Source organism: Bacillus cereus group sp. BfR-BA-01360 (genome assembly GCF_022663595.1).
Lineage (GTDB): Bacteria > Bacillota > Bacilli > Bacillales > Bacillaceae_G > Bacillus_A > Bacillus_A cytotoxicus.
The window spans coordinates 1-54415 of the sequence record NZ_JAKUFV010000026.1; the positions used below are offsets into that span (position 1 = coordinate 1).

A 54415-nucleotide genomic window follows, 5' to 3' on the forward strand; every position below is an offset into this window, starting at 1 on the left:
TTCAACATATTGAATCAACAAAATTTTTACGATAATGAGTGGATCTACAGAAGGACGCCCCACAGGAGATTGATAAAAAGGTTTTACTAATTTATAAACAATATTCCAATTCATTTCTTTTTCAATACGAACCAAATGATGATTTTGATCATACATAGCTTCATAAAATTTACGGTTTTGTGTAATCTCAAGATTTTTTTGATTATAAAACATGAAAAACGCCTTCTTTCTTTTTATTCTTCTAGAAAAGGAGACATTTTTAAAGTTTTTTTAAAAAATCGTATTGACAGAGTTGTTTTTCAACACTCTGAAAACGCAGTGTTTTTTGTAAACACTGCGTTTTTTTATGATTCTTTTTTCGTTGTCATAATGCTGCCAAGTATGTAAGCTATTAGCGCAAAACAAATTGGAAATACTACCGTATGAATTTGAAATGGATTGGGGAACCAAAGGTGAATGATGATATAAGATCCTACCCCAACAATTATAGATGTAAAAGCACCAATCGCATTTCCTTTTCTCCAATATAATCCTAAAACAATCGGCCAAATAAACGCTGCTTCTAAACCACCAAAAGAAAATAAATTTAACCAAATTAAGAAGTCTGGTGGCTTAATCGCTGCTGCATAAACAAGTAAGCCAATGATCCCTGTAATCCATAAACTTCCTGTTTTAATTGCTTGATCTGTAGCTTTTTCACTTATGTAATTTACGTATATATCTTTCATGATAGACGAACTCACAAGCAATAAGAGCGAATTCACTGTAGACATAATCGCCGCCATCGGTGCTGCTAAAAAAATTCCTGCAAGCCAAGGTGGCAATACTTCCATTGCTAAAAGAGGCATCACCTTATCAGGCACATCTATGCCTGGAAGTACAACACGAGCAAATACACCTGTTAAATGCATGCCAATCATAATCGTTCCTACGACAACAGTACCAATGATTAATGCTTGATGCATCGCTTTTGAATTTTTATAAGACATGGCACGCACGCTAATTTGCGGTAATCCAACTACTCCAATCCCTATTAAAATCCAAAATGATGTCACATATGTTTTCGTTAAACTGCCGTCTGCTCCAAATGGTGTAATTAGCTTCGGATTGATTTGCACAAGGTCATGCATAATATTTTCAATTCCGCCCCCAGCGATTACTGTTGCAATTAAAATAATTGTTGTGCCCACTAACATAATGATTCCTAGTAATGTATCAGATAATGCAACTGCTCGAAATCCACCGATTAAAACATACACAAGAACAGAAAATGTAAACAAAAATAAAGATGTTGTATAGGAAAGCCCCGTTAACGATTCTATTAACCGTCCGCCACCAACCCACTGGGCTACAGTTGCAGAAAATAAAAAGATAATAATGCATAATGCCGATAAAATGACAACACCTTTATGATTATAGCGCCCTTTTAAATAATCGATAAGTGTAATGGCTTCCATTTTGCGTGCAATAATGGCAAATTTTTTACCAAGAACCGTTAATACAATATAGCCGGTGACGATTTGAATAGCAGATAGTAGTACCCATCCAAGTCCCATATTGTAAGCAAGACCTGGCCCTCCAATAAAACTGCTTGCACTACCATATGTCGCAATCATTGTCATTGCTAATAATAATCCACCAAGTTCACGTCCACCAAGAAAGTATTCTTGCAAAAATTTATGATGCGCTGTCGCTTGTACGCGCCGTGATGCATATACACCAATTAAAAATACAATGATAAAAGAAATTATCATTGGAATTATTACATACCAATTCATCTATCATTCCTCACTTTTTTCTTCCTCATCGAGTGGAATATCTTGAAATACAAAGCGTACAACTAAACTTAGCAAGACAACCATGATAAGAAATCCAACGATACAGCTATAAAAAAACCAAGCTGGAAAACCGAATATATATGTGTATTCACTCGGATCTTTACTACCTAGTCCATAAGCAAACCCATACCATATAACAAAATTTATACAAGCAAGACCTAGTCCGATTAACGCTTCCTTATGAGCAAACCGAAAACGCGAATCTTCATGATCATATTTCATTGTCTCCCTCCTCTCACAAAGTATAATTGTACCATTCTTTTTCCCATTTTTCCTACTAGAAAGTAAAAACAAACAAGAATTTGTATCATGATGTAGAAATCATGCATCATTACGTATTTTTTACAATTGTAACATAAATGAAATTTGAATTTTCAGTTTTTATTATTTATGATTAAAATTAGAGGTCTTTCAACTTGTTCTTTACAACCTTGTTACAGGGATAAACGCTGTCTCTTACTGCGTTTACAATATATTTTCAAGGGGGTTATGCAATGAGTCAATTAGCTGTAAATCTTCATGAAAAGGTTGAACAGTTTCTTCAGGGAACAAAAAAGTTATACGTGAACGGAACGTTTGTTGAAAGTGTATCCGGAAAAACATTTAAAACACCGAACCCAGCAACTGGTGAGACACTTGCAATCGTATCAGAAGCTGGTCGTGAAGATATTCATAAAGCTGTAATGGCCGCAAGACAAGCTTTTGATGAAGGACCTTGGTCATGTATGAGCGGTGCAGAGCGCAGTCGCTTGATGTACAAACTGGCAGACTTAATGGAAGAACATAAAAATGAATTAGCTCAGCTTGAAACATTAGATAACGGTAAGCCCATTCGTGAAACATTAGCGGCAGATATTCCGCTTGCTATTGAGCATATGCGTTATTATGCCGGTTGGGCTACAAAAATTGTCGGACAAACCATCCCAGTATCCGGCGAATACTTTAACTATACACGCCATGAAGCAGTGGGTGTTGTTGGGCAAATTATCCCATGGAATTTCCCTCTCCTTATGGCCATGTGGAAAATGGGAGCTGCTTTGGCAACAGGCTGTACAATTGTACTGAAACCCGCTGAACAGACTCCGCTATCCGCTCTATATTTAGCCGAATTATTTGAAGAAGCTGGATTTCCAAAAGGTGTAGTCAATATTGTTCCAGGATTTGGGGAAATTGCTGGACAAGCTCTTGTAAATCACCCTTTCGTTGATAAGATTGCATTTACAGGGTCAACCCCTGTTGGTAAACAAATTATGAGACAAGCCTCTGAAACATTAAAGCGTGTAACATTAGAACTTGGTGGAAAATCACCAAACATCATTTTGCCAGATGCTGATTTATCTCGTGCAATTCCTGCCGCACTGTCGGGTGTTATGTTTAACCAAGGACAAGTATGCTGCGCTGGATCGCGCTTATTTATCCCGAAAAAAATGTACGATAATGTTATGGCTGACCTTGTCCTTTATTCAAAAAATTTAACACAAGGTGCAGGATTAGATCCGAAAACAACAATCGGCCCTCTCGTTTCTGAAGAACAGCAGCAACGCGTTATGGGCTACATTGAAAAAGGGATCGAAGAAGGTGCTGAGGTACTTTGCGGAGGAAATAAACCATTCGATAAAGGCTATTTCGTGGCCCCAACTGTGTTTGCCGACGTAAATGATGAAATGACCATTGCAAAAGAGGAGATTTTTGGTCCTGTTATTTCAGCATTACCGTTTAACGATATCGATGAAGTAATTGAACGTGCAAATAAATCATCCTTTGGTTTAGCTGCTGGCGTTTGGACAGAAAACATTAAAAATGCACACTATATCGCAAGTAAAGTTCGTGCAGGAACCGTTTGGGTAAACTGTTATAATGTCTTTGATGCAGCATCTCCATTCGGTGGATATAAACAATCTGGCTTAGGCCGCGAAATGGGATCATATGCACTAGATAACTATACAGAAGTAAAAAGCGTTTGGGTGAACTTAAACTAATGAAAGAGCCTAGCCAAATACGGCTAGGCTCTTTCATGTTATGGAAACATAAAAGTTACTTCACACATACAAGCTACCGATGACATGTAAAATTCCCCATTTAATATAGAGAACCTAATTTGACGCTAAATATGCAGCTGTATTTATAATATCTTGAAAGGTTCCAATCCGACCAACTGAAATTCCGTGCATCACTTTATCTAGTATAGTTTTCGTTATATCCGTATCTACAAATCCTGGGAAAATAACATTACAAATAACCCCAAATTATATTTGTATAAAAAAGTCTGTTTGTGTCAAACTAAACTCGAAACATAGCATAATGCACAAGGAGATTGTGTCAAATGAACAAACAAAACGAAAATAAAAAACCAGTTTCTGATGGTATTGATGTTGAGTTCTCTCGTGAACTAGCTGACCATGATGACCTAGAAGCAAACGCGCGTGCAGCAGCCGCCGATGCACGCCAAAAACGCCAATCGAAAAAAAAATAAATCCTATCTTTCACTCTTTTCAATTGGGACCTACTACCCACGAAAAATAAACCGAGAAATGCTCTCGGTTTATTTTCGGTATTTGTTTATATAATGTGCAAATGTAAGTAATGGATACATATAAGAATAACTATGATAACGAATATAAAATCCATTTGGTAATCCTGTTCCTGTAGGATATTCTTGATGACTCGCAGCGTGCTCTAATAAATAAGAAATTCCTTTTCGAATGACTGGTGTTTCTTCATCATAATAAGAAATAAGAGCATCAATCGCCCATGCAGTTTGGGAAGGAGTACTAAAGGATAGCGGAACAAATCTTTTTTCTATACTACTTCGGCAAGATTCTCCCCAGCCTCCATCGCGATGTTGTATACGTTCTAACCACATAACTGCCTTTTTTAAAGCTGGATGTGTATTCGCAACTCCAACAGCTCGCAATCCTGTAAGAGCAGCCCACGTACCATATATATAACTGACCCCCCATTTTCCGTACCATGATCCATTGTTCTCTTGAACATCCATTAGCCATGTAATCGCGCGATTCTTTTGATGATCTTGTAATTCATTAGGAGCATACGTCCCAAAAAACTCCAAAACCCGTCCTGTAATATCTGCAGTAGAAGGATCCGTCATCATATCACCAGAATTTTCTAATGGTAAATGTGTCAGAAACCGATTTGTTACCCCCTTTTCAAAAGCAGCCCATCCTCCGTCTTTATTTTGTAATCCTTTCACCCAGTTCACCCCTTTTTTCCAAGCCTCCTCTATTCTTCTATTCCTTTTTCTGCTTCGTGCTAACGCTCTTAAAGCAGCAGTTGTATCATCAACGTCTGGAATTGTTGTATTCACATCTGAGAACCCCCATCCTCCAGGAGAAAGTGTAGGTGCATGCAAGCTCCAGTCTTTCTTTTCATGATGTTGTCTTTGCCATATATATTCTGTTGCTGTTTGAATCATAGGTGTGCTCTCATTTACATTCGCTTCTTGTAATGCATAGCTGAGTAAAGCCGTATCCCATACGGTAGATGGAGAGTTTTGTAAATGAATGCCCGCTTCCATATGCCATTTGTATGTTCGGAGCCCTGCGACTGCTTGTTGAATAAGAGGTGATTGAATATGATGCCCTAGCGCCAGAAGTGCATAAATCATATAAAATGTAGCGCTCGCATAGCTATATAATGTACCATTTCTGTCAATCCTCTCTATCATAAAGCGCTCTGCTTCTTTGTCCCCTTTATGATGAAGAGATAAAGGATACGTTACAAACTTTTTCACTTCTCCAAGAATCGTTTCAAATAATGAGGAGCGGTCCTCACGAAACCATTCGGACTTACTGCTTCCTGAAATATGATCTAAATTCGGAAGTATAGTTTTTGATACAGTAAATCTTTTGTTCATACAAATCATCATTGGAATAAGATGAATACGCGCAGAACTACTAAGTTCAAATATGCTAAGTGGAGAATCTTCAGGCAAGAATAAAATAGGAGTTGGAAAATAAAACATTCTAGGATATTCATATCCTCCATGCAGTGCTAATAAAAACTTCGTCATAAAATGAGAACGTGCAATTCCTCCTCTTTCTTGAATAAAAGCTTCCGCACGCTTCATATTGACATCCTCTTTCGTATACATGCCAGATGCAAGTAACGCCGCATATGCTTGAATCGTAGTAGATACGTTGCCAGCACGTTCATCTTCGTATAGCTTCCAAGTTCCTTCATTTGTTTGTATGGACGTTAACCTTGCTACAAACGGCTCTATTTCTTCTTCCTTTTCTAATAATCGAAGTAAAAAAATCATATGACAATCTGTTAATGGCGATCCTTCAAAACAAAAGCGCCATGCACCATCTTGCTGTTGCATTGTATGAAGTGCAGTGATTGTCCGCTCTATTTCTGCACACACTCTTCCGTATAATACCACCCTCTTCACCTACCTTTTCGAAATCCATACACGATATTCACAATTTATAACAATTATGTATAAAACAAAAAAGCAGAACATGTAACATACACATTCTGCTTACATACAGTACCAAATTCCGACAACAACTCCTAAAATAGCTCCGACAACAACTTGATAAGGAGTATGACCGACAAGTTCATTTAATTTTTTATAATTCGTTTGTCTCCCATGAAAAAAGTCATTTAAAATCTTCGCCTGTTTACTTACGGCAAGCCTGACTCCAGAAGCGTCATACATAACAATAATGGCGAAAATCACTGCCACAGCAAACACGGCACTCGATATCCCTTCCACAATTCCAACACCTGTTGCTAAGGCAGTAACTGTTGAAGAATGCGAACTCGGCATACCACCAGAAGCAAAGAATTGAGCAAAATCAAATTCTCTTGTCTTAGCGAGTTTAAAAATCACTTTCGTAAATTGTGCTAAAAACCACGATAATACTGCGGCCATAAACGGTTCATTATGTAGAATTGTTTCCACATTTCCATCTCCCCACTTATTGTAATGGAAACTCTATACTATAAGTATAAAGAAAAAATGCGCAGAAAATACTACGCATTATAATACTTTGCTGATTTATTTTTTAAAAACTTAGGCTGTTTTTTTAGTAAAAACTTTGTTTTTGCGATAGAAAATATAAACAATGCAATCCAAATAAATAAAAATGCCATACTATGAGCAGACGTAAAATGCTCATGGAAAATAAAAATACCTAAAATAAGATTGATTGTTGGTGCAATATATTGCAAAAATCCTATCATATATAGCGGAATCCTTTGTGCTCCCTTAGCAAAGTAAAAAAGTGGCAACGCTGTAACAGCTCCAGCTCCCATTAAAAGTAATGTTTCCGCTATAGAAATCGATCCAAACGAACCGAATCCATGCGCTCCAACCATAAATAAATAGATAGCAGCAACCGGTGTAACGATCATTGTTTCCAAGGTCAACCCATTCATTGCATCATAATTCAATAATTTTTTCGTTAAACCATATAAACCAAATGTACATGCAAGCGAAAGAGCAATCCATGGAATTTCGCCGTATCGAACCGTTAAAATCACTACCCCTACTCCAGCTAGCCCAACAGCAACGTATTGCCAAAAATTTAGCTTCTCTTTTAAAACAACCGTCCCAAGGACAATACTTACTAGTGGGTTAATATAATAACCAAGACTGGCTTCAATAATATGACCATGATTAACCGCCCATATGTACACAAACCAGTTTCCAGTAATTAAAATAGACGCAATTGTTAACGAGATGAACAATTTAGGTTGTGTAAAAAGTTTCATCAGTTCACTCATAAATTGACCAAATCGCTTTGATACACCAAGAACAATTAACATAAAAACAAAAGCCCAAACGATGCGATGTGCCAATATTTCCTCAGCAGGAACTTCTTCTACCCATTTCCAATAAACTGGTAGGATCCCCCACATCGTATAAGCACCAGCCGCATATATAATTCCTTTTCTTTGTAGTGCTTTTTGACTCTCCATCTTCCCTTTTCCCCTCTTCTCTTTTTCTCTCCATTATACGTTGCCTTACATGAATTTTTCCAATATTGAAACTGCATTTTTTTCGACACACTTTGTATTCTCATTTTTTATACAACAAAAAACAGGCCAATTGTAATGAAAACAAGCAGAGGAATCCCAAGTACAAATTGATTCTTATGTGTTTTATGATGAAAAACATACATACCAAACCATGCTCCAAGTGCCCCTCCAGCCGCTGCTACTAAAAATAATGTCCTTTCTGGCGTGCGCCATTTTTTCTTTCTGGCCTTTCGTTTATCCAATCCCATCATACTAAATGCAATCACATTAATAACGATAAAATAAATCCACTTCATTCCTTTTTCTCCTTCTCAAAATTCGCTTTATTGTATCATGAAAAAACCATGCAAGCGAGCCTGCATGGTCATTCATACGTCTGTTCTTGTTCTTCTTGTTCGCCATCTTTCTGTACTTCTTCTTTTATATCCGATGAAATCATCCCATAATAAATCTCTGGATATAACCCAAATATTTGATACACACTTCCTAAAAATGGCACCTAAACCCCTCTTTTCAAAATAATCTCGGCATGATTAAGGGTTCCCTATCTTCCTTCTACGCATTCGTTTTTGTTTCTTCTTCCTCATCTAACACACATAATATATGCTGCCATTTTTTATAAGGGGCACTATTGGGATCTACATACCCTTTCGCATATGAGCGATCCCATAACTGCTTCATAAATAATTCTGCTTCTTTTTTCGCAATAGTTTCTGCTCCTGCTCCATAATAATTCTCAAAATATAAAAGTACTTCATCTAGAAGTAAACGCAATAATTCATCTGATGTTTCTTCTAACGTTGGATCATATTTCGCCTCACGATCATACATTAAAATTACATCTAAAATATTATGCACATGCTCTTTACGAAGCCATCTAACATCTTGAGCACCTAATACAAATGTTTGCGTATACAAGTGCCCTCCTTGCACCATCGCTTTTTCTTGCTCTTCTTCAAAACGAGATAAAATATTTTCATAAATAAACGGATTATGAAGCAGAGCGCGATGCAATTTATAAATTTCACTTGGAATGTTTTTCCCCATAGACTGTATTAAAAAACTTCTCCCTACACCGTTATATTGATAAACAAATTGGCCGTCCACAGCAACTAAGCTAATCCACCGGTATATATACGCATACAGTAAAGCACGATTACATTTATCATAATCTAGCTTCGTTTGCGTCGCATTTAAGTCGGGCATAAAGGCTGGTAAGTGCCAATATTTATCTAAATGCGGTGTCAAATTCGATTTTTTACTATTCAACTTATTGACACGTCGGTAATACGATTGAAAGTAATCTCCTTTATCATATAGAAGACCGTTCGCGATATGACCGGACGATAACTTTGGAAAATCTTGCAATGACAACCCATAATGTGCTCTGTAACAGATTACTTCAAACGGAGAGAAAGCTTCGTTCACTGTATCTTTTTCTTGAAACAATTCTTGCAAAAGCTCCTCTTGTAATTCTTTCTTTAAGGAAGGATGAACACCCCAATATTGCAATTCTCGATGATGAGCTACCTTTGGAATAAACGGACTTGCTAAATGGAACAAATCTTCAATTTTCGCTCTTACATATTCATTCCGATCTCGTTTTTTAAAGTCAGCCTCTTTGCGAAGCGCTTCAATAATATTGAGTTCTAATTTGTCGCGATATCGTACTTGAAGTTCCTTATAACAATACGTTAATATATGCTCTCTATAAAAATCCTCGACCTTTTGCGATTGACTTTCCTCGGCTTGTATATCGCGACAATATTCCCCATATAAACTCATATATATTTCCGCGGATATATCTTTTGGTAATACGCCTAAATTTAAATGTTGCTGCATATCTTTCCATATTTTCTCTTGTAACTGTTCATCTGCTAATACATACACATTTGTCGGGTTTGTTTTTCCTTCAAATTCTTTACTCCGCTTTTGAATTTCAAATAATAAATTTTCACGCGTCTCTTGTAAGTTGTCAAAGAAGCGCTCCCAATGTTGAATCATCTTATAAATCGTTTGGTAGAGCGATTGATATACGAGTTCTAGCAACATTTCCTTGCGATATTCATTTAGTTTATGCACATATTGCGTTACGATATCTTCAAATTCTTTTCGAAACATACGCTGTTGATTGTAAAACATTTTTCCAAACCAATTTTGCTGCTGTGCAAGTTCAACGCGGCGCACCGCTGTAACTGTCCCATCAATATTGCTCACATTAAACTTCTTATCGTAATTTTGAATTAAATTTCGTTTTTGTTCATTATTCTCATGTAAGCGATTTATTTTTTCGATTAATTGTTTTCGAATTTCATATAACATAAAACGAGCAGCCACAGGATGAACTGCCTCTGTTTTCTTTAAAAACCATGTGTTTAATTGATACGACTGTCCTTCTGAGCCACTAGGTGCATAGCGATCTGATTCAACTATTTCATAAAGCAGGGTTGTTACATGTTCATGTACGCGGCTTGGTATTGCATATGCATACAATCGAACAGCATGATCTACCCTCGCTACTTCTCCTTTCATTTGCTCTGGAATTTTCAGCTTCGCTGCTGAAATTTTGCATTCATGTTGCAATCGATTGAGTTCTTCATCCTTTTGCACTGTACGCTGCACATAACTTTCCACCGCTTCTAAAAACAATTTCGACTTAGCAACACCAACTTTTCCACCTTCTGCTCCTTCACGCGTTTCATTATACATTTGTCTGTAGAAAATATGCGCTTGCTCAGGACGCGTTGCCAAATGCTCTAAATCCTCTAAATAACTCTTCCCGCGCTCAGGCTTTTCTCGCTGCATACCGCGGCGCACATCTTGTTCATAACGCTGCTTTTTCTCCTGAAACAATTGATCTAAATGAAGCCATGATTCATCTAAACCTTGCACAGCCCATTTTAAAGCACAATATTTCAATACGTGTTCATATGGATAAATTAACTTAGCCGTGCCTGCACCACAATAACGAGCTTTACCATTTGACTCGGCTAATTGCTGAATTTGATTGTCTTCTTGTGCAAAGTGACTAGTAGACATGGGACTAAATAGTTGTAAATAAATTGTATTTGTCATTTGCTCCATATAATCTGTTACATTGTGTAGATGATGCCCGTGCAAATTTTCATAATCATATAAGAAGCAATAATTATAAGGTAAATGATGTTGCTTAATTGTATGATTCGTTCTTCCATCCTCATCTACTTGATCAGGACGATATTCAAGTTCAATTGTTACACCACCACGCTTTGATATCTCGCCAGTTGAACCGAGTGTAATCGCATGAAGTTCTTTTAAAGAAGCATATCCATTTGCTTGCACCGTTTCATATTCTTTCGCACTGACCGTACGTGTTTTCACAAGCACATCTGGCATTAAAAAGGCACCTCGAATTAAAATGTTATGATGTTGCAATTTCTTCCGAAGCATTTCACGTAAGTATAATGCAATTTGTAAAAACATCCCTGATCCGGTTCCACCAGCAAGTGATGTGACAATAATAACGCGAACGCCATATTCTGTTTGATCGCTTGTCACAGGAAAAATCTTTTCGATTTCTTGCCAAAAGGCTGTTAATTTATCTTCTTTCATCGCAGCACGTAAAGCTAAACGTGAAATCACGCGCATTTGCCCCGCACCTTCTGTTAGCGGTTTATCTAAAATTGTCGGATCCATCGGAAACCATTCTGGAATCGTCGGATCTCCTGCAATATATTCTCTTGGTGTTTTACTGGAACTCGTTTGTGTCTTAAATTTTCGAATATGTTCAAACTTACTTAACGTATTCACATCCGTATCAAACACATGCATCGCGACTCTTTTCCGACGATTTTCTGGCAACTTTTCATATATTTGATGTGTAACAGCACTCCCAATTCCGCCTAAACCAATTAAAATCGTTGGAACTTGTAATGTCATGTAAACCACCTTCCTGTTTGTACATGCTCAAAAGATGAAAAGATACAATCAAATTACTACTAGAGCTAAAAAAGAAAAGTAAGAGCCTTAACAGAGCGTGACACGTCTGCCAGAAATATGCGAAGTATCGTTCACCGCACTTTTGTGAATCCCTCTATTCACACTCATATCGATAAATCTCCTTCCCATATCCTCTATCAATTACGACAATTTCATTTGGATATAACGTCTTATGTTCATATCCAATCTCTTCTTCCGTAATAAACATACCGTCAATAATCATGCCAATTACTTGTGATTCCTTCGCTACAAATATCGATTTCGATCCTTTTTTCGCAATCAATGTAATGGACTGAATGGTTTTTCTCTCTGCACGAAATGGAATGCCAAAATAATGTTTCCACCATTTATTTCTTAAAAGCTCTGGCTCAGATTGATAGAACCAATCTTTCGCCACCTCTTGATCCCATTCGTAATAGAGCATTGCTTTCCGATGAAATCTTGGCCGGACAACCCAGCCTAAAATAAGAATTCCGACAATGAAAAGGAATAAAGTAACTGGTATTACAAATTGAAAAATGACTGCGTACCGTTCCCAAAACGGTGCATTTTGAATATAAAAGGAAATGGTTTTCTCTACTTTTTGCAGCTTTGAATCGCGTATTGTGATAGTAGCCTTTACGTTACCTGTATCTGTAAAATTAAATGTATCGGAGTAATACGGACGAGGATATACATAGATTTGATTACGATGCTGTGTTAATTCATAGTGAATCGATTGATTAGATGTGATGTGAGTAGACGATAATACCCTTTTTACTTCTGCTTCCGTCATCGGTTTTCCATTTAACAGCGGCTGCATAACAAAAGGTTTGCTATTCGTTAAATTTGTTACCTTTTCTTGGTAGTCTTTTGTAAGAGTTTGTAATGACAACTTCGGTCTAGTTTCAGGCTGAATACGAAATTCTTTTGTTTGTCTATAAAATCCTTTTATATTCATATGAACTTTTCCACGAATAAATTGTTTTTCGACTTTTGTTTCATAATAAAATACATTTCTTTTCCCATCCCATTTCATCGGATACAACTTACCATCTATTTCTATTTCTGCTTGAAAATAAGAAGATTGAATAGGTAATTCTGTAGGCTTTGCTTCAATTATAGCGGTCGTTCCCTCATACATTGTTTCCGTATCTTTCTTTTCTTTATCTTCTTTCTCATAAATAGAAAGCTGATAATCGAGCGCTGGCTCTACAAGCACTTTTAGCTCTTCTTTTCCAATTTCTCTGTCCACCTCTATCCGATATGTTCCCGGTTTAATCACTGTTTGATTTTCCGCTTGAATATGTGCAATTTCACCATATAAACGAGATTCTCCCGGTGCATGAATAGAAAAAGAGTTTTGCAAGATTAATGGGTTTTCAAGCTTTTTCACTTGGTATTGTGAGGCAAGAGAAGATTGTTTTACCAAAGTCATTCGTTTCAATGGAAATGGTGTAGCAATCTCCACTGTATTCCCTTTTATTTTTGTTTTCACAATTGATTCGACCGAAGAAAATGGGTCCCGATTCGCAACTAAAGCCGCAGCTTGATTGACACTTTGAATCACCCCATCTTCACCACTTGATGGCATGATGATGCCGTTTATTTCTTTCTGCCATATTTCTTTAAATAGATTCATTTGTTGCTGTTCTTGCGGTCCTAAGTTTTCTTCCATCGTGATTAAAACCGGATGCAAAGATATTTTTTTCGTTTCCATTTCTTTTTTAAATTGCCTCAGTTGCTGCGTCACGTATTCTTTTCCACCATTCTTTTCTTTTTCTAATTCATTAAAAGCTCCATCCGTTAATACAATGAGCCAAAATTCACGTTTGTCATCTCTTTCGGCTTCTTTTTTTATAGATTGCATCGCGGTTTCTACAGCCCGAAACGGTGTATTCAAATAATGTTTCCAAGCTCCAATTTGATTTATTTCTGTTTGTCTCTTTTCATTTGTGAGCGCGAGTTGAAATGCTTCTTCTGGACGGCTCATAGGCACATATGAAAATGTATCTTTCTCATCTAATAATGCAACTAAACTTTGCAAAGCGTAATTGGCATACTTCCAGCGATCGTTATTTCTCATGCTGCCAGAATCATCATATACAAGTGAAACGACCCTTTCCTTTGCCCCCTCTCCTTTTGCACAAGTTGAAAAAGGAATGAAACATACTAGTAGAATACAAATAAATGTGGCACAGATTCGAATCTTCATATGGATGCTTCGCCACCTTTGTAGACAAATTCCTATGTTTAAATTTATGAAAAGAAACAAGATATATGACTTGTATTTTTAAGCTAGATATCACCATAACATCATTATGTAAACAATATTACCAAAATAAAAGATGACTTTTCCCTTTCATCCATGCGCAAAAAAGATATTTCCACATAATAAAGATCCTGCTTCAAGAAGCAGGATCTGACCACTTTTCCTATAAAAAACATCACAAACGTTTGATTACCTTTTAACGAAACGTGTGCATCATTTATAGCGTTTTTTATTTTTTCACATACACTTCTACAACGGGGTTCTCTTTATCGTCTGCATGTAAGCGAATATTTTCTTCACCTGTCTGATACATACTTGCCAACAGCAACACTGTTAACACATTTGGCGTTTTTGCATCACTACCAAATTTTCTTTCAAGCGCTTCTTTATATTCAAATTCTAAATCTCCTTGTATATAAGTATACACTTCAAATCCATCTTTCAAATTACAAACAACTTGATCGATAATATCCGCTCCCACCTGTTTCTTCATTTCTTCTCGGAGAGCAATAACCAAACGCTCCCAAGGTACCTCATATATTTGAAATTGATCTGTCGCTTTCATTTCATTCACTCCTTACCGATTGATCCTACATATATTCCCCATTTCCTTCACAATTATGAGATACAAGGCGTTCGTACAAACCACACTTGTCCTATTCACATATCGTATTACTGTAATACGGAAGGGGGAAAGAACATGCATAGACAAAAATGCTATAATATATGTCAACGTTACTTTGGAAAAGTTGTACGAATTGAAGATCGTGATGGCTACATTCATTTAGGAAGAATCGTAGATGTGACACAAGATTCTGTTTGGATTGACCCTATTCATCGTCCATCTTTCGATACAGGGTTCGGATATTACAATGCGTATCCATACGGAGGCTGCGATTTTTGCGGTGGATTAAGTAAATGTAATTACTGTGGGTTTGGTTACGGTGGCTGGGGCTACGGATACGGTGGGTACGAGCTTGCTTTTGGATTCATTTTCGGCATCGCTTTAGCAGCACTATTTTTCATTTAATTATAAAAGAGTTGCCCATTTGATAAGAAGCCGCTGAAAAAGTTCACTTCATAACAAAAAGGAGCCTGTCACCTGTATATAGCAGGTGACAGGCTCCTTTTCACTCTCAACATTTTGCTAAAATACGTGTTATTTTTTCAAAGCAATCACTTTTTCAGTGCCGTCATTTGATGATTCACTCTTTTTACATATTTATTTTTCACAAATGAAAACTCGATGTCCTAACATGTGTTGATATTTATGCAATAGCTGTTCATGCTGCACCCACGTATGATAGAGTTCTTCTGGAATAAATTGTGATACATTCCATTCTGGTTCTTCCATTTGACTCGCAACCGTTTCTGCAATTGTACCACCTCCGCCAACGATAATACGCTGAAAGTTTGCTTTTTGAAACAAATGAATCCACTCTGTCTCCGTTAACAATTCCTCCATTCCATATAATTGTAATATAGTTGTTTCAGCCTCTTTGTCTAGAGGAGATTCTAGAACCATTTCAATCACAACAAGCTTTCCATTGTTCTGAAGTACGCGATAGCATTCCGGAATAGACTGCTCTTTATTCGTAAACGCAAGAATGGATTCCCCAAGAACAAGTTCAAAAGTCTCATCCTTACATGGTAACTGTTCAACTTTTCCTTGTATTAAGTCTATACTTAGCCCTTGAGCTAACCATCTATCCCTCGCTTTTTGAATCATCATTTCATTATTTTCTACCGCCGTCACCTGATAGCCATACACTTGGCTCATATAAGCTGCTGTCCGTCCTGTTCCGCATCCGACCTCTAGTACGTTCGCATGCATTCCAAGTGGCATTTGTGCTAATACTTGTTTCGTAAGTGTAAATCCACCTGGGTGAGCACTCCCAATTCCGTAATAAGCTAAAAAATCAATATAGGTGTTTCGCTTCATAGGATTCTTCCTTTTTCATTTTATATATTCGAACAAAAGAAAAAAGTGCATAGAAAAAAGGGCACATCATCGTGCCCCTCATTCTTATTTATCATCAGAAATATATGCCCATTTATAACTATAATCTCCACCAACTGGATGGCGAACAATTCCTTTTACTTTTTGTTTTTGGATAATTCCTTTACCCTCTTGAAATAACGGAGCAATTGCCGCATCTTCAAGTAACATTTTCTCAGCTTTCAGTAATCCGTCCCAACGTTCTTTTGTTTTTGTTAGTAACTCGCCTTTTCCTTGTTCTACAAGTTTATCATATTTTGAATTGGAGTATCCTGATTGATTATGTGCTCCGTTCGTTATAAACATATCAATAAATGTCATTGGATCCAAATAATCAGGTCCCCATCCTGCAAATGATAACTCATAATTTTGGTCTGTTTCTAACTTTAGTTTTTGTTTAAACGGCTGGTTTTTTAAATTTACTGTTAAGCCTGGTAAGTTCTTCTCTAATTCCCCTTTTAAATATTCACCTATTTTTTTTGACGATTCCGTATCATAATTTAGTAATTCTACTGTAATCGCATCTTTTCCAAGCTCTTTTTTCGCTTTCTCCCAATGTTCTTTTGCTTTTTTTACATCTGTTTTCAAAATATTTCCGTTCTCTTTACGGAAGTCTTTTCCATCTGGGCCTTTCGCAAATTCTTTTGGTACGAAATAGTCTGCTGGCTTGGAACCATCATTTAAAATCACATTGGTCAATCCTTTTTTATCGTATGCCATTGCAATTGCTAAACGTAAATCTTTATTTGTAAACACTGTATCTTTTCCGCCACGTTTTTGATTTAAACGTAGGAAAAATACTGAAGATGTTTCTTCTGTCAAGAAATCTGGGCTTGATTTATATTTATCTACAAATTCAGATGAAATTTCTGCACGATCAATTTGGCCACTTTCATATAAATTTACACGAGTACCAGTCTCTTTAACGACATTGAAGTTAATTTCTTCTAATTTCACCGTTTTATTATCCCAATATTGCTCATTTTTCTTTAACTTCCATCCTTCTTCATGTTGCCATTCACTCAGTGTAAATGGTCCATTATAAAGCGTTGTATCTGCTTCTAAACCAAATTTATCCCCTTTTTCCTTTACAAATTTTTCGTTAAGTGGATAGAATGTTCCAAATGATGTTAACTCAACAAAATATGGAATTGGGTTTTCCAGTTCTACTTCTAATGTATAATCATCTACAGCTTTGACCCCTAACGTATCAAGTGGTGCTTTTCCTTCATTAATTGCTTTTGCATTCTTTAAGTCGTACATAATATATGCATATTCAGCAGCTGTATTTGGGTCTAGAGCACGCTTCCAAGCAAATACGAAATCTTTCGCAGTAACAGGGTCTCCGTTTGACCATTTCGCATTTTTATTTAATGTAAATGTATATTTTTTACCATCATCGCTTTTCTTATAGGATTCTGCTACACCAGGAGTTACTTTATTATCTTTTCCTAAACGATATAATCCTTCCATTACGTTATTCATAACAAGAAATGATACTTGGTCTGTTGCCTTGGAAGAATCCATTGAAGGAATTTCTTGCGGCTCTGTTAAATTAAGCACTTGCTTTGCCGCTAATTTCCCTCCAGATTTTTCATCACTTTTCGGTGTTGTATTCGCCTTTTCTTTATCCCCTGATCCAGAACATGCAGCCAGCGCCATACTCACTGCCAACACCGGCGCTGCAACTGTCGTTAACTTTTTTATCTTCTTTTTCTTCATTTTTATACCCTCCCCTATTATATGTAAAATACTAACCTTGAGAAATCTTCTGTAACTATTTGTTATCAGAAAATTCTTATTAATTAATATTCTACTTCTTTTTTGTTGTTTGTAAAGTTATTTTTAAAATTTTTAGAAAATTAAAATTTGTATTTTTCTAGTTATATTTTGCAAACTGTACAACATCGTGATTCCATCACCTACTATATGTGATTACTACCCTTCTTATTCTTTTCTATTTCTTTCATTTCTATCACACCTTCTTTGTTCTTCTTCCATATTCATATAGTAATCTAATAACTATTAATCATTTGAATATAAAAAACTATTTTTAACGAAAGTCTATTCAAAAAAGCATTTTGGAAGTAGCAATACTACTTTCAAAATGCTTTTAAACTTTATATTATTGCTTCATTTTATTCCGTTACATAAGCCCATTTAAAGCTAAATTCTGGACTAATGTTATGATGAACAACACCTTTTATATTTGGCTTCATTACATAAGCATCAGCACGTTGGTATAGCGGAACAAGAGCAACATCTTCTTCAAGTAATAGCTTTTCAGCTTTCCCTAATTCTGCCCAACGTTTTTTCGCATCTGCCATTAACTCTGTTTTTCCTTGTTTAATGATTTCATCATATTTTGGATTTGAATAACTCATTTGATTGTAAGAGCTGTTTGTTTCAAACATATCTAAGTATGTCATTGGATCAGAATAGTCTGGGCTCCAGCCTGCATATGAGATTTCATAATCTTGCGCTGATTCTAATTTTAATTTTTGTTTAAATGGTTGAATTTTAATATTAATTTTTACACCTTTTAAATTTTTCTCAATTTGATCTTTTATATAATCAGCAACTTTTCTTGCATTCCCGTCATCGTAGCTTAATAATTCAATTGTAACCTCATCTTTGCCAAGCTCTTTTTTCGCTTTTTCCCATGCAGCTGCTGCCTTTTTCGTATTGTGTTTCAAACCATTTTTAAATGATTCTGTAAAATCTTTTCCATCTGGACCTTTCGCTAATCCCTTTGGAACAAGGCTATCGACTGCTTTTGAACCATCATTTAAAAGAACGTTTGCTAGATCTTTTTTATCGACAGAAAGCGCGATTGCTTCACGTAAATTTTTATTTTTAAGCGGTGTATCTTGACCATTACGCTTTTCATTTAATCGTAAGAAGAATGTATTTGGTTGTTCATATACACCAAATTCACCTTTTTTGTTTCGGTATTTATCTACAAATTCTCCCTTTAATATCGCAAAATCTACTTGACCACTATCATATAAATTAACTAAAGTTGCTGGTTCTTTCACTACACTGTAGTTAATTTCTTCAAGCTTCACTGTTTTTTTATCCCAATAATTTTCATTTTTCTTCAACTTCCAACCTTGTTCATGCTTCCATTCAGACATAACGAATGGTCCGTTATATAAAACCGTGTCAGCTTCTAATCCGAATTTATCTCCTTTTTCTTTTACAAATTTCTCATTTAACGGATAATAAGATGGAAATGCTGTTAAATTTAAAAAGTACGGCACAGGTCTTTCTAATTCTACCTCAAGTGTATAGTCATCGACTGCTTTTACACCTAGCGTAGATACCTCTGCTTGTCCTTTATTAATCGCTTCTGCATTTTTGATTGGATATGCAATAAATGCATACTCCGAAGCTGTACTTGGATCTAATAATCGTTGCCATGCAAAGACGAAATCTTTCGCTGTTACTGGATCTCCATTTGACCATTTTGCCTCTTTACGTAGTTTAAATGTATATTTTTTGCCATCTTCACTTTTCGTGCTAGATTCTGCTGCTGCTGGAATTGGCTTATTATCTTTATCAAGACGATATAATCCTTCCATTGTATTCCCTAATACTTGAGAACCAACTGTATCAGTTGATTTTGAAGTATCCATCGTTGGAATTTCTTGTCTTTCTGTACGGTTAAATACTTGCTTTGCCGCTAACTTCTCACCTGATTTACTATCTCCCTTAGAATTTGTACTTGCCTGCTTATCCCCACCTGTAGAACATGCTGATAATGCCATGCTCATCGCTAAGACCGGTGCTACAACCGCTGTTAGTTTTTTTATTTTTCTCTTTGTCACTTTCTATACCCTCCTCAATTACCTGTACGTTTCTAGATTGAGAAATTTCTGAAAATTCCTTTTTTCTTTATATTATATTTATCAGAAGATTTCTATTAACTATTATTCTACTATTTTTCTGCATTTTGTAAAGTAATATTATTGGAAATTTTATAAAAATTATTTTATTGCAGTACTATTTATAAGAATCCTATAAAAATATTAAAACCTTTACTCTTACTACAATCGTTAAGTATTACAACTTACCTTTTCTATTTATAGATTTTCCACCAATAAATAGCTACCTATAAAAAATGCATAAACGATAATTTTTTTATTACAAAAATAAAAGAGGCTCTCAAAAGTTGCTGAATCACCAGTAACTTTTGACATAGCCTCTTTCTACATACGAGTTAACACTTGTTTATATTTTTCTTCACTAAATTCATTTTCACTTTTTGCAACAACGACAGTCGCAATGCCATTACCAATTAAATTGACAATCGCACGCGCTTCTGACATAAAACGGTCAACGCCAAGTAAAAGTGCAAGTCCTTCTAAAGGAATCACATTCATCGCAGATAAAGTGGAAGCAAGTACGATAAACCCCCCACCAGTTACAGCAGCTGCTCCTTTTGATGTTACTAACAAAATAGCTATAATTGTTAATTGTTGCCCTAGTGAAAGATCAATATGAAAAACTTGTGCTAAAAAGATCGTTGCCATTGATAAATAAATGGTTGTTCCATCTAAGTTAAATGAATATCCTGTTGGAATCACTAAACCTACTACCGGTTTAGAGCAGCCGAACTGTTCCATCTTTGTCATCATTCGTGGCAATACGGACTCTGAAGATGATGTCCCAAGGACGATAAGCAACTCTTCTTTTATATACGATAAATATTTCCATAAACTAAATTTATACAATCGACAAATAAAATGTAAAACGATAAAAACGAATAATGCCATCGTCGCATAGACACAAACCATTAACTTACTAAGCGGAATTAATGTGCTTAAACCGTACTTTCCAATTGTAAACGCCATTCCACCAAAAGCTCCAAGAGGCGCCAATTTCATAACAATCGATAAAATGTTGAAAAAGACCTTCGATAATCGTTCAAAAAAATCGATAACCGGCTGTCCATTTTTTCCGAGCATTGTTAGTCCTGCTCCAAATAAAATAGAAAAGAATAGAACTTGCAAAATATCCCCTTTTACAAAGGCTTCAAACATATTAGATGGTACAATATGTAAAAAGAAATCGAGCCACTTCATTTCTTGACCACTTTGTACGTATTGTGACACATCGCCCCCCTTTAACTTTGTGGGATCCAATCCATCACCAGGTCGTACAGCATTTGCAACAATAATCCCTATTAAAAGTGCAAGTGTCGTTACAATTTCAAAATATAACAGTGCCTTTCCTCCAACGCGTCCCACTTTTTTCATATTTCCCATACTTGCAATACCAAGGACGATTGTTAAAAAGATAATCGGTGCAATAACCATTTTAATCATATTAATAAATGTTTCACCAATCGGTTTCATTTGTTGCCCAACACTAGGCCAAATTGCTCCTACTGCAATCCCGCAAATAATTGCCACGATCACTTGAAATGTTAAATTTTTTACAATTCTCATTTGTTTCTACTCCCCTGTTTACTCATTTTTCCTCTGCTTATAGAAAAGAACCCCTCAATCTTTTTTATAAAATCCCCCTTATTTCCCCGTTTCAACTCCATTATTATGTTACACCATTCTATCATTTTTGAAAATAGTATATCTTAATCAAACATTAGTGATATACTATTTTTATTTTCACTCGAAAAAATCACGTAATGAAAAGAGCAAACTAACAAGCCCACTTGACGCAGTGAGCTTTCTTCTTTAAATTGTTTACAATGGTAAACTTGTCTAAATAAGTAATATTGCTATACATTCAAATGTTTAATACATTAGGAAATGAGCTCGGGGGCAAAACGTCTTGAAGGAAATTGCGAAAAACATATTGAAAATATCGTCATAATGTTTTTCTACGGGCTTTCTACTCTTGAAAATGAGATTTATAAAAAAGATATTTAAAACGGTTAGTAATAAGAACAAAAGTAAGTAGGAAGATTTTAATCAAACACGGATTTTCATCAGAGAAAATTTGTGAGATGGAAGGGTTGCCTGAAGAGATTTTAAGTAGATGTTTATAGTAAAAAATAACAAATACTAAAACTTTAATCAAGGAGATAACTGTGAATAAGCTATTTGATACTTTGAAAAATGCTTTCTTAGATTTATTCTCAATGGGTAAAGGCTTTATATATGGATTTATAATGGTTAGTTTATTTATTGTAATTGGTAGTGCTTTATTATTTATCATTCTATTTTTTAAAAGCTCAATCTTTTAAAAAATTATTACTACGATAGAACAAAAAAGATAGGTAAGCAAATCATGTTTCTGCTTACCCATCCTTTTTCATTTTACGTCAATTTTATTTCATGATTATAATGAAATCACTCTACCCGTTCTACTACTTTCCATTGCAGATTCAATTATTCGAATGACTTCCAAGCCCTCTTCAGCTGTTACAGGTGGATGTTCACCATGCATAATACTATCTCGTATTCCTTTGTAATATTGCTCGTAGCACCCAACTTCTGTTTGAATTCTTTCTGTCTTCTCTTCTGTTTCTAAAATGGCAAACTGATTTTCTTGATCTTCTCCGTATCCAATATCACCTGGTTTCATACCCGATTTTAATTGTTTTTCCTGTGAATCCATGCCATATTTCACAATTGATCCTTTGTCACCATGAACAATGAAATGCGGCCCAGCATGTTTCACATAACTGCTGCTATGCAAACTAATACGCTTTACTCCATAGTGAAGTACAAGATGGAAATAATCATCAATTTCCGCACCAGGTCGCTGCGTAACGACATCAGCATAAATACGATCTGGCTTACCGAATAATAATAAAGCTTGGTCAATTAAATGCGATCCTAAGTCATATAAAATGCCCGATCCTGGTAAATTTTTTTCTCGCCAGCGATCGCGTACATTTGGACGAAAACGATCAAAATGCGCTTCATATGCATATATATTTCCAATGCGTTTTTCCTCTATTAACTTCTTTATCGTTAAAAAGTCATTATCAAAACGACGATTATGATACACACTAAGAATGACATGATGCTTCTTCGCTAAAGAGATAAGCTCCGTTCCTTCTTCTACTGACACAACAAAAGGTTTTTCTACCACAACATGTTTTCCATGTTGTATTGCTTCTTTCACAAATGGAAAATGTGTTGTATTTGGTGACGTAATGACAACAAGGTCAATATCATCTCGTTTAACTAATCCCCCAATTGTAGCTTCTACTTGTACGTTTGGTAACGTTTCTTTTACGACTTCTTCCTTTGAAGAAACAATCGCTCGAATATCATATTCTTCAATTGTTTGTAATAATGGGATATGAAATGTTGTACTAGAAAATCCAAATCCTACAATCCCTACACCTATTTTTTTCATTTTGTCCCTCCATCTATGAGAACGATTTCATTTTTCATTATAGCAAGGGTATTGTTATCTGCCTAATACTTTGCTTCATGGTCAAAAAATCCTTGCTATATGGAAACTAGCAAGGATTTCTTCTATTTATTCAGTTCGTTTCTGCGTCCACGTTTCAACCACTTCGCCTGTCTCATTCACATCTAGTACGAGACTTCCATTACTGTAGCGGTCTTTATTCCGGAAAGTTTTTGGATCAATTTCTTCTACAATTTGTTTTTCTGTTTTCATATATACTAATTCGTCATCTCGAATAACCTCAATGCCAACAATACGGTACGGATTCCGTTTTAATTCTTTAAAAATGACAAGGCCTCGTTTCGCCCTTGTTGATTTTTCAATTTCAGAAGCTTTTAATCGTTTCACTGCACCGCGCTGTGTAACAAGCATGAATTGATCTTTTTCACTATTTAACGGTTTACCAGCAGCAACATAATCATCTTCTTTTAAATTAATTGCCTTAACACCAGCTGCCCTTACGCCAACCGGACTCACTTCTTCCTCATCAAAAATAAGTGCATATGCACCGTGTGTCGCAAGAACAATATCACTTGTTCCATCTGTCGCAAAGATATCGACAACTTCATCATCTTTTTTCAAATTTATCGCCACAAATGCTCGAGAGTAACGCTGGACTTTATATTGGTTCAGTTCTGTTTTCTTAATCATACCATTTCGTGTAACAAATACGACAAATCGCTTTTCTTCCTCAAAATTCGGTACAACCGTAGCCCATATTAACGTCTCATCGCGATCCAGTGAAACGATATTTGCAACGTGCTGTCCTAAATCTTTCCAACGAATATCCGGCATTTCATATACAGGTAAATAAATGTAATTTCCTTTATTCGTAAACAAGAGAACCGTTTCTGTCGTATTTGTATCAAATCGTTCGAGTAAGACGTCGCCCTCTTTCATACCGAAGTCTTTCCCATTTGATGCATTATGCGAACGCCAGCCCGTTCGCTTCACATACCCTTCTTTCGTTACTGTAACGATAACATCTTCTTGCGGAATCATCACTTCTACATCAATTTTAATTTCTTCAATTTCTTCTTCAATTACAGAACGGCGTTCGTCACTATATGTTTTCTTCACTCGTTTTAAATCCGCTTTAATGACTTGAAGAAGTTTCTTTTCACTGTTTAAAATAGCTTGTAACGTTGTGATTTTTTGATTCAATTCTTCCGCTTCATTCTCTAGTGCTGTAATATCTGTATTTGTTAAACGATATAACTGTAAGGAAACAATTGCTTCTGCCTGCGCTTCTGTAAAGCTAAATTTTGCAATTAAATTATCTTTCGCATTTCGTTTATCTTTAGATGCTCGAATGGTTTCAATTACTTGATCTAAAATTGATAAAGCTTTCATTAAGCCTTCTACAATATGTTGACGATTTTCTGCTTTTCTTAATTCATACTGCGAACGCCTTGTCACAACTTCCTTTTGATGTCCGATATAGGCATCTAAAATATTTGGCAATGTCATAAGCGTTGGACGTCGATTATTAATCGCTACCATATTAAAGTTGTATGTGATTTGTAAATCTGTGTTTTTATATAAGTAATTTAAAATCCCTTCCGCATTTGCTTCTTTTTTCAACTCTATAACGATACGAAGACCTGTACGATCCGTTTCATCACGAACTTCTGCAATTCCATCTAACTTTTTATCAAGACGTAGTTCATCCATTTTTTTTACGAGATTCGCCTTGTTTACTTCGTAAGGGATTTCTGTAATAACGATTTGTTGTTTTCCACCACGAATCGTTTCTACCTCTGCTTTTCCGCGAATAATTATTTTTCCTTTTCCAGTTTCATATGCTTTTTTTATTCCATCAATTCCTTGAATGATACCGCCCGTTGGAAAATCCGGTCCTTTTATAATTGCTAGTAAATCATCTACCGTACAATTCGGCTTATCAATGCGCATCATTGTCGCATCGATTACTTCACCAAGATGATGCGGAGGAATTTCTGTTGCATATCCAGCCGAAATCCCCGTTGATCCATTTACTAATAAGTTTGGAAACATCGCAGGTAAGACAACCGGTTCTTCACTTGTATCATCAAAGTTTGGAACAAACTCCACCGTTTCTTTATCAATATCACGGAGAAGTTCAGAAGCGATTGGCGATAAGCGCGCTTCTGTATAACGCATAGCCGCTGCTGGGTCGCCATCTACACTACCATTATTCCCATGCATTTCAACTAAAACATTTCGAACTTTCCAATCTTGACTTAAACGAACCATGGCTTCATATACAGAAGAATCACCATGCGGATGATAGTTACCGATAACATTACCAACTGTTTTAGCTGATTTACGAAATGGCTTATCATTCACATTTCCTTCTACATACATGGAATATAAAATACGTCTTTGTACTGGTTTTAAACCGTCACGCGCATCTGGAAGCGCACGATCTTGAATAATATATTTACTGTAACGTGCAAAGCGATCACCTAACACATCTTCAAGCGGGAGGTCATGAAACTTCTCTGCTTGCATGTTATTCCACCTCCGTCTCCATAATCATTTCATTTTCTAAAATATTGCCTTCTTCTTGCATACCGAACTGTACATTGCGCTCAATCCATTTACGACGAGGTTCTACTTTATCTCCCATCAACGTTGTAACGCGACGTTCTGCTCTTGCCGCATCATCAATTTTCACACGAATTAATGTACGCGTCTCTGGATTCATCGTTGTTTCCCATAATTGATCGGCGTTCATTTCACCAAGTCCTTTATAACGCTGTAAGATATAACCTTTCCCAACTTTTTTCGTTACGCTAGCCAACTCTTCATCTGACCATGCATATTCAATCACTTCGTTTTTTCCTTTTCCTTTACTTACTTTATATAAAGGTGGAAGGGCAATAAATACTTTTCCAGCTTCAATTAACGACTTCATATAGCGATAGAAAAATGTAAGTAACAGCACTTGAATATGAGCTCCATCTGTATCGGCATCGGTCATGATCACCACTTTATCATAGTTGATATCTTCAATAGAAAACTCATTGCCAACACCGCCACCGATTGCATAAATGATTGTATTAATCTCTTCATTTTTGAAAATATCAGCAAGTTTTGCCTTTTCCGTATTGATTACTTTACCACGAAGAGGTAATACTGCTTGAAAACGACGATCACGTCCTTGTTTCGCAGATCCACCAGCAGAATCACCCTCTACTAAATACAATTCATTTTTCTGTGGGTTACGTGATTGTGCAGGTGTTAACTTTCCGCTTAAAGTCCCTTCTGAACGCTTTTTCTTCTTGCCAGTACGCGCTTCTTCTCTCGCTTTACGAGCAGCTTCTCGTGCCTGTGCTGCTTTAATCGCTTTTTTCACAAGAAGTGTAGCTACATCAGGAGTTTCTTCTAAAAAGTAAGCTAAGTGCTCCGATACAATCGCATCAATAGAAGAACGAGCCTCACTTGTGCCGAGTTTTCCTTTCGTTTGTCCTTCAAATTGAAGTAACTCTTCTGGTACACGAACAGAAACAACCGCTGCTAACCCTTCACGAATATCTGTACCTTCTAAATTCTTATCTTTTTCTTTTAATAAAGAAACTTTGCGAGCATATTCATTGAAGACACGAGTCATTGCTGTTTTAAATCCAGCTTCATGCGTCCCGCCATCTTTCGTACGTACATTATTTACAAATGAAAGAATGTTCTCTGAATAGCCATCGTTAAACTGAAATGCTAACTCTGCTTCAATTCCATTTTGTTCTCCGGAGAAATAAACAACGGGATGAATCGCATCTTTCTCCTCATTTAAATATGAAACAAAAGCCTCAATACCTGTTTCATAATGGAAAACATCTTCTAAATCATTTCGCTCATCTTTGATTGAAATTTTCATCCCTTTTAATAAGAATGCCGATTCACGTAATCTTTCACATAACGTCTCATAATTATAATTTGTTGTACTAAAAATAGATGAATCCGGTTTAAAATGCATCGTTGTACCAGATTCTTTCGTTTTTCCAATTTTCTCTAACGTTGTTACAGGAATACCGCCATTTTCAAAGCGTTGCTCATAAATGTTTCCATCGCGCTTAATTGTTACGACTAGCCATTCTGATAGTGCATTTACAACCGATGCTCCAACACCGTGTAAACCACCGCTTGTTTTATAGCCACCTTGTCCAAACTTACCACCTGCATGAAGTATAGTTAAAATAACTTCAGGTGTTGGTTTCCCAAGTTTATGCATTCCCGTCGGCATTCCTCGCCCTTTATCAATAACACTAATACTATTATCTTTATGTATGATGACAGAAATTTCATCGCCAAACCCTGCTAATGCTTCATCAACAGAGTTATCTACTATTTCGTATACTAAATGATGCAATCCACGGCTGTCCGTGCTCCCGATATACATACCCGGGCGTTTTCGAACGGCTTCAAGGCCTTCTAACACTTGAATTGCATCTTCATTATATTGAAATTGATGCTTTGCCAAACTCCTTGCCCCTTTCCTAGTCAAAATCAGAACATATGTTTCTATTATAGAATAACGCCTTAACCATGTGTTTGGCAAGGTATGTTATCCTTTTATATACCATTTTCAAAAGAAAAATCCTTGTTTTTGTACAAGGATTCCTCTAGGCTACTATTTCAGAAAAATAATCGTTTGTCAACGAGAAATGGATATGTATTCCAAAACTACACATTCCACCATTTTATCATTATCCAAATGATAAAGATCCAAAACGGGATAACGAGTACCAATCCCCAAAAACAGCCTTTAAAAAATCTCATGATGAACACCTCGTCCATCTACTCAGTCTCTAAGCAGAGAACAAAAGTGAAAGCCTCTCTTTCATTTTGAGGGCCAATGCTACTTTGTCATTGCATGTTCTACTTTAATACAGCGATCCATAATGACCGTATGGCCCTTTTCTGTTAGAAACTGATAAGTATCTTCATCTTGTACTCCTAATTGTGCCCAAAAAACATCCGCATCAACCTCGACAAATTCTTTGGCAACATCCATTAAAAATTCGGAGCGACGAAATACGTTCACAATATCAATATGTTCTTTTATCTCTTTTAAAGAAGAAACTGCTTTTTCTCCTAACACTTCTGTAATCGCTGGGTTAACTGGAATAATGCGATATCCAGCGTCTTGCATCGCTTTTGAAACCATATATGATGTACGCTCAGGTTTATCAGATAAACCGACAACCGCGATTGTTTTACTTTTTTTTAACACTTCACCAATTTCCGAACGAGTTGGATTTTTAATTGTCATATTAAATCCCTCCTATTCTTTTAGTATAGCCGATAAAGAAAGCCTCTTTCAATACGAAAGAGACTTTCTTTATTAATTCTTAGCCGAAGCGTTATCCGTTAAAGTAGCAGTTTTCGTCATTTTTTCACCATTGCGATAAAATGTCACATCAATTTTATCTCCTACTTTTTTCTTTTCGTATAAATATTTACGGAATTGCAATGCATTCTCCACTTTTTGGTTATCTAATGCAACAACAACGTCATATTGCTCTAGTCCAGCTTTTTCTGCTGGTGAAATTGGATAAACTTTCCCTAACACAACTCCACTTGTTATATCTTTTGGTAATTTCAATTGTGAAGCGTATCTTTGCACATCTTCTAATGAAACAACTCCAACGCCAAGAGCTGGTCGTTTCACTGTTCCATCTTTTTCAAGTGATTCAATCACAGGTTTTGCAATATTAATCGGAATGGCGAACCCGATTCCTTCTACTTCTTGCTGTGCAATTTTGCTAGAGTTAATCCCAATTACTTCGCCATTTTGGTTAAATAAAGCACCGCCGCTATTTCCTGGGTTAATCGCTGCATCTGTTTGAATCACTTGTGCATTCCAATCGGGACGTTTATCACCATCGATATCAACTGGAATTTCACGTTCTTTACTACTGATAATTCCTTCTGTTACACTGCCATCAAAGCCTAGCGGATTCCCGATTGCGATGGCTGGTTCGCCTGCACGAATTTTGCTAGAATCCCCTAGCGTAGCAACTTTATTAATATTGGAACCATCGATTTCGACAACAGCTAAATCTAGCCAAGGATCTTTCCCAACTAATTTTGCATCAACCTCTTTACCATTGCTTAATTTAACAGCAAGTTTATTGGCTCCATCCACTACGTGATTATTTGTAACAACATATGCTTTATTCCCAGCTTTTTTATAAATAACGCCCGATCCTAAGCCAGCTTCTTGCTCTTGACCAATCGGCTGCATAGCAAATGGATCGATTGTTTTTTGCATATTGATAACACCGACAACAACTTCTTTTGCCCCTTCAATCATGCCAGGTAAATCTGTTTCATTTTTCGATTTATTCACAACTGGTACAACCGTACCTTCTACGTTTGAATTAGAAGATACAGATGAAACAGCTACATCGTTATTTTTTGCCCATGGCATATAAGGTGCTGCAAAACTAATAGAAACTGCTCCGACCACAGCTCCAACTAAACCGGTAAAGAAATACCCTTTTTTACTACCGTTTTTTCTTATTTCTTTTGTTTCGTCATATTCTCCGTTCATATTTGGTCCGTCATAATATCCCATGTTAACTTCCCCTCTCTGCTGAATTCGTATTTTCAGTATAATCACATTTTGTGTCCTTCTTGTGAACTCATCGTGAAATCCAATTCAAAAATGTCCTTATTCATTATTCTAGACAAAAAAATGAGAATTTGTACATTCATTTGCAAAAGAAAGTGTCATTTTGTTATATTTTCAAGCTAAGTTACATAGGTTAAAAAGATTACTCTTCAAATTTATACCCAACTCGGATAACGGTTCCAATATGCTTTGCTTTATCACCTAGTTTATTACGTAATTTTTTAATATGCGTATCTACTGTTCGATCATCACCATAATAATCGTATCCCCACAGCTGATCTAATAAATGTTGACGTGATAATACAATTCCTTTGTTTTCCATTAAATACACAAGAAGTTCAAATTCCTTATGCGTTAATATAATTTCCTTTCCATCTACAAATACTGTTCTCGAAAGTCGATTGACATCAATTCCAGCTGCAGATAGCACATTATCTTCGGCAACACCTACCGCTCCATCTGCTCGTTTTAATAATGTTTTTGCACGCGCTACTAACACTTTCGGACTGAATGGTTTTGTTACATACTCATCTGCACCTAACTCAAATCCTAGCAATGTATCATCTTCATCAGAGCGCGCTGTTAGCATAATAATCGGTACCGCTGATTCTTTACGAATACGACGACAAACGGACCATCCATCAATTTCTGGCAACATAATGTCTAACATAATTAAATCAATTGTATGTTCAGCAAATAATTCTAACGCTTGTTTCCCGTCCTCTGCTTCGATTACTTCAAAGCCTTCATTACGGAAATAATCGCTCACAATTTCGCGTAGTCTTCTTTCATCTTCAACAAGTAATACCGTTTTATTCATCTGACTTATCCCGCCTTTTTACTCTTTCAATCGAATAATACGTTGATTGGAGCTTCCGCGAAATGGAAGTGTTAAATCTCTTTTATCGAGTTGAAACCTCCCATCGACCAGAACATCCCCATACTGTAACAATTCTATCATATCATTATTTTGAGAGTTCTGTATCTCTTCTAATGTATAACCTGTGTAAATCCATAAATTTTTCCCTAAATCCTTTACCCCTTTTGCTACTTTTTTTACTTCTGCAGCTTGAAGGAATGGATCTCCACCTGAAAATGTTACATCAGTAAGCGGATTTTTGACAATCTCTTTTATAATTTCTTCTGCGGTCATTTCTGTCCCATTACAAATATTCCAAGACTGAGGATTATGACAACCAACACAACGATGCGGACAGCCCGCAAAAAACACGACTGTCCGCAATCCTTCTCCATCTACTACACTATCATGAATCATGTTCATTACTCTCATTTATGCTTCACCCGATCCGCTTCTTCCCTACGCTTTGCGCTATTCCACTTCGACATATCTCCTACTAAATACCCAGTAATACGACGAATTCTTTCGATTTCATGTTCATTTTCGTTCCCACAACTTGGACACTCATTTTCAATTACACCACGATAACCACAGCACTTACAACGGTCCACAGGATGATTGATTGATCCGTATCCTACTCCATACTGCGACATCGCTTGTACAATTTGTTTTAATGCTTTTACATTATGAACAGCAGCACCATCTAATTCAATATACGTAATATGCCCCCCGTTACACAGTGCATGAAAAGGCCCCTCTAATCGAATTTTTTTCACAGCTTGAATAGGGTAATACACCGGAATATGAAATGAATTTGTATAGTAATTACGATCGGTTACCCCATTTATACTCCCGAACTCTTCTCGATCCTTTTTCACGAATTTTCCAGAAAGTCCTTCGGCCGGCGTTGCGATTAACGAAAAATTCAAATTGTATTTCTCTGTTGCCTCGTCCATTTTCTGTCTCATAAACCGAACGATTTCATACCCAAGTTGCCAAGTACCTTCATCTTCTCCATGGTGTTTACCAGTTAAAGCAACTAAACATTCCGCAAGACCAATAAAACCGATGCTAAGCGTACCTTGTTTTAAGATTTCAGCTACAGAATCTTCAGGTTGTAACTTCTCTCCCCCACGCCATACGCCTTGTGAATATAAAAATTGAAAATCTCTTGCTTTTTTTGTACATTGGTAAGCAAATCTTTCTAGCAGTTGACGAACACCAAGATCTAGATAATACTGTAATACCTCAAAAAAAGCTTCTTTTGATCCACTAATCAATGCTAATTTCACTAAATTGATAGATGTAAAAGAGAGATTTCCTCTTCCAATTGCATTTTCCTCCCCATGAATGTTAGCCATCACACGAGTTCTACACCCCATATAACACGCTTCACTTTCATGACTTCCATCATAATAAGCAGCATTAAACGGTGCATCTAAAAATGAGAAATTCGGAAATAATCGCTCTGCTGTCGTTTCTAACGCTAATTCAAATAAATCATAGTTCGGATCACTCTCTTCAAAATTCACACCTTTTTTTAATTTAAAAATTTGAATAGGAAAAATGGGTGTTTCTCCTGCCCCTAAGCCCGCTTGCGTTGCCCGTAACAATTGTTTAATTAATAGTCTTCCTTCTTTTGATGTGTCTGTTCCGTAATTAATAGAAATAAACGGTACTTGTCCACCACCTCGGCTATGCATACTATTGGAATTATGAATAAACGCTTCACATGCTTGGTACGTATCATTTTCTGTTTCTTTCCATGCAAACTCTTCTATTTGTTCCGCTTGTAATGGATATTTTTCTAATCGTTTTTTATTTCTTTCAAATGTTTTTTTTACATACGGCGCTAAATCAACATCAAATAGCGCAAACGATTGTCCACCATGCTGCATATTTTGATTAGCCTGAAAAATAATCGAAGCAAGCGCCAATGCACTTTTTATATCTTGCGGTTCTCTCATATGACCGTGTCCTGTATGAAATCCATTCTCCAACATTTGTGCTAATGGAATTTGTGAACATGTTGTCGTACCTGTCACATAAAAATCTAAATCATGTGGATATAATATATTTTGCTTAATCGCTTTTCTCACTTGATCAGATAATAACGTTTCTACTGCATAATATTTTGCACTCTCTGAAGCCAATGTTCCCATCATCCCCATCGGAGATCGGCCATCGACATTTGCATTTTCTTGCATTAAATCCTGTTCATGACCATGGACAATTGTTTCAAAAACCTTCATAAGTTCTTCTTCACGTATACTTTTTGTTATCATTACCGAACCCTCCAACTATATCTTGTTACCAATCTAACTAAATGATACAACATATAGTTCGGATGATTCTGCGAGAAATGTAACATTCCTGTGAAAGTTTTTTAAGAAACATTGACGAATCATTTTACAAAAAAGAAATGTGCTCTTTACAAATGTATGGTACAATATACGGGAAAAACTCTTTTTACCCTTTATCAACACATTTGAATAAAGGAGACTGAACTTATGTTTATTACATACCTTTTATTAATCGTGGCCTATCTACTTGGTTCGATTCCATTTGCACTTGTAGTTGGAAAGATTGGTTATGGAATCGACATTCGCGAGCATGGCAGCGGAAATTTAGGAGGAACGAATACATTTCGTACATTAGGGAAAAAAGCCGGTTTTATCGTTACAATTGCCGACATTTTAAAAGGGACATTAGCAACAGGCTTACCGCTTATTTTCAGCTTAGATATCCATCCACTTTTGTTTGGATTAGCCGCTGTTCTTGGACATGTATATCCAATTTTCGCAAGATTTCGTGGTGGAAAAGCAGTTGCCACTTCTGCTGGGGTACTATTATGTTATGCACCCATTATTTTTGCAATATTAGCTGTTGTCTTTTTCACCCTTCTATTTACAACGAGATATGTATCTCTTTCTTCTATGGTGACAGCAATCGCAGCTGTTATCGCATCAATTGTGAATGGGGATAAAATCTTTATTGTTGCAATGTGTTTATTAGCTGGTATGGTAATTTATAGACATCGTGCAAATATTGGACGAATTATAAATAAAACTGAACCAAAGGCAAATTTTACAAAGAAACAAAAGTAAGATGATAACCCACATAACGCAAAAAGAAAACGCAAAGCATATTAATAGCGTCTTTTTGCGTTATTTTTTATACTAATATAAAACCCATATTATTTGGAGGAACTATATATGAATCTTTCTGTAACAAAAGAAGCTGCAACTTGGTACAAAGAAGAATTAAACTTACAATCTGGCGATACAATTCGCTTTTTCGTACAATACGGTGGTTGTAGTACAGTGCAAAAAGGGCTTTCTTTAGGTATACGTAAAGACGAGCCGGCACAACCTGCTGTTGAAATTCAAGAAGAAGGAATTACATTCTTTATTGAAAGTGATGATGAATGGTACTTTGATGGTCATAATTTATCCGTTACTTTTAACAAAGACGATGCCTTTCCACAATTTCATTACGAGAAATAAAAAAAAGCGTGGCAAATGCCACGTTTTTTATTTTCTCTTAATTTCTTCATATTTTGCATACCACTCTGGATATAGTTTCTTAAGGGATACTGGTCGAAACCCCTCTTTCTTAACACAAATATTTGTTGTTGTTGCTGTAATGCAAAGATCTCCATCACCGTTATAAATTTCATACCCATATATAACACGGAGCGGACTTACAGAATCAACCCATGTTTTTACAATTGCTTTTTCTCCATAACGCATTGCTTTACGATATGAAATTTGTAAGTCTAAGACAGGAGAAATAATCCCGTCTTTCTCCATTTCAACATATGAGAATCCTAAATCTTGTATTAATTTCGTACGCCCTAACTCTAGCCATACTAAATAATTAGAATGATACACAACACCCATTTGATCAGTTTCCGCATAGCGAATCTCAATTTCTTGTTCAGCTACAAACATATCTCTATCTCCTTCTCACTTCTGTTTCCTCACATACATTTAATCATAATACAGGAGAATCAAAAATAAAATAAAAACGATGGATCTTTCACCGAAAGGAGCACGTATATGATTCAAATTGTAACTGTTCGTAGCGGCGATAGCGTATATAGCTTAGCCATGAAATATGGAACGACACCTGAAGAAATTGTAAAAGATAATGGATTGAACCCTGCCGAGACACTCGTTGTCGGCCAGGCACTTATTGTAAATACGAAAGGAAATAATTATTATGTCCAGCCAGGAGACAGCCTTTATAAAATTTCACAAACGTATAATGTCCCCCTTGCCAGCTTAGCAAAAGTAAATAATCTATCATTAAAATCTATTTTACATGTCGGACAACAACTATATGTACCGAAAGGCTCCAAACGAGCAGTAGAATCTATTGCCTATTTACAACCATCGACAATCCCGATTAAAGAAAGCCTAGTGAATGCTACGCGAGCTGTTATCCCATATTTAACATACTTAGCTTATTTTAGTTTTGAACCACAGAGAGATGGAACCTTAAAAGAACCGACGGAAACGGCTAGAATTGCTGAACTTGCTAGACAAGGCCAAACAATTCCCATGCTCGTCATTACAAATATCGAAAATGGAAATTTCAGTTCGGAATTAGCATCTATCTTTTTAAGAAGTGCTACAATTCAAAATAGGTTTATTACAAATATTCTTCAAACAGCTGAAAAATATGGCATGCGCGACATTCACTTTGATTTTGAAAATGTCGCTCCAGAAGACCGAGAAGCATATAATCGTTTTTTACGAAACGTCAAAACACGATTACCTGAAGGATATACGTTGAGTACGACACTTGTCCCAAAAACAAGTTCAGAACAAAAAGGAAAGTTTTTCGAGGCGCATGATTATAAGGCACAAGGAGAAATTGTTGATTTTGTCGTCATTATGACCTATGACTGGGGATGGCAAGGAGGACCACCAATGGCCATTTCTCCTATTGGCCCTGTCAGACAAGTCATCCAATACGCCAAATCACAAATGCCCCCTCATAAAATTATGATGGGACAAAATCTATATGGCTTTGACTGGCCCCTTCCATTTCAAGAAGGCAATCCTCCTGCTAAAGCAGTGAGCTCTATCGCTGCGGTTTCTCTTGCACGTAAATACAATGTACCGATTCGATATGATTTCACTGCACAAGCACCTCATTTCAATTACTTTAACGAAAACGGTGTGCAACATGAAGTATGGTTTGAGGACGCTCGCTCTATTCAAAGTAAATTCAATCTAATAAAAGAACTAGGTATACGCGGTATTAGCTATTGGAAAATCGGTCTACCTTTTCCGCAAAATTGGCGCTTATTAGTGGAGAACTTCACCATCACTAAAAAAGACTGACTTTTGTCAGCCTTTTTCATTGTTTAAGATTCGTCTTTTATTTCATTTTTCAAGAATTCTATACTTTCTAAACGTCTCTCGTTTTTCGCCTCAATAACAGCGCGATCCTTTTCACTAGAAAGTTCTGCTGTTTCTTTTGCTTCATTAAAATTATCAATCGTATTTTGCAACGTTTCCTGTAACTTTTCCGCATTATCGCTGCGATCATCTGGATTTGGTTGATATTGATTTGACATATTTCTTCCCTCCTAGTAAAGTATACATACTCTATTAGTTGTTCCTATATAACATGAAATATATACATAAAGAAAAAGGAGAATGAAAACATCCTCCTTTTTCTTTAACCATTATCCACAATCGGTTGTTTACCAGTCGTGTCCTGCATTTGTTTCCCTTTATTTCCACCAGCTTTTTTCGATTGCGTTCCGATATGGTTCGGTACAAAATCTTTCGAATTCTTTTTTGGATTACCCATAACTATCGCCTCCTTATTACTAGTATCATACGAGTAATAAGAATTATTCAGCCTGCTTAAAAAGTTCCATCTCATAACGCTTCTCAATCTTTTCTTCAATCCGATCAATTGCATCACGATCGCTTAATAGTTGCCGCTTATTTTCCCTTACAAGTTCTTCAAATGTTTTCCGGCGATTTCTTCTCATGTTGTTCATCCTTTCTCCTACTCATTCTTGCTAATAGTATGAACAAACCGAAATCTCTTTAATCAGATTTGCAAGAAAATTTTTTGTTTTAGCGCAGAAAAGTTTATAATACAAAAAAGCCATTCTCGGAATGGATTTTTTGTATCTACTTATATTTCATTGTACTCCTGTGCAGCTTGTAGTAGGAAATCATACCGAGCTAAAATATAACTTTCTAATTTCATGACATCCTCTAAACTTTCAACCATAATTCTCGTTATACCTAATTCATTTTTTAAAGCTGGTTCACATTTTAAATCCGCGCAGATTGCTTGTATTTCTCGTTCTGTTTTTTCTGTTAATACATATTTTTTTCGCCCTTTCACTTTCATTCTCGCAATTAACTGAAAAGCTTTTATATCTAAATAATTACCGGTACTTACATAACGAATATACTCTACTGTACGATTATTCTTTATTAGCATTTCTTTTATGAGCGTATATACAGTCTCTTCTTCCATTACTTCTTTTTTCAGACTCTTTCGCCCGTCCCCTTGCATATTTGCACACTGTTGATAAACGGCTGCACATGTTATACAATCATCCAGTGCATTATGGGAACTTAATCGTATACCCAGCATTCTTTTTAATGTTTCCAGCTTAAAGTTTGGAGCGTGTTTCATATATTTTTTAGCTAAAAGTACTGTGTCAATCACCTTATTGTTCGGCTCTCCTAATTGAAATCTGCTCATATTACTTTTTAAAAAACGCATATCAAAAGAGGCGTTGTGGGCAACAATTGTATCGTTACCTAAAAACGCTAAAAATAACGGTAACACTTCTTGAACAGTTGGTGCATCTGAAACACGATAGTTCGTAATTCCTGTTAAGCTTGTGATTCGACTCGGTATCGATCTTTCTGGATTTACGAATGAAACAAATTGGTCTGCTAATTCATGATTGCGATATCGAACTGCGGCTACTTGAATGATCCGATCGTTATATGGGTGAAAACCTGTCGTCTCAAAATCAATTACAACATAATTTGCTGGTAAAGATACATATCCCACAACATACTCCCCTTACTGATTATTTTTATTTCCTATATCATATCATGAACAAATCTTTTCTTGAAAAAGAAAAGACAGAACCGATCTGATATCAATTCTGTCTTTTTCACTATTTTAATTTCGCAACACGTTTCTCCATCTCTTTTTGTGTCATTGGCCCAATAAATTTATCTTGTATGATACCTTTTGTATTTATAAAATAAGAAGTTGGAATTGTGATAACTTTATATCTCGTCGTAACACTTATATCTGTATCCAGTAAAATGGGAAATGTAACACCTTTTTCCTCTGCAAACTGTCTAACCTTCTCCGTCCCATTCGCTAGTTCTGAAACTGTATAATTTACTGCAAGAATTTCTATATCTTCCTTATGCTTCTTATAAAAAGCTTCCATATCTGGCATCTCCTGCTGACAAGGACCGCACCATGTTGCCCAGAAATTCACAATTACTTTCTTTCCTTTTAAATCTGATAATTTTACCTTCGTACCATCTAACTTCGCCAATTCAAAATGAGGCGCAGCCTTCCCAACTTCAATTCCATTTTGAGCGACCATATCTTTCATTGTTGTTTCGCTCTTTACTTGCCCTTTACTTACTTGCTTTTCATTCGGTTTAAACTGCTCATACAAAGCATAACTCGCTAAGCAAAGTAATACAGCACCAATAATAATCTTTCGCCACATATACATCATCCTTATCATTCTCTCGTTATAGATCCATTTCAACCAAAGATTTTATTTATATTTAGCTTACACGGACAAACTTAGAAATATTCCCCTTGAAACAAACGATAATCACAATAACATTATGAATTTTTTCCTTTTTATCCTATAATAGGAATATATATTTTGAAAATGAAATTTATTATAAACATTTCACCTTCTATGAACACATTATGTTTATTCACGTTCCTATATTTTCTTATTCTCATTCTTTTTTGTTTTTCCTTTTATATAAGACGAAAAACAGTCTTTCAAATAAAGTGAAACTTTAATCAGTGGGGGTTTTCTTCATCCCCCACTGATTATGAGCTCTCACCAATCGGGCTGCCCTAAAATAGCGGGATAAACGACTGTTTTAATACGGTTCAACTTTATTCCTTTTCAATGTATTCTAATATATCACCAGGTTGGCATTGCAACTCCTTGCAAAGAGCTTCTAATGTGGAAAAGCGAATAGCTTTTGCTTTTTCCGTTTTTAATATGGATAAGTTACTATTCGTGATTCCGACTCTTTTCGCTAATTCGCCAAGTGTTATTTTTCTTTTTGCCATCACAACATCTAAATTTACTCGTATCATTTTAAAAATCCTAAACCGTTAGTTTGTTTTCTTCTGCGATTTGAACAGCATATTTAAAAATTTTACTCAATAAAAGGAGTGCAATTCCAGCAAAGAACAATCCCATATTAAGATGCAGCGAATACAGTAATTGACCATTTTCTAAGCTTGTTACCCAACTTTCTTTTGGAAAGATAAAATACTGTTTTGTAATAAGTTTATTGATGACTCCTTCCGGTTCTTGCTTAAAAAATAAAAACATCATTTTAGAAATCTCATTATGATGAATATTTTCTAGCACGCACAAAATGAGGAAAATAAAACCAACGTTTCTCATATAATGCGCATTTTCTATAATAAAAAATTGATTGCGAACTAAATTACGGAAAAAAGCTCTTATTTGACAAAGTAAGAAAATATTCAGCCCCATCATAATTAACATAAAGATAGCAATCCATAAAGGAAGTTGAAAATTTCTCGCTTCAATTGCTAATCCCCCTAAACCAGGTGACATTGTAAACCATTTCGGTTTAACAAAAATACCAAACGCCAAAAAGACGCTAATAAAAGTCATATATAGAATTGCTAATGTCGTAAAAAATTGCAATATACGATAGATTTTTTCACTTTTCATTTCCATCCCTCCCATCTTAAACATAACTAATTTATTATCAATTATCAATATATTTTTATTGTTTCTCGATAAAAGCGTAAGAAAGGATGATTTTCATGTACCCTTTAGAAAAAATAGTTTTATATATTCTCAGCTTTCTCTTTTTTCCTATCAGGATCATCTATCTTTTTTCAGTAAAAGCCTTGAAAAACGGAAGGTTGGTCGCATTTGTCTTTATACCGCTTTAGTATCATTTCTTTTATCCACTGCACTTGGTATCCTCACTTTTTATACAACGACAATACCCCCTAGTTTGTAAAAATAAGAAAGGATGGATATAGTCTGGGAGAACATCCAATTAGTAAAAAGAACTACGCTATATGCGTATTTGTTTCATTTGTCTCATTTTCGTTCTTATATTTTTTGATAGAGAAAAAGAGGTTCCGGTCTCTACAACACACGATGCTCCACTACATAACATGCCCACCATTAATATGACGCAAATTTCAGAAAATAGTTTTGTTTTACAAGAAAAAATTCATTTGAATAAAGCAAAACAGGGGCAACATTTATGCCCCTGTTTCACAAATATAAATTCTATTTTTTCTTAGTTTGACACCTTAGATTCTTCTAATTTTTCACGAAGAACCATTTGTAGAATACCACCGTGACGGTAGTAGTCAATTTCAACTTCACTATCAAAACGTGCTACTACTTCAAATTGTTTTTCATTTCCGTCTGGGTCAATCGCCACTACTTTTACAATGTCACGTGGTTTTACTGTTTTGTCGATTTGAATTTCAAATGATTCATTACCAACAAGACCTAAAGTTTCAGCACTTTCGCCTTCTTTGAATTGCAGTGGTAGTACCCCCATTAAGACTAAGTTACTGCGGTGAATACGTTCGAAGCTTTCTGCAATTACTGCTTTAATGCCTAAAAGATTTGTACCTTTCGCAGCCCAGTCACGAGAGCTTCCCATACCATAATCTTTACCAGCAATAACTAAAAGACCCGTTCCGTCTTCTTTATATTTCATCGCAGCATCATAGATAGATGTTACTTCACCAGTTGGCCAATATGTTGTATAACCGCCTTCTGTTCCTGGTGCAATTTGGTTTTTAATACGAATGTTTGCAAATGTACCACGCATCATAACTTCATGGTTACCACGACGAGAACCATACGAGTTAAAGTCAACTGGCTGTACGCCATTTTCTAACAAATAACGTCCTGCTGGTGTATATTTACCAATTGAACCTGCTGGTGAAATATGGTCTGTTGTTACGGAATCTCCAAATTTACCGATTACACGTAAACCTGATAATGTTTCAACTTCACCTGGTTCTTTAGATAGCCCTTCAAAGAATGGCGGGTTTTGAATATATGTTGAATTTTCATCCCAAGTATATAATGCTTCATTTGAAGTTTGAATTTCATTCCAACGTTCATTGCTATTAAATACTTGGGCATATTCTTTCTTGAACAGTTCAGATGTAACAACACTTTTTACCACTTCTTCAATTTCTTTTGCCGACGGCCAAATATCATTGAAGTAAACAGGGTTACCACTTGCATCTTTACCAATCGCATCCTTCTTCAGGTCAATATCAACTGTACCTGCAAGCGCATATGCCACAACAAGTGGTGGTGATGCTAGATAGTTTGCTTTTACAAGTGGATGAATACGGCCTTCAAAGTTACGGTTACCTGATAAGACAGATGTTACTAATAAGTCATTTGCTGCAATAGCTTCTTCTAATTCTGGCGCTAATGGTCCAGAGTTACCGATACATGTCGTACAACCATAACCAACTGTTTGGAAACCTAATTGATTTAGATAATCTGTTAAACCAGATTTATCTAAGTATTCTGTAACAACTTTAGATCCTGGTGCTAATGATGTTTTTACATAACCAGGTACTTTCATACCTTTTTCAACTGCTTTCTTCGCAACTAAACCAGCGCCAACTAATACATATGGGTTAGATGTATTTGTACAGCTTGTAATTGCAGCGATTGCAATCGCACCTGTTTTCATCGTTACTTCTTGATCATTTAATTCAACTTTCACTTCTTTATCAAATTCTTGCTCTGTAAATCCAAGTCCTTGTGTTCCGACTGGCGCTACAACAGCTTTACGGAACTCTTCTTTCATATTTGAAAGTGGAATTAAATCTTGCGGACGTTTCGGACCAGAAAGGTTTGTTTCAATTTTACTTAAATCGATTTCAACAAGGTCTGTATAAATTGGATCTTGACTATCCGCTGTATAGAATAAACCATTTGCTTTACAATACTCTTCTACAAGACGAACTTGTTCTTCATTTCTTCCTGTTAGACGTAAATAATCTAATGAAATTTCATCGATTGGGAAGAAACCACACGTCGCTCCATATTCCGGTGCCATATTTGAAATTGTTGCACGGTCAGCTAGCGGCATGCTCTTTAATCCGCTACCAAAGAACTCAACAAATTTTCCAACTACACCTTTTTGACGTAACACTTGTGTTACTTTTAACGCGATGTCTGTCGCTGTTGTACCACTTGGAAGTGTTCCAGTTAATTTGACACCGATTACTTCTGGTACTGGAAAGTATGATGGTTGTCCAAGCATTCCTGCTTCCGCTTCAATACCACCAACGCCCCATCCAAGAACACCGATACCATTGATCATTGTTGTATGAGAATCTGTTCCTACTAATGAATCAGGGTATGCAACTAATTCGCCTTCAGCATTTGTCACCGCGTGCACAACCGGTGCTAAATATTCAAGGTTTACTTGGTGTACAATACCTGTTGCTGGTGGAACAGCACGGTAATTATCAAATGATTTTTGTGCCCAGTTTAAAAATTTATAACGTTCTTCATTACGTTTAAACTCTAAATCCATGTTGAATTCAAGCGCGTCTGCCGTACCCGCTCTATCAACCTGTACTGAGTGGTCAATAACAAGATCTACAGTAATTTCAGGGTTAATTTTATCAGGATCCCCACCCATATCTGCCATTGCTTTACGAAGTGAAGCTAAATCTACAACAGCAGGTACACCTGTGAAGTCTTGTAAGATTACACGAGATGGCTTAAATGGAACATCGATATCTTTCACATCTTGTGTTCCCCATTTCGCTAAGTTTGTAACATGCTCTTCCGTGATAACGCGTCCATCAACTTGACGAAGTACAGATTCAAGCAAAACTTTAATTGAATAAGGTAATTGTGATACATTACCCACCCCTGCATTTTCAAGCGCTTTCAATTGATAATAATGATACGTTTTCCCATCTACTTCAAATGTTGCACGAGATTGAAATGGATTATGTTTGACCATTATGTTTCCCCCCTGTTAAACATGACTAAGTTGTCTGAATATAAAATGTAGACGAACTTTTCAATACCTTACGATAATATCTTATTACAACTTTCTAAATAAGTAAATAATAAGAAACTTATAGTTTTTTATAAGTTTTCTTTATCTCATGAAATTTGAATAGTGTTCGTTCTCCTTATGAATACTATAATTACAAAGCAAAGCTTTTTGTTTCATACTTTGCTTTATGACTCATTACTATATGTACAAATACGATTAGGGGTGAAACGAAATGGGTAAACGAAAAGCCAATCATATTATTCCAGGAATGAACGCCGCTTCTGCTCAAGGACAAGGTACTGGTTATAACGAAGAATTCGCAAATGAACCATTAACAGCTGCTCAGCGTCAAAATAATAAAAAGAGGAAAAAAAATCAGTAACGAAAACTCCCAAAAGATAATCCTTTTGGGAGCTTTTTAATGCTTATAACGCAATAGTTCCGATACCTTCACAAAGCGATATCCTCTTTGTTGAAGCTCTGGTAAGATCTTCGCCAGCGCTTCTATTGTTTGGCTACGGTCACTCCCCCCATCATGTAACAGGACAATATCTCCACTCTTCGCATTTTTCAAAACATGGTTCACAATAGATGCGGTACCTGGATTCGCCCAATCACGCGGATCTTGATGCCATGACCATAATACAATTTGATATCCTGCTTCTTTTGCGGTAGTAAAGACGGTATCATTTATTTCCCCACCAGGTGGACGAAAGAGGAGAGGTTCTTTTATCCACTTCGCTAAGTACTTCTTTCCCTCTAAAATATCATTTTTTACTTTTTCACTCTGCGTTCTTTTTGCGTATAAGTGATTCATTGTATGATTACCAATTTCATGTCCTTCTTTTAATACTTGCTTCACTAAATAAGGGTTTCGTTGAATTCGAAATCCAATCATAAAAAAAGTTGCTTCCGCTTTGTATTGACGCAGTAATTGTAATACTTGCGGCGTATATATCGGATCTGGTCCATCATCAAATGTAATAGCGATAATCTTCTCTTTATTTGGAACTTCCCACGTTACATAGCCAGTAGGTTCCAACTCTTTTCTTAATAACAAACTTGCTTGTACTTCGTCCACTTGACATATATGTATAAAACTAATAAAACAAATAATAATATTGGCAGTTTTTCGTCTGAACATATGTGTTCCTAATAGAGAGGTTGCTGAAACGACAACAACCTCTTCACTTCTCTAACTGATCCACTTCTCGCATAATATTTTGCAAATGACTTTCATATTGTTTAAGTTGTGGACGCTGCGTTTCAGACGCTACTTCAAGCGCATTTTGAATTTGTTCATATGCTTCTTGTACTTCTTGATGAAGTTGTTTTAAATCATGACCATAATTCGGGTCATTTTTCACAATATTATTGAATATATGTTCCGCTTGTACAACCCCTTGTTGCGCTGCTTGAAAAGCTTGTTGTTTGTCCTTATGATATGGCATAGCTTTTCTCCTTTCTACATATAGTTCGTCCCACTTATCTTTACCCTTTTTCTTAAAAACATTCTCGTATAAATTCGTAAAGTTCTCTTATTCTAAATAGAAAAGGAGGTGAACGAACCGTGGAAAAAAACAATAGTAAGTCTATTCGTCAAAATTCAAAAAAAGGACAACCATCTGGACAACCTGAACCTTTAAGCGGGTCACATAAAGTGAAAAATCGAAATCACTCAAGACAAAAACATCACGCACATCATGATATGTAACAAATATTTATATAATCGATAATCTTATTGCAGTGAAACTTCTATCAGTGAGGAACTCTCGCCACACTGATGAAAGTTTCACTTTATTTTAAATATGGCGAAAAGGCTTCCTGATCAAAGAAAAAAATAGATATTTTTGCTTGGGCAAAAACATAGAAACTCTTCATTAGAAGTTTATGTAAAGATAGTGGGAAACGTTCCATGTTACCTTTCACCTCTCTTTTATTCATGCATATCATAGTATGAATTGAGACGTTATGGAGGGTATTGGTCATGAGCAAGAAAAAGAAGAATTGTCTTTTTCGTGTTGATGGTTTTGAAGAATGGATGGATCAGTTTTGCTCTGGTTCCTACCTCAACTGTAATTTTCCAAATTATATTCATATTGATCTTTGTGAAACAGAGCAAGAATACATTTTAGAAACAGATGTACCAAATGTGACAGAACAAAATGTATTTATAAAAAAGATGGAGACAGGCCTAAACATTTGTATTTTCAAAAAAAATGTTCCCTTACAAAGAACGATTTTTTTACCGGCCAGTATCGTTTACAAAAAAATGATAGCTTGTATAGAGAATGGTTTTCTTTCCATTCATATATCTAAAAATGAAATCGCAAATCCACATGAAAAAAAAGTTCTTTTTTCCAATGAATATTGAACCTTCTTACAGAGATGTGTTCCCTATACTATATCATCATGATTTTCCTAGAAAGCAAGATAAAAAAGGATTCCTAAAACATAAGGAATCCTTTTTTATCTTGCTATTTTTGGGCAAGTAAGGCTATTCGGAGAGAAAAAGAGAAGTGAATTGGACGTAGTACTGTTTGTAGCAATCCCGATTCGTAAAGGCTCATAATCAGCAGGGAATGAAGAAAATTCCCACTGATTAAAGTCTCACTTTATATCGCACCTTCCGTTACTAACATCGCAGGATTCTGAAGTTTTTTCGAACGCAAGCTATACCCTACTACTTTTTTCTTATATTGTTTAATTACATCAATATGATCATCATAACGATAGATGAAAAATGTAACATTTGTTTTTCCTGTCTTTGTTTGAATCATTAATGGTGTTCCCTCTGCACTTGGAGGAAAATAATACTTCTCTAAAAAGATTGCTTCATTAAACTCTTGAATGATGCACTTCTTCTCTTCTCCTTCTATCTGTTTCCCATCTAGAGTTATACTTGTAACGTCTTCACTAAGTTGCGGATGCAATTCAAACTTACTGATTAAAGACTCCACAACAGATGTTGGAATACTCGCCACTACTACTTTAAAAGCAGCAAACACAACCAACATCACGATAAACCATGTCGTCATATTTTACCATCCCCACCATCTTTAAAATTCGCATTATCATACAACTTATATTATCTCATGAAAACACCTTTTATTTTTTGTACATAATGTGAACTTTTTAAAGAAAATACGCTAAGGACAGGATAGGGAATATATCTTAACAGAATCTACATAACAAGGGTCAACGCTAAATAGACGTATTTTTCTATATTCTTATTAGTATGGAGGACTTAAAGAATATGGGCTAAAATATTTGATACATTGTAATTAAACTTTATTTCAAAGCAACACAAATACCAAAATAACTCTTCCTTTATTGTTAAAAAAATGAGAAAAGAACACAAACAGCGACTTTCTTTCCTCATTTTTTATGATAACTCTCTCTACACTCGAGCTGCTCTCGTTATATCCATATCTACTCCATATGTAAACTGCAATTCTTTACAAACTTCTTGAATCAAAATATTCATATTATATTTTTCATTAAATTCAGTAACAGCATGTTCTACTTCTTCATAAGTATATTTATATTCACCAGTAATCACGCTTTTTAAGTCGAAACATTCATTAATACAAAGCTGGACGAGAAGTCGATCATACATAGTTACTATATCTTCCTTTTTCCACAACAATTCCTTCACATACAATCTATCAAACGTGACACTTCCTCGATTACACTCTGCTAACGTACGGGTCATTTCATGTAATTCTCTATATAGTTCAGATATATTTGTATTGAGACGAATCAATTTATCTACGCCATCGTCATACAACATGCCATCCACCTCCGTATACTCTTTTTCTTATTATAGCAAGAAAATTCTAAAAAATGTTTTTTCTTCTGAAATATTAGGAAACTTATTCGGATTGCTTTACAATGAAATTAATGAATACGAAAGGGGTATTACATTGGAACAAAAATTATATTACAGCGATCCTTATCAACAATCTTTCGCAGCAAAAATAAGAAAGCAAGAGGTGGATCATGAAGGAAATCGCTATGTTACTTTAACTGAAACGGCTTTTTATCCAACTGGTGGCGGGCAACCTCATGATATAGGTACATTAAATAATGTCTCTGTGACAAATGTAGAGGAAATCAACGGAGAAATCCGCCACTTCATATCTGAAGAATTACATGAAGTAGAAGTAATTGGAAAAATTGATTGGAACCGCCGATTCGATCATATGCAACAGCATGCAGCTCAGCACATTTTATCAGCTGCATTTTGGGATCATTTTAATATCCCTACAATTGGCTTTCACCTGGGGGCAGAAACGGTTACAATTGATTTAGACACGCCAACCCTTTCTGCGGAAACAGCTACTGAAGCGCTCCGTATTGCAAATCAAATTGTCTTAGAAAATCATCCTATCCATATTAAATGGATGAATTTAGAAGAAGCAAAACAATTACCTCTTAGAAAAGAACCATTGCTCTATGAAAATATACGCGTTGTCATCATTGAAAACTTTGACTATAACGGCTGCGGCGGAACACATCCGAAATATACGGGAGAAGTTGGACCCATTCATATTATTGGCTGGGAACGTAACAAAGGTGGCATTCGCTTAAGTTTTATTGCAGGCTGGCGAGCTATAAAATTAATGGGACATCAGCAACAAATAATAAAAGAGGTTTCCAAACAATTAAACAGTGGTGAAAATGATATTCCACGTAAAGTACATCAGCTCATTACCTCTCAAAAAGAGAGTGAAAAAGAATTACAAGTGATGCGTGAAAAGTTACTTGTTATAGAAGCAAATGATCTATTGCAAGAAGCAGCTGATACACATGTTGGCATGCTCATTTCGAAAGCTTTCAGCAATCGTTCTATGCAGGAAATTGCCAAATTATCAGCCATTATTACAGAACAAAACGAAAATACAATTACATACTTTGTCACTGAAAATGAGGATAAATTACAATGTATACTTGCCTGCGGGAAATCTATCAATATAAGTATGAACAATATGTTAAAAGACGCTCTCCCTACGATTGAAGGAAAAGGTGGCGGAAATCCGAAAAGTGCTCGCGGTGGCGGAAAAGCCCTCATTTCAGGCGAACAATTTTTACAGCAACTTGTTCAAGCATTGAAGGAAACCATTTAATACACCATTGAAAAAGGATAGTACGTCGCTATCCTTTTCTGTTTATGGATTTTTTGCTAGTATTCTGTTTTTTAAATAAATTGTCATACTCGGTATCTCACATCGAAGTCCCAGTTCAAGTACCGATAACATACATTTATTTCTTGTTCAATTCTTTTCGCAATGCTTGTTTTAAAAATTTCCCTACTGATGTTTTTGGGATTTCTTTCATAAATACAATATCATCGGGTAACCACCACTTCGCAAATTGCGGTTGTAAAAATTCATATAACTCTTCTTTCGTTACGACACGATTTGGTTTTCGTACGACACAAGCAACAGGTCGCTCTTGCCACTTAGGATGGGGAACTGCAACAACTGCTGCTTCAAACACCGCTTCATGCGCCATAAGTGCATTCTCTAAATCTACAGATGAGATCCATTCACCCCCGCTTTTAATCACATCTTTTGTTCGATCTACTATTTTCACGCATCCTTCTTCATCTACCGTTACAACATCCCCCGTATATAACCACCCATCACGAAATCCTTCCGCTGTACGCTCATCTTTATAGTAACTTGCAGCAATCCACGGTGCACGTAAGCAAAGTTCTCCCATCTCACTCCCGTCCCATTTCACTTCTCCATTTCCTCCAACTATTTTCATTTCAACTCCCGGCACAAGATATCCTTGTTTTGATCTTATTTCAAGTTGCTCTTCATATGATAAATCTTTTTCATAACTTTTTAACCTTGCAAGTGTTACAAGTGGGCTCGTTTCTGTCATACCATACGCGTGTACAAAAGGAACGTGATATTTCTGTTCGAATGCTGCGATTACACTTTTGGGTGCCGCAGCTCCCCCGCATAAAATCCGGCTCATACTCGATAAATCATAGTCATGTTGCTCTAATTCTTGCAAAACACCAAGCCAAATTGTAGGTACTCCAGCTGCTACTGTCACTTTCTCTTTTTGAATCATTTCCAGTAAAATTTTCGGTGTAAACATCGGACCAGGCAAAACTTGCTTCGTTCCAAACCACGTTGCCGCAAATGGTAATCCCCATGCATTCACATGAAACATCGGCACAATCGCCATTGCCACATCGCTTTCCGATAGCGCTGCTGTATCAGCTAATCCAAGCGCCATACAATGAAGCACTGTACTACGATGCGTATATACAACACCTTTTGGATTTCCTGTTGTTGCCGAAGTATAGCACATACCAGCCGGCATATTTTCATCAATTTCTTTTAAAAATTGATGCTTCGGATTTCCTTCAGCGAGAAGGTGCTCATAATGATATACAGGCGTCAATGAAGTCTCTGGTATTTCCTCTTTATCCGTCATAATGATATATGCTTGTACAGTCGATAATTCTCCTTGTATCTTTTCCACAAGCGGGACCAAATCTTCATCAATAAGTAAAATTCGATCTTCGGCATGGTTGACTATATAAGAAATATGCTGGGGAGATAAACGAATATTAATTGTGTGCAATACAGAACCAATACCAGGAATAGCAAAGTATGCTTCCACATGTCGATGATGATTCCATGCCAACGTTCCAATTCGTTCTCCTTCGTTTACTCCCAATTTCTTTAATACACTAGAAAGCCTTCGCGTTCGTTCTCCAATTTGTTTATACGTTAACGTGGTAACCCTATCATGTGTACGAGAAATAATTTCTTTCTTTGGAAATAATGTTTCTGCCCTTTCCATCATCGAATGAATTGTTAATGGTACATTCATCATCATACGTATCTCACCCTCCATTAAAACGCTTCCATTTTTGATCATTATATCAAATTCAACAAAATAAAAGTTGTTTTTTGCTAAATTTTCTGAAATTATTCCCTTGGAAATAAAGTGAAACTTTAATCAGTGAGGTTTTCTTCATCCCCACTGATTATGAGCCCTAACCAATCGGGCTGTTACGGGCAGTTCATCTCCCACCTATCTTCCTTGCTTCTTTCTGCGTCTTGAGGCAGGATTCTTACTGCCCTAAAATAGCGGGATAAATAAAAAAGAGAGCTCTTCCACACCCTCTTTTAACAATATGTATCTTGTGAATCTGTTATCATTTCATATTTTTATAAATCATTTGAAGTGAAAACATTCTATCAAGAAATGCTACATATTACCCTCTTCTATTTATCATAATGGCTTTTGTTTAAACTTTTGATAGTTTCGCACTTTTAATAGCAATACGCTTCCGCAATCTGTACAAATATAGGCGTCTACTGGAGAGGAGGTGAACATCGTTTCTTTTTTTCTTATTTGAGCATAGCCAACAAACTCACCTTCTCCAATATCATTCGATCCACAATACGAACATGTATGTACCTCTTTCTTCTGCATGAGAGCACCACCTTTGATCTGTTTCTACTCCCTTCGACAGTAATCATTCACTTTCCTTCCCTAAAAATTGTCATGATTTGTTTCGGTAAGAAGGAGATTTCAACATCATTTCGTCTTCACTACATATACGCCATTTTTTACTCATTTAAACGCACATGCAGGCAGCTTTCGAGTTACATCGCAAATGAACTCATAGGACAAGTCCATTTTGGACGTATGTACAAATGAATATTGTATATATGGGTACGGCAACCATTCCTTCTTTTTAGAACCACCCATAAATATAAAGCAAGAGAAATGAGTATATGAAAACATCAATTCTCTTGCTTTTGATTAGCTTGCCTCTTCAGTTTTAATAGGAGTACAATCAAATTCAATATCTGGTGGACGTCGAGTTGAATCTAATCTATATTTTTGTTATTTTATTCCATCTCTTTCTAATGCATTTTTAAGCATTTCTTCAGCTTCTGCTCGAATCTCTTCTTGAGTCATCTCTCCGACAGACTTATATTCCCCATGGATGTTATAGTTTGCCGAATCATCATTCGGGATGTGTGTATCACGTGATGATTTATAATCAGTTGTAGGTAATTCTACATCAGTTTCATCACTGGTGCTTTGTATCCCTTCATAAGAGCTATCATCATTTGTGTCTTCTTGATCCTGTAATTCATATTCAGTATCATTTGATTCAAATAGTGAGTTTTTATTATTCTTTATTACATAAATGTTGATGCAAATAATAGCGATAATGATAGTACTTAAAAATCCAAATAAAGCTTTTTTGTTCATGTTGTTTGTTCCTCCAGTTATGTAAAATGTAAGATTTCCGAAACCATCATAACAGATTCAGTTACAACTATTTTGTCATATTTTGCGACGGAACATTAATACAGATCCAGCTAATGCTAAACATCATTGTAACACCGTTTGATGCTGTAATACCCAATCTTTGACTTGGTTACCAGGTAATTTTTTTAGCGCTTGTTACTTTAGCACCTTGAACAATGATATTATCTGGACCAGTACCTACACCAATTTGTAGATCATAGTTATCGAAGATTTCTCCATAGTAATATTTTTCTGGTGGCTTTCCTCCAGAAAATGTTCCTAAATTACGCACAAAGTTATCTCCAATTTCTTTAGCAGTTTCTTTGTTGACTGCTGTCCCTAAAATAACAGCCATAACAATTGTTTTACCGTTTACTTCTATATGAGCATCACTAACCAATGGATTTTGTTTTACTTGCTCTAGTGCCATCTTCTTACCTTCTTCATTAAATTTCACGGTTTCTTTTGTTTTTTTCAGCTTTTTTATCAATCTTACACTTTGTGAAGTTTACATTTCTTTACAGGTTAATTGTACCAGAAAAACATATAGACAACCAGACTTGTATTTAATTTCTATCGAATCTAATATTAGGTTTTACAGAAAAAAATAGAAAATCTGTGTGTAGTCAGGAGATGGAGGCGTATTATGAATTTTAAAAAGGTTTCAGTTGTCGCTTTATCGGGTACATTATGAGTGGGTGCTGTATTACCAGGAGTTTCACATGCAGCTACTCCAAATAATAATGTGTTAAACGTTAAATCAGAGGAAAAAGTATATCAGTCTAGCTTTGCTAACTCTGAGAGTTTAGAAGGTTTTGAGATCCCGTCTTTAGATGAGATGTCTGAAGAACAAAAAGAGCTATTATTTAAATTAGCAAAAGAAGAAGCATTAAAAAATGCACCAGAAAGCCCTGAATTATATGAACAACAATTAATTGGTTTATTTGATGCGAGTTCTCCAAATTATAACAATTTACAAGCAACGCAAAGTGTGTATGACATTAGAAAAAGACACCTATGAGAGAGGCCACTGAAAAACTTACGTTTTTCAGTTCACAAGCCGAATGTAATACAAGAAAGGCTATTGCATCCGTACTACTCATAATTTCGTTATCCAATAGATTAAGGTATCGCCAATCAACATCTTCAAAATTAAATCCATCTATCTCTAACTGCTGCAGCATGTCTCTTTCTTCCCCTTTTACCGTAAATAAATTATGATCCTCTCCCTGATGGAATTCTTCTAATACTTCTACATTTAGATATTCATGGTCATTTACCTCAATTGTACTATTCTCAGATATATAAATAGATATCTTCTTTTAAAATATAAGTGAGATATCTTTAATTAACTGGTTTTTCTGAATTTTATTGAAAAATAAATATAAAATAGTTAAATACAAAGAGTATTTTGCTACAATGGTAATATATAACATTAGTAGATTTCTATAGGATGGAGGATTATATAATGATTTCTTCGATAAAGGGTAATGAGTAAATCACAAAAATGTTAAATGACTGGTATATAGAAATTCGTGCCAGACATATTGGAAAGGCGCATAAATTAAAACTTGAAATTGATCAAAAAATACACAATATTGAAGAAGACCAAAACCTCCTTTTATACTATTCTCTTTTAGATTTTCGTCATCAATATATGATTGATAGTTTGAGCATTGGAAAAGACAGTTTTGATAAGGTTGAATCATTAGAGGTGCCTGCAGATCAATTTTTATCGTACTACTACCATTTCTTTAAAGCTATTCATTCAAATATTACAGGTAACTTTACAAATGCAAAAGAACATTACAACAAAGCTGAGGAACTATTAAACCATATTCCAGATGAAGTTGAACATGCTGAATTTTATTTCAAACTACCCACTTTCCATTACCATATCTACAAGCCATTGGCGGCTATCAAAGAAGCTACTAAGGCAAAAGAGATTTTTAAAAAGCATGCAGGATACGAGACTACTATTGCGTTATGTGATAATTTAATTGGTTTGGCTTGTACGCACTTAAAACAATTTGAAGAAGCTGAAGAACACTTTATTACAGCTATTAATACATTTAAAAAATCAGGTGAAGAAAAATTTATTACGTTTGTTCGTCACAACTTAGGATTAATGTATGCTGGCCAAAATTTATCTGAACTAGCAATACGCTACTTATCTGAAGTAATACATGAACTCCCTAAAGATTATAAGGCAATCTTTATTAAGGCTAGAGAGCATATGAAAATAGGAGATTCAGAGGAAACTTCTAACCTTATAGATAAAGGATTAGAAGTTTGTAGAGAACTTAAAAATGAAGAGTACGAACATCACTTCTTAATTTTAGAAAAATTAAATCAAAAAGTTACCGCTGACGAATTAGAAAAGACAATTGAAACAGGAATCTTTTATTTTGAGAGAGAAAACCTACATGAGTACGTACAAGAATACGCTAAAAAATTAGCAGTTTTATTCCATCAAGAAAATAACCGTTCAAAAGCAAGTGACTATTTTTACCTTAGCCATCAAGCCGAAGAAAAAAACTTTGAGAAGGAGGCTTTAAAATGAGAAAAGTAATTTTCAGCTTAATTGGGATTACAGCTGCATTCACATTTATGTTTAATTCTAGCCATGTAACTGATACACAGAAGGCGCTTAACGAGGATACAATTGTACAATATGCTCATGGCCATACTGGCGGATGATAAATAAACAAAGGTCTTCACTTCATTAATCTGTACCCTTTATAAAGGACATTTTAAAAAAAGTTAGGCAGCCGCGAGAAGATGATTTCTGTATTCAACAGGAGTCATCTTCTTTAAATTCCACTGATATCTATGCTGGTTATGGT

At 35.8% G+C, this 54415-nt stretch carries 54 protein-coding genes and 4 pseudogenes; 16 read left to right on the forward strand and 42 right to left on the reverse strand.

Annotated features, from left to right (window positions below):
• From MR056_RS18425 to MR056_RS18435, 3 genes are all read right to left on the reverse strand, one after another.
• Positions 1–213: transposase (locus tag MR056_RS18425; RefSeq protein ID WP_472926860.1), on the reverse strand; the 213-nt coding region annotated here is incomplete at its 3' end.
• 131 nt (positions 214–344) lie between these two features.
• The gene (panF, locus tag MR056_RS18430; RefSeq protein ID WP_210351296.1) at positions 345–1778 is read right to left on the reverse strand and encodes a sodium/pantothenate symporter; all 1434 of its coding nucleotides are present in this window, start codon (positions 1776–1778) and stop codon (positions 345–347) included.
• Between the two features lie 3 nt (positions 1779–1781).
• Complete coding sequence (locus tag MR056_RS18435; protein WP_012094671.1) at positions 1782–2060, reverse strand: YhdT family protein; 279 nt, start codon at positions 2058–2060, stop codon at positions 1782–1784.
• A 272-nt stretch (positions 2061–2332) separates the two neighbouring features.
• Between MR056_RS18435 and MR056_RS18440 the strand changes: the two genes are divergently transcribed.
• Positions 2333–3817, forward strand: a complete 1485-nt coding sequence (locus tag MR056_RS18440; RefSeq protein WP_012094672.1) for an aldehyde dehydrogenase family protein — start codon at positions 2333–2335, stop codon at positions 3815–3817.
• A gap of 344 nt (positions 3818–4161) precedes the next feature.
• Positions 4162–4311, forward strand: coding sequence for a YfhD family protein (locus tag MR056_RS18450; protein ID WP_012094673.1), 150 nt, complete (start codon positions 4162–4164; stop codon positions 4309–4311).
• Between the two features lie 69 nt (positions 4312–4380).
• Here MR056_RS18450 and shc read toward each other — a convergent pair whose 3' ends face one another.
• The 8 genes from shc to MR056_RS18490 all read right to left on the reverse strand — a co-directional run bounded on the left by shc (position 4381) and on the right by MR056_RS18490 (position 14638).
• The gene (gene shc / locus MR056_RS18455) at positions 4381–6240 is read right to left on the reverse strand and encodes a squalene--hopene cyclase (RefSeq protein ID WP_012094674.1); all 1860 of its coding nucleotides are present in this window, start codon (positions 6238–6240) and stop codon (positions 4381–4383) included.
• A 99-nt stretch (positions 6241–6339) separates the two neighbouring features.
• Complete coding sequence (locus MR056_RS18460; RefSeq protein ID WP_012094675.1) at positions 6340–6765, reverse strand: divergent PAP2 family protein; 426 nt, start codon at positions 6763–6765, stop codon at positions 6340–6342.
• A 71-nt stretch (positions 6766–6836) separates the two neighbouring features.
• On the reverse strand, positions 6837–7784 hold the full coding sequence (gene rarD, locus MR056_RS18465) for an EamA family transporter RarD (protein ID WP_087098939.1): 948 nt from the start codon (positions 7782–7784) through the stop codon (positions 6837–6839).
• Between the two features lie 107 nt (positions 7785–7891).
• Positions 7892–8140, reverse strand: coding sequence for a DUF1294 domain-containing protein (locus MR056_RS18470; protein ID WP_048723946.1), 249 nt, complete (start codon positions 8138–8140; stop codon positions 7892–7894).
• 68 nt (positions 8141–8208) lie between these two features.
• Positions 8209–8343, reverse strand: coding sequence for a hypothetical protein (locus tag MR056_RS18475; RefSeq protein WP_012094678.1), 135 nt, complete (start codon positions 8341–8343; stop codon positions 8209–8211).
• Between the two features lie 56 nt (positions 8344–8399).
• Entirely contained in the window at positions 8400–11762 is a 3363-nt protein-coding gene (locus MR056_RS18480; protein WP_012094680.1) for a tubulin-like doman-containing protein, read from the reverse strand.
• Positions 11763–11916: 154 nt separating this feature from the next.
• Positions 11917–14016 carry a vWA domain-containing protein gene (locus MR056_RS18485; protein ID WP_012094681.1) on the reverse strand — a complete coding sequence of 700 codons (2100 nt, stop codon included), beginning with the start codon at positions 14014–14016 and terminating at the stop codon, positions 11917–11919.
• Positions 14017–14302: 286 nt separating this feature from the next.
• Positions 14303–14638: a hypothetical protein gene (locus tag MR056_RS18490; protein WP_012094682.1), complete on the reverse strand. Its 336-nt coding sequence runs from the start codon at positions 14636–14638 to the stop codon at positions 14303–14305.
• Positions 14639–14773: 135 nt separating this feature from the next.
• On the opposite strand from MR056_RS18490, the gene MR056_RS18495 reads away from it, so the two are divergent.
• A complete protein-coding gene (locus tag MR056_RS18495; protein ID WP_012094683.1) occupies positions 14774–15103 on the forward strand; it encodes a hypothetical protein in 330 nt (109 codons plus the stop codon).
• 192 nt (positions 15104–15295) lie between these two features.
• Here MR056_RS18495 and MR056_RS18500 read toward each other — a convergent pair whose 3' ends face one another.
• From MR056_RS18500 to MR056_RS18515, 4 genes are all read right to left on the reverse strand, one after another.
• A complete protein-coding gene (locus MR056_RS18500) occupies positions 15296–16015 on the reverse strand; it encodes a class I SAM-dependent methyltransferase (protein ID WP_012094684.1) in 720 nt (239 codons plus the stop codon).
• Between the two features lie 84 nt (positions 16016–16099).
• Positions 16100–17794: a peptide ABC transporter substrate-binding protein gene (locus MR056_RS18505; protein ID WP_210351295.1), complete on the reverse strand. Its 1695-nt coding sequence runs from the start codon at positions 17792–17794 to the stop codon at positions 16100–16102.
• A gap of 416 nt (positions 17795–18210) precedes the next feature.
• On the reverse strand, positions 18211–19902 hold the full coding sequence (locus MR056_RS18510) for a peptide ABC transporter substrate-binding protein (protein WP_048723950.1): 1692 nt from the start codon (positions 19900–19902) through the stop codon (positions 18211–18213).
• A gap of 381 nt (positions 19903–20283) precedes the next feature.
• Complete coding sequence (locus MR056_RS18515) at positions 20284–21525, reverse strand: dicarboxylate/amino acid:cation symporter (protein ID WP_048723951.1); 1242 nt, start codon at positions 21523–21525, stop codon at positions 20284–20286.
• A 281-nt stretch (positions 21526–21806) separates the two neighbouring features.
• Here MR056_RS18515 and MR056_RS18520 point away from each other — a divergent pair.
• Positions 21807–21966, forward strand: a pseudogene (locus MR056_RS18520) (TetR/AcrR family transcriptional regulator); the annotation flags it as partial.
• A 412-nt stretch (positions 21967–22378) separates the two neighbouring features.
• Here MR056_RS18520 and MR056_RS18525 read toward each other — a convergent pair.
• From MR056_RS18525 to MR056_RS18560, 8 genes are all read right to left on the reverse strand, one after another.
• The gene (locus MR056_RS18525) at positions 22379–23407 is read right to left on the reverse strand and encodes an oxidoreductase (protein WP_048723953.1); all 1029 of its coding nucleotides are present in this window, start codon (positions 23405–23407) and stop codon (positions 22379–22381) included.
• Between the two features lie 126 nt (positions 23408–23533).
• Complete coding sequence (gene parC / locus MR056_RS18530) at positions 23534–25957, reverse strand: DNA topoisomerase IV subunit A (protein WP_012094689.1); 2424 nt, start codon at positions 25955–25957, stop codon at positions 23534–23536.
• A 1-nt stretch (position 25958) separates the two neighbouring features.
• A complete protein-coding gene (gene parE, locus MR056_RS18535; protein WP_012094690.1) occupies positions 25959–27923 on the reverse strand; it encodes a DNA topoisomerase IV subunit B in 1965 nt (654 codons plus the stop codon).
• Positions 27924–28301: 378 nt separating this feature from the next.
• The gene (locus MR056_RS18540; protein WP_012094691.1) at positions 28302–28715 is read right to left on the reverse strand and encodes a CoA-binding protein; all 414 of its coding nucleotides are present in this window, start codon (positions 28713–28715) and stop codon (positions 28302–28304) included.
• Positions 28716–28787: 72 nt separating this feature from the next.
• A complete protein-coding gene (locus MR056_RS18545) occupies positions 28788–30023 on the reverse strand; it encodes a S1C family serine protease (protein ID WP_012094692.1) in 1236 nt (411 codons plus the stop codon).
• A gap of 199 nt (positions 30024–30222) precedes the next feature.
• Complete coding sequence (locus tag MR056_RS18550) at positions 30223–30900, reverse strand: response regulator transcription factor (protein ID WP_012094693.1); 678 nt, start codon at positions 30898–30900, stop codon at positions 30223–30225.
• Between the two features lie 18 nt (positions 30901–30918).
• Positions 30919–31371 (reverse strand): anaerobic ribonucleoside-triphosphate reductase activating protein, encoded by a 453-nt coding sequence (gene nrdG, locus MR056_RS18555; protein ID WP_012094694.1) that lies wholly within the window; start codon positions 31369–31371, stop codon positions 30919–30921.
• Positions 31368–33224 (reverse strand): anaerobic ribonucleoside triphosphate reductase, encoded by a 1857-nt coding sequence (locus MR056_RS18560; protein WP_048723955.1) that lies wholly within the window; start codon positions 33222–33224, stop codon positions 31368–31370. The genes nrdG and MR056_RS18560 overlap by 4 nt, the downstream gene beginning before the upstream one ends.
• Before the next feature lie 225 nt (positions 33225–33449).
• Here MR056_RS18560 and plsY point away from each other — a divergent pair, with 225 nt between their 5' ends.
• The gene (gene plsY, locus MR056_RS18565) at positions 33450–34046 is read left to right on the forward strand and encodes a glycerol-3-phosphate 1-O-acyltransferase PlsY (protein WP_012094696.1); all 597 of its coding nucleotides are present in this window, start codon (positions 33450–33452) and stop codon (positions 34044–34046) included.
• A 108-nt stretch (positions 34047–34154) separates the two neighbouring features.
• Positions 34155–34445 (forward strand): HesB/YadR/YfhF family protein, encoded by a 291-nt coding sequence (locus MR056_RS18570; protein WP_012094697.1) that lies wholly within the window; start codon positions 34155–34157, stop codon positions 34443–34445.
• A gap of 27 nt (positions 34446–34472) precedes the next feature.
• On the opposite strand, the gene MR056_RS18575 is transcribed toward MR056_RS18570, so the two are convergent.
• Positions 34473–34892 (reverse strand): acyl-CoA thioesterase, encoded by a 420-nt coding sequence (locus MR056_RS18575; protein WP_012094698.1) that lies wholly within the window; start codon positions 34890–34892, stop codon positions 34473–34475.
• A 108-nt stretch (positions 34893–35000) separates the two neighbouring features.
• Here MR056_RS18575 and MR056_RS18580 point away from each other — a divergent pair, with 108 nt between their 5' ends.
• A complete protein-coding gene (locus tag MR056_RS18580) occupies positions 35001–36293 on the forward strand; it encodes a glycoside hydrolase family 18 protein (protein WP_012094699.1) in 1293 nt (430 codons plus the stop codon).
• A gap of 23 nt (positions 36294–36316) precedes the next feature.
• Here the strand turns inward: MR056_RS18580 and tlp are convergent, their stop codons facing one another.
• From tlp to MR056_RS18615, 7 genes are all read right to left on the reverse strand, one after another.
• Positions 36317–36529 carry a small acid-soluble spore protein Tlp gene (gene tlp, locus MR056_RS18585; protein ID WP_012094700.1) on the reverse strand — a complete coding sequence of 71 codons (213 nt, stop codon included), beginning with the start codon at positions 36527–36529 and terminating at the stop codon, positions 36317–36319.
• Between the two features lie 104 nt (positions 36530–36633).
• Entirely contained in the window at positions 36634–36768 is a 135-nt protein-coding gene (gene sspN, locus MR056_RS18590; protein WP_012094701.1) for an acid-soluble spore protein SspN, read from the reverse strand.
• 43 nt (positions 36769–36811) lie between these two features.
• Entirely contained in the window at positions 36812–36955 is a 144-nt protein-coding gene (locus tag MR056_RS18595) for an FbpB family small basic protein (RefSeq protein ID WP_081428436.1), read from the reverse strand.
• Positions 36956–37104: 149 nt separating this feature from the next.
• The gene (locus MR056_RS18600; protein WP_012094703.1) at positions 37105–38004 is read right to left on the reverse strand and encodes a 3'-5' exonuclease; all 900 of its coding nucleotides are present in this window, start codon (positions 38002–38004) and stop codon (positions 37105–37107) included.
• Between the two features lie 109 nt (positions 38005–38113).
• Positions 38114–38689 (reverse strand): TlpA family protein disulfide reductase, encoded by a 576-nt coding sequence (locus MR056_RS18605; protein ID WP_242136633.1) that lies wholly within the window; start codon positions 38687–38689, stop codon positions 38114–38116.
• 410 nt (positions 38690–39099) lie between these two features.
• Complete coding sequence (locus MR056_RS18610; protein WP_012094705.1) at positions 39100–39306, reverse strand: helix-turn-helix domain-containing protein; 207 nt, start codon at positions 39304–39306, stop codon at positions 39100–39102.
• A 10-nt stretch (positions 39307–39316) separates the two neighbouring features.
• Positions 39317–39919, reverse strand: a complete 603-nt coding sequence (locus MR056_RS18615) for a DUF2975 domain-containing protein (protein ID WP_012094706.1) — start codon at positions 39917–39919, stop codon at positions 39317–39319.
• Between the two features lie 95 nt (positions 39920–40014).
• Here MR056_RS18615 and MR056_RS18620 point away from each other — a divergent pair.
• Both MR056_RS18620 and MR056_RS18625 read left to right on the forward strand, forming a co-directional pair.
• Positions 40015–40217, forward strand: a pseudogene (locus MR056_RS18620) (hypothetical protein).
• A gap of 23 nt (positions 40218–40240) precedes the next feature.
• Positions 40241–40431: pseudogene (locus tag MR056_RS18625) on the forward strand (YmzC family protein); the annotation flags it as partial.
• Positions 40432–40505: 74 nt separating this feature from the next.
• Here the strand turns inward: MR056_RS18625 and acnA are convergent.
• Positions 40506–43229, reverse strand: coding sequence for an aconitate hydratase AcnA (acnA, locus tag MR056_RS18630; protein ID WP_012094707.1), 2724 nt, complete (start codon positions 43227–43229; stop codon positions 40506–40508).
• A gap of 271 nt (positions 43230–43500) precedes the next feature.
• Between acnA and sspO the strand changes: the two genes are divergently transcribed.
• Positions 43501–43650, forward strand: a complete 150-nt coding sequence (gene sspO / locus MR056_RS18635) for a small acid-soluble spore protein O (protein ID WP_048723958.1) — start codon at positions 43501–43503, stop codon at positions 43648–43650.
• A 36-nt stretch (positions 43651–43686) separates the two neighbouring features.
• Here sspO and MR056_RS18640 read toward each other — a convergent pair whose 3' ends face one another.
• Positions 43687–44412 (reverse strand): polysaccharide deacetylase family protein, encoded by a 726-nt coding sequence (locus tag MR056_RS18640; protein WP_012094709.1) that lies wholly within the window; start codon positions 44410–44412, stop codon positions 43687–43689.
• A 43-nt stretch (positions 44413–44455) separates the two neighbouring features.
• Complete coding sequence (locus tag MR056_RS18645) at positions 44456–44719, reverse strand: hypothetical protein (protein WP_012094710.1); 264 nt, start codon at positions 44717–44719, stop codon at positions 44456–44458.
• A 119-nt stretch (positions 44720–44838) separates the two neighbouring features.
• Here MR056_RS18645 and MR056_RS18650 point away from each other — a divergent pair, with 119 nt between their 5' ends.
• Positions 44839–44982: a small acid-soluble spore protein P gene (locus tag MR056_RS18650; RefSeq protein WP_012094711.1), complete on the forward strand. Its 144-nt coding sequence runs from the start codon at positions 44839–44841 to the stop codon at positions 44980–44982.
• Positions 44983–45255: 273 nt separating this feature from the next.
• Positions 45256–45642, forward strand: coding sequence for an Hsp20/alpha crystallin family protein (locus tag MR056_RS18655; RefSeq protein WP_012094712.1), 387 nt, complete (start codon positions 45256–45258; stop codon positions 45640–45642).
• Between the two features lie 241 nt (positions 45643–45883).
• On the opposite strand, the gene MR056_RS18660 is transcribed toward MR056_RS18655, so the two are convergent.
• Positions 45884–46306, reverse strand: coding sequence for a YfmQ family protein (locus MR056_RS18660; protein WP_012094713.1), 423 nt, complete (start codon positions 46304–46306; stop codon positions 45884–45886).
• 362 nt (positions 46307–46668) lie between these two features.
• The gene (locus MR056_RS18665; RefSeq protein ID WP_012094714.1) at positions 46669–47061 is read right to left on the reverse strand and encodes a hypothetical protein; all 393 of its coding nucleotides are present in this window, start codon (positions 47059–47061) and stop codon (positions 46669–46671) included.
• A 133-nt stretch (positions 47062–47194) separates the two neighbouring features.
• Between MR056_RS18665 and MR056_RS18670 the strand changes: the two genes are divergently transcribed.
• A complete protein-coding gene (locus MR056_RS18670) occupies positions 47195–48397 on the forward strand; it encodes an alanyl-tRNA editing protein (protein ID WP_242136634.1) in 1203 nt (400 codons plus the stop codon).
• 136 nt (positions 48398–48533) lie between these two features.
• On the opposite strand, the gene MR056_RS18675 is transcribed toward MR056_RS18670, so the two are convergent.
• From MR056_RS18675 to MR056_RS18690, 4 genes are all read right to left on the reverse strand, one after another.
• Positions 48534–50135 (reverse strand): long-chain fatty acid--CoA ligase, encoded by a 1602-nt coding sequence (locus MR056_RS18675; RefSeq protein ID WP_012094716.1) that lies wholly within the window; start codon positions 50133–50135, stop codon positions 48534–48536.
• Positions 50136–50534: 399 nt separating this feature from the next.
• The gene (locus tag MR056_RS18680; protein WP_012094717.1) at positions 50535–50738 is read right to left on the reverse strand and encodes a hypothetical protein; all 204 of its coding nucleotides are present in this window, start codon (positions 50736–50738) and stop codon (positions 50535–50537) included.
• Positions 50739–51155: 417 nt separating this feature from the next.
• Positions 51156–51530, reverse strand: coding sequence for a hypothetical protein (locus MR056_RS18685; protein ID WP_012094718.1), 375 nt, complete (start codon positions 51528–51530; stop codon positions 51156–51158).
• 169 nt (positions 51531–51699) lie between these two features.
• Entirely contained in the window at positions 51700–51999 is a 300-nt protein-coding gene (locus tag MR056_RS18690; RefSeq protein ID WP_012094719.1) for a hypothetical protein, read from the reverse strand.
• Between the two features lie 264 nt (positions 52000–52263).
• On the opposite strand from MR056_RS18690, the gene MR056_RS18695 reads away from it, so the two are divergent.
• A complete protein-coding gene (locus tag MR056_RS18695) occupies positions 52264–52590 on the forward strand; it encodes a hypothetical protein (protein ID WP_012094720.1) in 327 nt (108 codons plus the stop codon).
• 61 nt (positions 52591–52651) lie between these two features.
• Here the strand turns inward: MR056_RS18695 and MR056_RS18700 are convergent.
• Positions 52652–52876: pseudogene (locus MR056_RS18700) on the reverse strand (helix-turn-helix domain-containing protein); the annotation flags it as partial.
• A gap of 200 nt (positions 52877–53076) precedes the next feature.
• Here MR056_RS18700 and MR056_RS18705 point away from each other — a divergent pair.
• Together MR056_RS18705 and MR056_RS18710 are read left to right on the forward strand one after the other, a co-directional pair.
• The gene (locus tag MR056_RS18705) at positions 53077–54132 is read left to right on the forward strand and encodes a Rap family tetratricopeptide repeat protein (protein WP_012094721.1); all 1056 of its coding nucleotides are present in this window, start codon (positions 53077–53079) and stop codon (positions 54130–54132) included.
• The gene (locus MR056_RS18710; RefSeq protein WP_012094722.1) at positions 54129–54269 is read left to right on the forward strand and encodes a hypothetical protein; all 141 of its coding nucleotides are present in this window, start codon (positions 54129–54131) and stop codon (positions 54267–54269) included. The genes MR056_RS18705 and MR056_RS18710 overlap by 4 nt, the downstream gene beginning before the upstream one ends.
• Positions 54270–54332: 63 nt before the next feature.
• Here the strand turns inward: MR056_RS18710 and MR056_RS18715 are convergent.
• The coding region (locus MR056_RS18715) for an IS3 family transposase (protein ID WP_242136635.1) at positions 54333–54415 on the reverse strand (83 nt) is incomplete at its 5' end.

Coding starts and splice junctions, on each gene's coding strand:
- MR056_RS18545 (WP_012094692.1), bottom strand. CDS start 30,023: ATGGGATATTATGACGGACCAAATATGAACGGAGAATATGACGAAACA.
- MR056_RS18485 (WP_012094681.1), bottom strand. CDS start 14,016: ATGAAGATTCGAATCTGTGCCACATTTATTTGTATTCTACTAGTATGT.
- MR056_RS18615 (WP_012094706.1), bottom strand. CDS start 39,919: ATGAAAAGTGAAAAAATCTATCGTATATTGCAATTTTTTACGACATTA.
- MR056_RS18655 (WP_012094712.1), top strand. CDS start 45,256: ATGAGCAAGAAAAAGAAGAATTGTCTTTTTCGTGTTGATGGTTTTGAA.
- MR056_RS18435 (WP_012094671.1), bottom strand. CDS start 2,060: ATGAAATATGATCATGAAGATTCGCGTTTTCGGTTTGCTCATAAGGAA.
- acnA (WP_012094707.1), bottom strand. CDS start 43,229: ATGGTCAAACATAATCCATTTCAATCTCGTGCAACATTTGAAGTAGAT.
- MR056_RS18675 (WP_012094716.1), bottom strand. CDS start 50,135: ATGATGATGAATGTACCATTAACAATTCATTCGATGATGGAAAGGGCA.
- MR056_RS18495 (WP_012094683.1), top strand. CDS start 14,774: ATGCATAGACAAAAATGCTATAATATATGTCAACGTTACTTTGGAAAA.
- MR056_RS18490 (WP_012094682.1), bottom strand. CDS start 14,638: ATGAAAGCGACAGATCAATTTCAAATATATGAGGTACCTTGGGAGCGT.
- MR056_RS18570 (WP_012094697.1), top strand. CDS start 34,155: ATGAATCTTTCTGTAACAAAAGAAGCTGCAACTTGGTACAAAGAAGAA.
- MR056_RS18450 (WP_012094673.1), top strand. CDS start 4,162: ATGAACAAACAAAACGAAAATAAAAAACCAGTTTCTGATGGTATTGAT.
- MR056_RS18595 (WP_081428436.1), bottom strand. CDS start 36,955: ATGAGAAGAAATCGCCGGAAAACATTTGAAGAACTTGTAAGGGAAAAT.
- MR056_RS18560 (WP_048723955.1), bottom strand. CDS start 33,224: ATGATAACAAAAAGTATACGTGAAGAAGAACTTATGAAGGTTTTTGAA.
- MR056_RS18690 (WP_012094719.1), bottom strand. CDS start 51,999: ATGGCACTAGAGCAAGTAAAACAAAATCCATTGGTTAGTGATGCTCAT.
- MR056_RS18540 (WP_012094691.1), bottom strand. CDS start 28,715: ATGACAATTAAAAATCCAACTCGTTCGGAAATTGGTGAAGTGTTAAAA.
- MR056_RS18680 (WP_012094717.1), bottom strand. CDS start 50,738: ATGCAGAAGAAAGAGGTACATACATGTTCGTATTGTGGATCGAATGAT.
- rarD (WP_087098939.1), bottom strand. CDS start 7,784: ATGGAGAGTCAAAAAGCACTACAAAGAAAAGGAATTATATATGCGGCT.
- MR056_RS18580 (WP_012094699.1), top strand. CDS start 35,001: ATGATTCAAATTGTAACTGTTCGTAGCGGCGATAGCGTATATAGCTTA.
- MR056_RS18525 (WP_048723953.1), bottom strand. CDS start 23,407: ATGAAAAAAATAGGTGTAGGGATTGTAGGATTTGGATTTTCTAGTACA.
- MR056_RS18505 (WP_210351295.1), bottom strand. CDS start 17,794: ATGAAGAAAAAGAAGATAAAAAAGTTAACGACAGTTGCAGCGCCGGTG.
- MR056_RS18605 (WP_242136633.1), bottom strand. CDS start 38,689: ATGTGGCGAAAGATTATTATTGGTGCTGTATTACTTTGCTTAGCGAGT.
- panF (WP_210351296.1), bottom strand. CDS start 1,778: ATGAATTGGTATGTAATAATTCCAATGATAATTTCTTTTATCATTGTA.
- sspO (WP_048723958.1), top strand. CDS start 43,501: ATGGGTAAACGAAAAGCCAATCATATTATTCCAGGAATGAACGCCGCT.
- MR056_RS18665 (WP_012094714.1), bottom strand. CDS start 47,061: ATGTTGTATGACGATGGCGTAGATAAATTGATTCGTCTCAATACAAAT.
- sspN (WP_012094701.1), bottom strand. CDS start 36,768: ATGGGTAATCCAAAAAAGAATTCGAAAGATTTTGTACCGAACCATATC.
- MR056_RS18710 (WP_012094722.1), top strand. CDS start 54,129: ATGAGAAAAGTAATTTTCAGCTTAATTGGGATTACAGCTGCATTCACA.
- nrdG (WP_012094694.1), bottom strand. CDS start 31,371: ATGAGAGTAATGAACATGATTCATGATAGTGTAGTAGATGGAGAAGGA.
- plsY (WP_012094696.1), top strand. CDS start 33,450: ATGTTTATTACATACCTTTTATTAATCGTGGCCTATCTACTTGGTTCG.
- MR056_RS18640 (WP_012094709.1), bottom strand. CDS start 44,412: ATGTTCAGACGAAAAACTGCCAATATTATTATTTGTTTTATTAGTTTT.
- MR056_RS18440 (WP_012094672.1), top strand. CDS start 2,333: ATGAGTCAATTAGCTGTAAATCTTCATGAAAAGGTTGAACAGTTTCTT.
- MR056_RS18515 (WP_048723951.1), bottom strand. CDS start 21,525: ATGAGAATTGTAAAAAATTTAACATTTCAAGTGATCGTGGCAATTATT.
- MR056_RS18705 (WP_012094721.1), top strand. CDS start 53,077: ATGTTAAATGACTGGTATATAGAAATTCGTGCCAGACATATTGGAAAG.
- MR056_RS18480 (WP_012094680.1), bottom strand. CDS start 11,762: ATGACATTACAAGTTCCAACGATTTTAATTGGTTTAGGCGGAATTGGG.
- MR056_RS18550 (WP_012094693.1), bottom strand. CDS start 30,900: ATGAATAAAACGGTATTACTTGTTGAAGATGAAAGAAGACTACGCGAA.
- parC (WP_012094689.1), bottom strand. CDS start 25,957: ATGCAAGCAGAGAAGTTTCATGACCTCCCGCTTGAAGATGTGTTAGGT.
- MR056_RS18610 (WP_012094705.1), bottom strand. CDS start 39,306: ATGATACGAGTAAATTTAGATGTTGTGATGGCAAAAAGAAAAATAACA.
- MR056_RS18685 (WP_012094718.1), bottom strand. CDS start 51,530: ATGAACAAAAAAGCTTTATTTGGATTTTTAAGTACTATCATTATCGCT.
- MR056_RS18500 (WP_012094684.1), bottom strand. CDS start 16,015: ATGAAGCGAAACACCTATATTGATTTTTTAGCTTATTACGGAATTGGG.
- MR056_RS18660 (WP_012094713.1), bottom strand. CDS start 46,306: ATGACGACATGGTTTATCGTGATGTTGGTTGTGTTTGCTGCTTTTAAA.
- tlp (WP_012094700.1), bottom strand. CDS start 36,529: ATGTCAAATCAATATCAACCAAATCCAGATGATCGCAGCGATAATGCG.
- MR056_RS18470 (WP_048723946.1), bottom strand. CDS start 8,140: ATGAAGTGGATTTATTTTATCGTTATTAATGTGATTGCATTTAGTATG.
- MR056_RS18645 (WP_012094710.1), bottom strand. CDS start 44,719: ATGCCATATCATAAGGACAAACAACAAGCTTTTCAAGCAGCGCAACAA.
- MR056_RS18575 (WP_012094698.1), bottom strand. CDS start 34,892: ATGTTTGTAGCTGAACAAGAAATTGAGATTCGCTATGCGGAAACTGAT.